Below are 46,352 nucleotides of genomic sequence, written 5' to 3'. Positions count from 1 at the left end.
GGATGGCAGGTTCCTGGGGCTGGGCCGGGGGCGTCACAGCGGGGGCGTCCCCTTCCTGATGGGATTGTCTTGCAAAATAAACCATAAAGCTACACCTCCGCTGCCAGTGTGCCCGGTCCGGCGGGGGATTATGTGTTCCAACAAAAAGGGCCCGCAGGCCGTGAGAGGTCTGCGGGCCGGGACCGGCTTAGTTGTACAGTTTGGTCCAGGTGGTGCGTCCGATGACGCCGTCGGCGGTCAGGCCGCTGGCTTTCTGGAAGCTGACCACTGCGGAATAGGTCTTGCTGCCAAATTTGCCGTCGGCGGTGAGGCTGGCGCCCTTGGCGTTCAGCCGCTGCTGAGCGCTCTTGACGGTGGCGCCCTTCTGGCCGCTCTTCATGTTGATGCCGGGATACTGCTCCTGGCCGCCGTGGATGGCGGCGTATTTGTCGTACAGGGCGTTCCAGGTCTGCTGGCCCACCTTGCCGTCGGCGGTCAGGTTGTTCATGACCTGAAACTGTTTGACGGCGTTGGCGGTCGAGGAGCCGAAGGCTCCGTCCACCGTCAGGACAGGATACTGGGTGCAGTTGCCCCGCACCCCGTTGAGCCAGATCTGGATCAGAGCAACATCGGGGCCGTTGGAGCCGGTCTGAGACAGAGAATAATATGCGGGTTTAGCCATTGTGTGATTCCACCTCCTGTCCCAGTGTATGCGGCGGAATGGAGATGTGCTACATCAAAGTGACCAGGGTTTTGTCCCGGCGGTCGGCGGTGAGCTGCTGCCACAGCTCCACCACCCGCAGCCGGAGGATGTAGTCCCCGCAGATCAGGTCGTTTTCGGCGGGGTCGTCGTAACTGCCGCAGGCGGTGGTGCACAGGCCGGGGTAGAGGACGCACCACCAGTTCCGGCCGTAGCTGTCCGGCGCGCCGATGTCCACCCGCACCGCGTCGTAGCGGCCGGCGGGCAGGGAGAAACTGCCGTAATGGGTGGTATCAAAATACATGTTCACCAGGCTCACCCGGACGGTCCGGGCGGCGCCCAGCCGGGCCAGGGTCTGCTGGGCGGTCCACTGGATGTCCACCAGATGCCGGGCCGCCAGGGTGCGGGCCTCGGCGGCGGTGGCGGCGTCCTGGTAGAGACGTTGGGTCAGCTCCAGCAGGGCGTCCCGGACCGCCAGCTTGCAGGTCTGGTCCAGAACCGAATCGCTGTCCGCCCGGACGTGGAGCCGGATGGTGTCGGCCCGGAGGGCCTCGCCGGTCTGCTGCTGGGTGTCCCACCAGCCGGCGGCCCAGGCCAGAAACAGCCCGCCCAGCAGGGCCAGGCAGAGGGTCAGCATCTGGGTGCGGGTAAGTACGTTTTGGGAGGAATACATAAGGCGGCAGGCCCCTTTCCGGTGGATTTGCCGGAAGTATGGGCCTGCCGCCCCTGCTTTATGCCAGCAGAAAGGCGGCGCAGGAAAAATTTTCCTGTGCCGCCCGGATGTGTATTGTGTTCAGCGGGTGACCTTGACCACCCGTGCCCCGCCCCGGTCGGGGCGAAGGACATAGACCTGGCGGCCGGGAGCCTCCAGAGCCGCGGCGGCCTGACGGGCGGTTTCCTCGGCGTCAAAGATGCCGAAGACCGCCGCGCCGCTGCCGGTCATCAGGGCAGCCCGGGCGCCGTGGGCGGTGAGGGCTTCCTTGAGGGAGGCGGTGTCCGCTCCGCCGACGCAGACTTCCAGGGCGTTGCCGGCGGTGTCACAGATCCCGCCCAGATCCCCGGCCCGGATGGCCTCCTCCTGGGCGGCGCAGTCGGGATGGGTGGGGGAACCGATCTCGTCGTAGGCCGCAAAGGCAGCCGGGGTCGAGATGCCGTAGCCCGGCATCACCACCGTAAACCAGCAGTCGGGGCAGGGGGGCAGGGCCTTGATGAGGTCCCCCAGACCCTGAACCCGGCAGGTGCCGCCCATCAGGGCAAAGGGGACGTCCGCCCCCACCGAGGCTCCCAGGGCGCACAGTTCGGTCATGGACAGATGGGCGCCATAGAGGGCATTGAGGCCCACCAGAACGGCGGCGGCATCGGCGGAGCCGCCCGCCATGCCGGCCCGCACCGGGACAGTCTTGCGGATGGTGATGTCAGCCCCGGCCAGCAGGCCGGTGTAGTGGAAAAAGGCCAGAGCGGCCTTGTAGGCGGTGTTTTTGGGCCCGGTGGGAATCCGGGTGCCGGGGAGCCGCAGGACCAGGTCCTCGCTGCGCCGGAGGGTCACCTGCTCGTACAGGTTGACCGCCTGCATGACCATATCCAGGGCGTGGTAGCCGCCCGGCAGGATGCCCACCACGTCCAGGGAGAGATTCAGCTTGGCCGGAGCCAGGACGCTGACGCTCTGAAGGGGTGCTGCCATGGGTGTTCCTCCTTACTTGGCCCGTTCCTGCAAAAAGGCGGCGATGCGGCGCAGGGCCTCCCGCAGATGGTCCACCGAATAGGCATAGGACACCCGGCAGAAGCCCTCGCCCGACGCGCCGAAGGCGTCGCCCGGCACCAGAGCCACGTGTTTTTCCTGCAGCAGGGTGGTGCAGAATTCCTGGCTGGTCATGCCGGTGGACTGGATGCAGGGGAAGGTGTAGAAAGCGCCCTGGGGCTCAAAGCAGGTCAGGCCCAGATCGTTGAAGCCCTTGACCACCAGACGGCGGCGCATGTTGTACTCCTCGCGCATCCGCTCGATCTCGTTGTCGCACTCCCGCAGAGCCACGATGGCGGCGTACTGGCTGGTGGTGGGGGCGCTCATGATGGCGCTCTGATGAATCTTGGTCATGACCTTGATGATAGGCTCGGGGCCGCAGGCATAGCCCAGGCGCCAGCCGGTCATGGCGTAGCTCTTGGAAAAGCCGTTGACTACGATGGTCCGCTCCCGCATCCCCGGCAGGGAGGCGATGGACACGTGGCGGGGGCCGTAGGTCAGCTCGGCGTAAATCTCATCCGACAGGACGATGATGTCGGTGCCCTGCAGCACCTCGGCCACCGCTTCCAGGTCCTCCCGGCTCATGACTGCGCCGGTGGGGTTGTTGGGGAAGGGCATGATCAGCAGCTTGGTTTTGGGGGTGATGGCCTGGCGCAGGGCCTCGGCGTTCAGGCGGAACTGGTCCTCCCGGCGGCAGGGCAGATGCACCGGCACGCCCCCCGACAGGGTGGTGATGGGGTCATAGCAGACAAAACAGGGCTCGGGGATGATGACCTCGTCCCCCGGGGAGATGAGGGCCCGGATGCACATGTCGATGGCCTCGCTGCCGCCCACCGTCACCAGGATTTCCCGCATGGGGTCATAGCGCAGATCCATCCGCCGCTCCAGATAGCGGGAAATTTCGATCCGCAGCTCCTTCAGGCCGGCGTTGGAGGTGTACTTGGTGTGGCCCATCTCCAGGGATTCGATGCCGGCCTCCCGGATGGCCCAGGGGGTCTTGAAGTCGGGCTCGCCGACGCCCAGGCTGATGCACTCGGGCATATCGGCGGCCAGGTCGAAAAATTTGCGGATGCCGGACGGACGCATGGCCGCCGCAGCAGGCGCAATCAGCTTATCGTAGTCCATCACAGTACGCACTCTCTTTCGTCGATCTCTTCCAGCTGGTAGAGCTTGCCCTCCCGCTTGTAGATGCGGAGGACAAAATGGGTGGCGGTGGACAGCACGTCGTCCAGGGGGGACAGGCGCTTGGCCACAAACAGGGCCACCTCCTGGAAGGTCTTGCCCCGGATCACCAGCTGCAAATCGTAGCCGCCGCTCATCAGCAGCACGCTCTCCACCTCGTCGAAGGAGGCGATGGTGGTGGCAATCTCATCGAAGCCGCGGCTCTTCTTGGGGGAGACGTGGAGCTCGATGACGGCTTCCACCAGGTCAACCCCGACTTTTTCCCAGTCCACCAGGGTCTTGTAGCCCTTGATATAGCCCTTGGCGGCGGCTTCGTCCATCAGGGCGGCAACCTCGTCCACCGGTTTGTCCAGCATGGCCGCAATGTCCTCCAGGGGGAGGCGGGCGTTGTTTTCCAGTAATTTCAAAAGCTGTTCCATATCCTTACACTCCTTCTCTTTAACAGAATAAAACAAGTATAGCACACCCCCGGCCGGATTGCACCTGCTTTTTGGGTGGTTTGGGGGCGTGAAAGGGGCGGTTCGCCTTTTTTTCTAAAAGGAGTGTTCAAAATTCGTCAAATCTGCTATACTAAATACGTTGAGGGGCCGCCCGGCCCCGCCATTTGCCTGCAAGTGAGAAGAGGGACGGAATATGAAAGCGTTTATTACTGTCGTCGGCAAAGACACCGTAGGCGTTGTCGCCCGTGTATCCAGCCTGTGCAGCGAGCTGGGCATCAACATCGAGGACATCACCCAGAGCATTCTGCAGGGTATGTTCGCCATGATTATGCTGGTGGATCTGGGCGGTTGCAATGTGAGCCATGAGGAGCTGCGCCGCCGCACCGACGCCTTGGCCGGTGAGATGGATATGCAGATCACCCTGACCCGGCAGGAAGTCTTTGACGCCATGCACACCATCTGACGGGAGGGGAGTACATCAAATGAGTATGTTCAACACGGGGGATATCCTCGAAACCATTGAGATGTTCACCCAGGAGAACCTGGACGTCCGCACCGTGACCATGGGCATCAGCCTGCTGGACTGCATCGACCCCGACCCGGCCCGGGCCTGTGAGAAGATCTACCGCAAGATCACCACCCGCGCCGCCAAGCTGGTGTCCACGGTGGATGCCGTCTCGGAGGAGTACGGCATTCCCATCATCAACAAGCGGATCAGCGTCACCCCCATCGCCATGCTGCTGGGGGCCTGCCCCGACGCCGACCCGGTGGACTTTGCCAAGACCCTGGACGCCGCCGGCAAGGCCGTGGGCGTCAACTTTGTGGGCGGCTACACCGCTCTGGTGCACAAGGGCTTTTCGGCCGGCGACAAGCGGCTGATTGAGTCCATTCCCCGGGCCCTGGCCCAGACCGACATTGTGTGCAGCTCGGTGAACATCGGCGCCACCAAGGCCGGCCTGAACATGGACGCCGTCAAGCTGATGGGCCAGGCCGTCCGCAAGACTGCCGAACTGACCGCCGACCGCCAGTGCATCGGCGCCGCCAAGCTGGTGGTCTTCTGCAACGCGCCCGAGGATAACCCCTTTATGGCCGGCGCCTTCCACGGCGCAGGCGAGCCCGACTGTGAGATTCACGTGGGCGTTTCGGGCCCCGGCGCCGTCCGCGCCGCCCTGGCCCGCCTGCCCAAGGACGCCCCCATCGACGAGGTGGCCAACCTGGTCAAGCGCACCGCCTTCAAGATCACCCGTGTGGGCCAGCTGGTGGCCAACCTGGTCTCCCGTGAGCTGGGCGTCCCTGCCGGCATCATCGACCTGTCCCTGGCCCCCACTCCTGCCATTGGCGACAGCGTGGCCAACATTCTGGAGGAGATGGGCCTGGAGACCTGCGGCTGCTGCGGCACCACCGCCTGCCTGGCCCTGCTGAACGATGCCGTCAAGAAGGGCGGCGTCATGGCCTCCAACCATGTGGGCGGCCTGTCGGGCGCCTTCATCCCGGTCAGCGAGGACGCCGGCATGATCCATGCCGCCGAGACCGGCTGCCTGACCATCGAGAAGCTGGAGGCCATGACCGCGGTCTGCAGCGTGGGCATTGATATGGTCATCATTCCCGGCGACACCCCCGCCTCGGTCATCAGCGGCCTGATCGCCGACGAGGCCGCCATCGGCATGGTCAACTCCAAGACCACCGCCGTCCGCGTCATCCCCGCCATCGGCCGCAAGGCCGGCGAGGTGCTGGACTTCGGCGGGCTGCTGGGCTATGGCCCCATCATGCCCATCAACCAGAAGGACCCCTCGGTGTTCATCAACCGCGGCGGCCGCCTGCCCGCCCCCATGCAGTCCCTGAAAAACTAAACGGAGCCGGGATTTCGGCCCCGTCTGTGCATAAAACCCCCTTCCCCCGGGCAAGATACCGGCAGGAAGGGGGGCTTTTTGTGCAGACCTTTTATAAAATCTGTTTGTGTCTGATGATCGTCGGCGGCATCAACTGGGGTCTGATCGGACTGTTTCAGTTCGACCTGGTTGGCTGGCTGCTGGGCGGCAGCACCTCGCTGTGGTCCCGCATCGTGTTCACGGTGGTGGGTGCAGCCGCCCTGTGCGGCATCCCGGGCCTGTTCAGCAACATGGCAGAAGAATAACACAGAAAAAGGGCCTGCTCCCGCAAAGACGGGGCAGGCCCTTTTGGCTCAGACAGGGTTACAGCAGGGGGATGCCGGCCTTGGCGCAGGCTTCCCGGGTGTGGGCGTCCCAGACGGTGGCCTGGACTTCGCCGATGTGGGCGCTGCCCAGCAGCAGCATGCACAGCCGGCTCTGGCCGATGCCGCCGCCGATGGTGTAGGGCAGCTCGCCGGCCAGCAGGGCCTTGTGGAAGGGCAGGGTGCGGCGGTCGTCGCAGCCGGCCTCGGTGAGCTGGCGGTCCAGGCTCTCGGGGCTGACGCGGATGCCCATGCTGCTCAGCTCATAGCTGCACTCCAGCGGGTTGTTCCAGAACAGCAGGTCGCCGTTCAGGTCCCAGTCGTCGTAGTCGGGGGCCCGGCCGTCGTGGGGCTTGCCGCTGCGCAGCTTGCGGCCGATCTGCATCAGGAAGGTGGTGCCGTGTTCCTTGACAAAGGCGTTTTCCCGCTCTTTGGGGGTCAGGTCAGGGTACAGGTCCTCCAGCTCCTGGCTGGTGATGAAGGTCACATTGGGGTTGTGGAGGGGCAGCTCCTGTAGCTGGGGGAACATGGCGTGGAGGTTCATCTCGGTGGCGCACACCGCCGACACGATGGCCCGCACCACGTTCTTCAGGTAGTCCAGGTTCCGGTCCTCCTCACGGATCATCTTCTCCCAGTCCCACTGGTCCACATAGACCGAGTGGAGGTTGTCCAGCTCCTCGTCCCGGCGGATGGCGTTCATGTCGCAGTACAGGCCCTTGCCCACATGGAAATCGTAGTCCTTCAGGGCTTTGCGCTTCCACTTGGCCAGGGACTGGACCACCTCGGCGGTGACGCCGGTGTCCTTCATATCAAAGGATACCTTCCGCTCCACGCCGTTCAGGTCGTCGTTGAGGCCGGTGGACGCCTCCACAAACAGAGGGGCCGACACACGGCGGAGGTTCAGGGTGGCACACAGGGTATCGGCAAACAGCCGCTTGACGGTGCCGATGGCCATTTGGGTGTCGTAGAGGTTGAGGGCGGGCTTGTAGCCCGCAGGCAGGATGATGTTGCTCATAATACTTTCCCCTTTTCACACAGAGCACGCCGCGCACCGGCGCGCCATAGATATTACAAATTATCGCACAAGAAGGGACGATTGTAAAGGGGCAGGGTTGCAACAAAGGCCGCGCGGCGGTATAATGAAGGCAACACATTTTGTGCAACGAAAAAAGGAGAGAGCTGCCATGCAGATTTTTAATACCCTCACCAGGCAAAAGGAAGAGTTTATCCCCCAGGAGCCTGGAGTCTACCGCATTTATGTCTGCGGCCCCACCGTTTACAATTACATCCACATCGGCAACGCCCGGCCCCTGATCGTCTTTGACACCCTGCGCCGCTACCTGGAGTACCGGGGCAACAAGGTGCTGTACGTGTCCAACATCACCGACATCGACGACAAGCTGATTACCCGCGCCAAAGAGGAGGGCACCTCCATGCAGGAGGTGGCCCAGCGCTTTGAGGCCGAGTACAAGAAGGATGCCGCCGGCCTGAACTGCCTGCCTCCCACCGTCCAGCCCCGTGCCACCGAGCACGTCCAGCAGATTCTGGACATCGTGGCCGACCTGATCGCCAGCGGCCACGCCTATGTGGCCCGCAACGGGGACGTGTATTTCCGTGTCCGCAGCGACGAGGGCTACGGCAAGCTGAGCCACCTGAATCTGGACGACCTGGAGAGCGGCAACCGCGCCCTGCGCAGCCAGATGGACGACGACCTGAAGGAAGATCCCGCCGACTTCGCCGTCTGGAAGGCTGCCAAGCCCGGCGAGCCCGCATGGGACAGCCCCTACGGCCCCGGCCGTCCCGGCTGGCACATTGAGTGCAGCGCCATGAGCCGCACCCACCTGGGCAAGACCATCGACCTCCACTGCGGCGGCCAGGACCTGATCTTCCCCCACCACGAGAACGAGATCGCCCAGAGCGAGTGCGCCAACGGCTGCACCTTTGCCCGCTACTGGATGCACAACGGCTTCATCAACGTGGACAATCAGAAGATGTCCAAGAGCCTGCACAACTTCTTCACGGTGCGGGATGTGGCCAACATCTACGGCTATGAGCCCATCCGCTACTTCATGCTGACCGCCGGCTACCGGATGCCCCTGAACTACACCGTGGACCTGATCGAGAGCTGCAAGAACAGCCTGGAGCGGCTGTACACCTGCCGGGAGAACCTGGACTTCGTGCTGAGCCAGGGCAGCTTCGGCGCCGACGAGACCCTGAAGGAAAAGGCTGCCGCCGCCCGCCAGAAGTTCTGCACCGCCATGGACGACGACCTGAACACCCCCGACGCACTGGCCGCCCTGTTCGACCTGGTGAAGGAGATCAACACCCTGTCGGCTTCCTCCACCAAGGAGGCCCTGGAGACCGCCGCCGCCGCCTTTGACGAGCTGGCCGGGGTGCTGGGCCTGCTGTACAACCGGAAGAAGGACGAGGTCCCTGCCGACGTGATGGAGCTGGTGGAAAAGCGGGCCGCCGCCAAGAAGGCCAAGGACTGGGCCACCGCCGACGCCCTGCGGGCCGAGATCACCGCCAAGGGCTGGGCCGTCAAGGACACCGCCCAGGGTCCCCAGCTGAGCCGGATCTAAAACTTCCCAAAATAGGGAAAGCAAGGGCAGTATAATCCCGTCATTGACCGAAACTGCGCTTTGCTGTAAAATAAAAGCGGGGCATGCCCCTATATCACCTGCTTTTTGTAAGGAGGGACATTATGCTGAGAAAACGGATCGCCGCACTGGCGCTTGCAGCCGTCATGGCCTGTACAGCGACTGTGCCGGCCCTGGCGGCGGCTTCCAACACCGAACAGCCCGCCGTCCAGGCCCTGAAGGAAGACAACGCACTGGTTGCCATCCGCATTGAGGCCACAGACAACGCTGTCTATGGTTCGCCCATCAATGTGACCATCCGCGCCACCCCCGAGGATACACAGTACATCGCTGTGGTCCTGGGCATCAGCGGCGAGGCAAAGGGCTTTGTCACCCTGCTTATGCCCGAGAAGGTCCGCATCCTGCTCGAGCTGATCCCCCTGCCGTCCTCCATGTCGGCAGACCCCGCCAACACCAAGAACTTCAACCTCTACCGCTACCTGAAACAGCTGATTGACGGCAACGACGTCAGCGTCCTGATCCGGGTGGCCGAGGAGCTGACCTCCCTGATGGCTGTGCTGCAGTACTATGTACCGGCGCTGCAGGACGTGGTCTCGGGTATGAATGGCGCGCTGGAACTGATCCGCCGCTACCTGCCCGAGGACCTGGTTACCCACATCTATGTGGATGAGCAGCCTGTGGACTCCGGCAACTATGTGGCCGGAGCGGTCACCCTGAACAAGGGCGACGTCAACACCGGCGGCCTGGCCTTCTTCAAGGTGGCCCGCAAGAGTGAGGGCGTCCGGCAGTACTGGACCCAGCAGACTCCCGCCACCATGACCGTTGCGGAGGCACAGAACTTCAACTTCGCCGCGGTAGTGGAAGTGGACGGCGCCGTCCTGGAAAACCCCAAGGTCTCTTATACCTATAAGAAGAAGGGCGGTTTCCTGGGCCTGGGCAGCACGACCACCACCGAGCCTCCCACCGAGCCGGGCGAATACGTCCAGACCGCTGTGGTGGAGGGCAACTACAAGGCGGCCAACATCAGCCGCACCTTTGTCATCGCGGAGCCGGCCCTGCTGCCCGCCTCGTGATCCCCCCATGACCTGACAAAAAGACCCCGCCGCTTCCGGCTTGCACCGGAGGCGGCGGGGTTTTCTCTTGGTTCTCTTGCAAAGCCGCGTTAAAAAAGAAAACAAAATGACGATTTTGCTATATCACGCTCTTGACACCCTGGGGGGGGTATGATTAAATGGGTATATATAAATTATAAAGTGTTCCTGTATAAGCAGAGAATAAAAGGAGGACTTTCTATGCGCGCAAAACGATGGATCGCAGCTGTTCTGGCGGCGGCGCTGGCGGTCATGATGCTGGCCGGCTGTGACGGCAGCAGCAGTAGCAGCAGTGACAGCGGCAATAGCAGCAGCGGCGGCAATAATAGCAGCAGTAGCAGCAGTGATAACGGCAATGGTAACGGCGGTGGGAGTAGCGGTAGTAGCAGTAGCGGCAGCATTTTCGACAGCACAGACGGGAAGCTGGATGTCAACGAAGTCAACCGGATGCTGAAAGCGGCAAAAAGCGAAATAACCTGCGCTTCTTCAACGGAAATGGACCAGTTCGTGGAAGCGTTTGCCGGCAAGGTAAAAGCAACCAAAGAGGCGGACTTCTCGATCACGATGTTTCAGGATGAACTGAACCAGGGAGCCAAAGATAAGTGGGGCAATGATAAAAGAAGCTCGGTAGCCATACTGGCGGCGCTTGGGTACCAGATGATGGGATATAGCACCATTGAACGGTCAGTGGTGGAAACAATTTTGCAATGGGAATCTGGTGAATTAATCACCCCAATGCCGGAGAAGTTCAATGTCGGCGGGTACAAAGTACACACCCAGGGCGGCCAGCAATATTGGATCCTCTGCTTTACCTGGGCCGATGCGTCCAATGCACCCGACGCGGGCTCCCAAGCAAGCCGGTAATTTAGAAAATGCAGAAAAAATGGCCCCCGGAAAAAGCCTTTCGGCCTTCTCCGGGAGCCGCTTTTTTATGCGTTTTTCAGGTCAATCCGCCGTGTCGGACGGCGGGATGGATGTTCGATCAGCCCTTGCCGGCGCAGCCGAACAGCTCAATCTTTTCCTTGCACTTGTCGATGATGGCCTGAGAGCCGGGAGCCAGCAGCTTGCGGGGGTCGAAGCCCTTGCCCTGCTGATCCTTGCCAGCCTCGATATACTTGCGGGTAGCCTCAGCGAAGACCAGCTGGCACTCGGTGTTGATGTTGATCTTGCAGACGCCCAGGCTGATGGCCTTTGCGATCATCTCGTCGGGGATGCCGGTGCCGCCGTGCAGGACCAGAGGGATGTTGTTGGTGGCCTTGTGGATGCGGTCCAGAGCCTCAAAGTCCAGGCCCTTCCAGTTGGCGGGGTAGACGCCGTGGATGTTGCCGATGCCGGCAGCCAGGAAGTCGACGCCCAGCTCGGTGATGCGGGCGCACTCAGCGGGGTCAGCGATCTCGCCGGTGCCCACGACGCCGTCCTCGACGCCGCCGATGGAACCCACCTCAGCCTCGATGGACATGCCATGAGCGTGAGCCAGAGCCACCAGCTCCTTGGTCTTCTCCACGTTCTCCTCGATGGGGTAGTGGCTGCCGTCGAACATGATGGACGAGAAGCCGGCCTCAACGCAGGCCTTGCAGCCCTCGTAGCTGCCGTGGTCCAGGTGCAGAGCCACGGGAACAGTGATGTTCATGGACTCCACCATGGCCTTGACCATGGCAGCGACGGTCTTGAAGCCGGTCATGTACTTGCCGGCGCCCTCGGACACACCCAGGATGACGGGGCTCTTGGTCTCCTCGCAGGCAGTCAGGACTGCCTTGGTCCACTCCAGGTTGTTGATGTTAAACTGGGGCACGCCATAGTGGCCGTCCCGAGCCTTCAGAAGCATTTCAGTTGCATTTACCAGCATTGTTCTTACCTCCAGCATCTATTTTCCTATGAAAAAACATAGACTCAGCTTGTCCGCCGTCCTGGCGGACCCCTGCTTCTCCAGTATAACCGAAACAGAAGCCAAAATCAATCACAAGCCCGGTTTTTATGTGTTTTTTTTGTCAAACCTGCGGTGCGGGCCCAGGCGAAGATATACTGTTGGGCGATGCCGGCGTAGCCGCCGGTTTTCCGGTTCAGATAGGCGGCGGGGTCCTTGACCCGGGCGGTGAACAGGGTCTGGTCCGCCCGGCGAATCCACACGTCGATGGGGTAGGCCTCCCAGCGCCCCAGTCCGTACAGCAAAACGCAGTCGGCCACCTTGGGCCCCACGCCGCGGACCTCCATCAGTTTGGCTTTGGCCTCGGCCAGAGGCAGGGCCCGCAGCTGGGCCTCGGTCAGGTCCCCGGCGGCCACCCGGCGGGCGGCGTCCAGAATGTAGCCGCTGCGCCATCCGGCCCGCAGAAAGGCCAGGTCTTCCTCGGCCAGCGGGGCCAGGCGCTGGGCAGTGGGAAAGGCGTACCGCTCCCCGCTGGCGTCCAGCGGTTCCCCCAGACCCCGGCAGAGCCGGTCCACAATCCCCTTGATCCGGGGGATGTTGTTGTTCTGGCTGATTAAAAAGGTAATCAGCGTCTCAAAAAAGGGCTGCCGCAGCACCCGGATGCCCGGGGCGCAGTCGATGCAGCCGGCCAGCCCCGGGTGGGCGGCCCGCATCTGTTCCAGCAGCCGGGGATAGTCCAGGTCCAGCGCGAAATACCCGGCCCAGAATTCCGGCTCGGCGGCGGGGTCGGGCCCGGCCAGGCCGGTGATTTCCAGCCGGTCCCCGGCGGTTTCCCGGACCTGCACCGCCCGGCCCTCCACAATGCCGGTCCAGCTGCCGTCGGGCTGGGGCTGCCAGCGGAAACACTGCCCGCAGTCCAGGGTCTGGGCCAGGGAAAGGCCCTGTGCGTTCCATTCCAAATGGGTGTCCTCCTTTGGTGTGACCAACGCTCCCGGCGCCGGTTTTGCACCGCCCGGGTGGAAAAGGGCGGCGGGGCAGGGGGCGGAATTTTTCACAGTCTTTTCAACAGTATATCACATTCGTCAAAGGGATGTCGGCATTTTCTGCAAAGCGGGCCAAATTTCGGACTCGAAAATAGTCAGCTTTCCATCTTGAAAAATACAAATCGTAACCCGCAGCCGCGAGGACTTTCCGGTGGAATGGTTGAAAAGTTGGTTGAAAGGGTTGAATTCCACACCGGAAAGGGGCTTTGAGGCTAAAGTTTTTCACTTTTTCCACCGTGTTTTCAACTTGTGGAAAAATTAGGACCCGTTTACAACTCGTATATGGGCCCGAATGTTGAAAACTTTTTGCCTTTCCGGCGGCCTGCGGTATGGGTGCAGGGCCGCTGGCCCATACTCCCTGAAAAAGGAAGAAACCTCCGGTTCTGCCCGTCCGCACCCGGCGGGAAAATCCCGGCCCGGGAGCCGGGCGGGCGTTTCTTAACATCTCAGATACACCTGGGTGTATCTGAAAACACCTCCACGCTGTCTCCTTCTGCCCCAAAGCGCATCTGCCGCGTTGCAGTCGCTTGCATTCCACCAAGGAGTGCGGCGCTCCTGCGCCTTGCAGCTGTATCTTTGGGGCGAACGATTCAGCATGTTTGCATTCTCAGATACACCCTAGCAATACCGCGCGGCTTATGTTATACTTTACCATAGATTATCATTTTGCCGCGGCTTTTGGCCCATGCGGCAGATACAGGAGGACATATCATGCAAGAAAACAGACCGCGCAGCCTCCGCCCGGGCAGCAGGGCTGACAAGACCCAGCAGGGTCAGGAGTCGCAGCCGAACGAGCGCCTGGTCTATGGGAAAAATCCGGTGGCCGAGCTGCTCAAGAGCGGCGCCGGTGTGGACACCGTCATGCTGGCCGAGGGGATGGCCCCGGCCGTTGCATCCTATTACACCGCCCTGGCCAAAGAGGCCGGCGCCACCATCAAGCGGGTGCACCCCAACAAGCTCCGGCTGCTGACCGGCACCGAGAGCCACCAGGGTGTGGCGGCCTTTGCCAGCGAGATCGCCTATGTGGAGGTGGAAGAAATGCTGGAGGCCGCCCGCAGCAAGGGCGAGCCCCCCTTCCTGGTCATCAGCGACGGGATGGAGGACCCCCACAACCTGGGCGCGGTGATGCGCTCGGCGCTGCTGTGCGGGGCCCATGGCATCATCATTCCCAAGCGGGGCGGCGCGTCGGTGACCCCCACCGTCATCAAGGCCAGCGCCGGCGCCGCCGAGCGGCTGCCGGTGGCCCGGGTGGTCAACATCAGCGAGACCATCCGCCGCCTGAAAGAGGAAGGCGTCTTTGTCTACTGCGCCGATATGGACGGCGTGTCCCTGCGCAAAAACAACCTGACCGGGCCCATCGCCCTGGTGCTGGGCAGTGAAGGCAGCGGGGTGTCGCAGCTGGTGAAAAAGCGGTGCGACGGGGTGCTGCGGCTGGACATGGCCGCCGCCAACACCGGCGTGGACAGCTATAACGTTTCGGTGGCAGCCGGGATCATTCTGTACGAGATTCAGACCCAGCGCGCCGGTGCGGTGAAATAACCGAGGGCCAGACAGCCCCCGGATGGGAGGGACAAGGATGCCAAAGGATTCCGAACGCCGTGAGATGACCCGGCAGGAGATGGAACAGAAGGAAAAAGAAAAGTTCAACACGTTTTTCACCACCAGCGTGGCCCAGGTGCCGGAGGAGATGATCAACCCCACCCGGGCCGCCAGCCAGCCCGACCGCAAACACGGCCTGCTGGCCCGGTTCTTCGGCAAAAAGGAGAAAGCCGGCGGCCTGTCCCCGGAGAATGAACCCGAGGAAGAGCTGTTCTGGGCCGAGACGCCCATTGCTCCCGCCCCCACCGGTGAGATCATGCTGGACAGCTCGGCCCCCGCCAAAGAACCGCCGGTGGTCACCCCCTCTCTGGAGGAATTGACCCTGGAACTGGAGGGCGCAAACGAGAAGCCGGTCCGGGCTCCGGAAGCCCCCCGCCCGGCCTCCAAGGCCGAACCCGCCCCGAAACCGGTCCAGACAGCCCCCGCCGTCAAACCGGCCGTCTCTGCCCCCGAGGAAAAGCGGGAGGAAGCCGGTTCCGCCGCCGCCAAACTGGCCGCCGAACTGGAAAAGCCGCCTCTCTCGGCGGCCGCACGGGCCGAGGCCCGGCGGGCAGCCGCCCGGCCGGCCGCTTCGGCAGCACCGCAGACCACCGTCCGGGCCGCTGCTCCGGCTCAGCCGGTCAAAACAGCGCCGGTGGTGAAAGCCGCCGCCCAGGTCAAACCGGCGGCCAAGCCGGTGCAGACAGCCGTCTCCGCCGCCCCGGCCCAGAGTCCGGCCCCCGAGGCTGCCCCCAAAGCCGCCGCCAAACCCGCTGCAGCTGCGGCCCAGCCGGAACCCGTTTCCGCCCCGCCCAGCAGTGAGCGGGAAAAACTCCAGTGGATGCTGGACGGCGGCAAGGGGATTCCCACATCCCGGAAAAAGAAGGTCGTCCAGCCGGAGGAGGACAAGGAGATCACCCAGCAGGTGGGCGGCTTCCACTTCTTCGGCGTAGGGGAGGATGAAGCACCCCGGGGCGATGCCTTTGGCCAGGGCATGGAGGACACCATGAGCCTGGAGCTCCACGAGGACAGCGAGGAACCCGCCTCCGCCGCTGAGCAGGCCTCCGCCCCCGAGCAGGCCGTCAAGGCAAAGGGCCGCCGCAAGGGCAAAAAGGCCCGGGTTGAGGCAGCTCCTGCGGAGCACGCCGCAGCCCATACCGCCCCGGAACATGCGGCCGCCGCCGAGACCTCCGCCCAGGAGGAACCCGCCCCGGAGCCGGCCGCCGGGGCCGAGCTGCCCCAGACCGGCGAGGAGGCGGCCCAGGCTCTGGACCAGACCGTGGCCGCCATGAATCTGCGCTGTGCCCTCAGCGGCATTCTGGCCGCCGCCCTGATTTGGGCCGGGTTTATTTATGAGGGTTTCCTGCCCGGGATGGCAGGCCTCAGCCCCGACACCGCCCCGGCGGCCTTTATGGGCGCCAACCTGCTGCTGTTGGCGGCAGCGCTGGCAGTGTCCCGCAACACCATGCGGGATGGCCTGCTGGGCCTGGTGAAAGCCCCCTCCTATGACACCATGCCGGCGCTGGCCGGTGCGGCGGCACTGCTCCAGTCTCTGGTGGCCCTGCTGAACCCCGCCGCCTACCAGGGCACCACCCTGACCCTCATGAGCGGCGCGGCCGCTCTGGTCCTGTTCCTGAACAATCTGGGCAGCCGCCTGCTGGCGGTGTCGGTCCGGGATGGCTATAAGGTAGCCACCAGCGGGGTGGCCCACGAGGGCGCCTACCGGGTGCAGGACAAGGAACTGATCCACAGTCTGGACCCGGCCCAGGAGGCAAGAGACCCCTGGATTCTCCTCAGCCGCCCCGTGGAAGGGGACGGCTCCTTCCTGGCCCAGAGCTTCGGCCCCCACACCGGGGAAAAGAAAATCCAGACCTTCTCCCGCGTCCTGCTGGGATGCGCTGCGGTGGGCGGCGTCTATATGCTGCTGACCGGCAAGGGATTCAACGGCGGGGCTGCGGCCATCGCCTCCATCCTCTGCCTGGGCGCGCCCTTGTCCTCCACCCTGATTGCGGGCCTGACCGCCCTGCGGACCGAACGGACCGCCGGCGCCGTGGGCGCTGTGATTCCGGGCTGGGCCGGCGTGGAAGAGCTGAACGGCATCGACACCGTACAGGTGGACGCCGGGGAACTGTTCACCCCCGAGAGCGCCCAGCTGGAAGATATCCGCATCTTCAAGGGCGGCCGCATCGACCGGGCCATCCTGTATACCGCCAGCGTCCTGAACCAGGGATGCAATACCCTCAGCCAGTTGTTCCGCCACATCATCGCCGACCGCACCGACATCCTGCCCCCGGTGAAGGATCTGGAACGCCACACCGGTTTGGGCTTCTCGGCCTGGTGCGAAAACAACCGCATCCTCATCGGCACCCGTGCCTATATGGAACAGGAAGGGATTGCCCTGCCTGAGGCCGGCTACGAGGCCCAGCATTCCCAGGACGGCGAGCTGCAGATTTTGTATCTGGCGGTGTCGGGCAATATGTACGCCATGTTTGTGCTGCGGTATATCGGCGGCAAGCACGCCGCCCGCTGCCTGTCCATCCTGCAGAAGGAGAACATCCGGGTGCTGGTCACCTGCCAGGACCCCTCCCTGACGGCAGATAAGATTGCGGCGGCCTACCATCTGCCCGAGGGGCTGATTACGGTGCTGGACGAGGCCCAGAGCAGCGCTCTGACCCCGGCCATCAGCCCGGTGAGCGACGCTCCCAGCTGCATGCTGCACCTGAAGGGCTTCACCAGCCTCACCGGCGGCCTGCGGGCCGCCCAGCGGGCCCAGGCAGCGGAATCCGCCGGCGTCATGATCCAGCTGGTCTCGACGGGCTTCTCGGCCCTGATCGGCCTGCTGCTGAGCTATTCCGGCAGCGTGGGCACCCTGTCTCTGCTGGTGGTTCTGATGTATCAGGCCGCCTGGAGCGGCCTGGGAATCGCCGTCGCCGCTATGAAACAGCACAACTGAAACCCTATTGTGAAATAAATGAGAATTATTCTTAAAAACTTCCCGAAACCCTTGAATTCTGAACATCGTTGAAGTATAATAAAGCCACAGCCTGAATGCAGGCAGCGAGTAAATGAACCCAACGCAAACCAAGCGTTCAACAAATCTATCAACGACAAAGGAGAGACAACTTATGGAACTGAAGGGCAGCAAGACCGAGAAAAACCTGATGGAAGCATTTGCCGGCGAGAGCCAGGCCCGCAACAAGTACACCTACTTTGCCAGCCAGGCAAAGAAGGAAGGCTATGTCCAGATGGCCAAGATCTTTGAGGAGACCGCCAACAACGAGAAGGAGCACGCCAAGATCTGGTTCAAGCTGCTGAACGGCGGCGAGATCCCCGACACCGCTACCTGCCTGAAGATGGCAGCCGGCGGCGAGCACGACGAGTGGACCGAGATGTACCCCCGCATGGCTCAGGAGGCCAAGGAGGAGGGCTTCAACCAGATCGCTGCCCTGTTCACCATGGTGGCCGGCATCGAGAAGGAGCACGAGGAGCGCTACCTGGCTCTGGCCGAGAACCTGGCCAACAATCAGGTCTTCGCTCGTGAGGAGCAGCAGGTTTGGCAGTGCTCCAACTGCGGCTACACCTATATCGGCAAGTCCGCTCCTCTGAAGTGCCCCGTCTGCGCACATCCCCAGGCTTACTTTGAGCTGAAGGTCAAGAACTACTAATTCCTGACCCCCAGGGGCAAAACAAAACCAAATAAAAACTCCCCGGTGCTGCAAAGCATCGGGGAGTTTTTTTGCTGTGCGGCGGCGGTCAAAACCGCCGGCCCGGCGCCGGACGCCGGGGCCTTCGGAGGCAAGCAGGGACCTGGCCGGGACGGGCGCAGAGCGCCGGATGGACCAAAGCGGCCAGGCCGGTGCGGAAAGTTACAGATCCAGTTTGCCTTCCACCTTGTTGACCACATAGTAGGCGGCGCCGTCCTCGGGCTTGATATAAATCTTGCAGGACTGGACACCCACCTTGTGGGTCAGACGGTAGTCGGTCTTGGCCCGCTCCACAATATCGGTCACGTTGTACTGGTGACCGCCCGTTTCGATATAGATCTCGGGAGAAAGAGGCGGGCGGCCCCGGCGCGGGGTCGATTTTGCGGATTTCTGGGTTTTGCGCTTGGGCTCAGAAGCCGGAGCATCTTGCGCCGGAACTTCGGGCAGGGGCGTATCGACGGATGCGGCAGCTTTCTTTGCGGACATTTCCATCCACCTTTCTTTCGTTTTTTTATGGGGAACCGCCGCAGCACCCGGGCTGCGGGGCAGAAACACTGACTATTTATATAATATAAAGTTGTGCTTCATTTGTAAAGTCTTTTTTGAAAAAAGATGCCCCGCAGCGCCCAGAAATAACCCCATAAATACCCGGCTGTGAAAAAGATCCTGTGCTGCCTGCTTTTGCCATTTCCGCCCCATAAACCATCGCCCGGCCGCCGGCGGTGGAAAACTGCTTTCGGGGCACAAACAAAATCCCCGATCTGTGTTTTACGGCGCGGTCAAAAGCCGGGCCGCCGGGGGAAACCCGGCCGTTCCGCAGCCCCCGGCCCAGAGCCGGAACAGGAGACAAATGACGCCGCCCCGGCGCAGACACCCGGCCGCATGGGCGGGACGCCCGGCGCAAAATCCGGGGCGAGAAACTTTCCGCTTGATTTTGACCTCCAAATACGCTATAATAACGTAGAAGATAAGCCGGTGTGTCGGAATGGCAGACGAGGGGGACTCAAAATCCCTTGTGCTAATCACACGTGTGGGTTCGACCCCCACCACCGGCACCAGATGCAGGCCCGGAATCCGTTGGATTCCGGGCTTTTTTGTTTTGTCGGCTGGATTCGGGCGGTGCGCCCGGGCCCTTTCTTTTTCTCGACGGATGGCGAATTTTACGCATAGCCCCTCGGATTTGGAATAACCGCTTTTTCATTGGGGCGGGGGCTATAAAATGAAAACAGAATACATGGAAACCGGCCCGGCGGCGCTGCAAAAACGGGTGCGGACAGCACCCTGGTGAGAAACGGAACAGTGACAGGCGGGGGCCGGCGCGCATAGTCTGGATAAGAGTACATAGTCTGTAGGGACGGGAAGCCCGCACAAGCGCCTGTCCCCAGAGGAAAGGGAACGGGAAATGGAACAGACGAATGGAATGGTATGGGTGATTGTTCCGGTGTACAATGCGGCGGACACCCTTCCCAGATGCCTGGACAGTCTGCTGCGGCAGACCTATCCCCGGTGGACGGCCTGCCTCATCGACGACGGTTCCACCGACAACAGTATGCAAATCTGCCAGAAGTACGCCAGACTGGACCCCCGGTTTGAGTGTCTGGCCAACCCCGGCCATTTTGGCCCCTCGGCCACCCGCAACCGGGGCCTGGGCCGGGCCCGGGGCACATATGTGGCGTTTCTGGACAGCGACGACTGGTGGGACTGCGAGTTTCTGGAAGAGATGGTGGTCATGGCCCGGCACTTTCAGGCGGATTTTGTCCAGTGCGGCTGGACCCTGGAGTGGCCCAATGGAAAAAGCCGCCCGGAGGAAAATACCTATCCGGATTTTCGCGTCTTTGACCGGGAGAATTTCTCCGGACCGCTGACCGAAATGCTGCGGGGCATCTCCATGAACCATGTGGCCCGCAAACTGGTGCGGCGGTCCCTTTTGGAGGGGCTGACCTTCTCCACCAAACTGGACACGGCGGAAGATCTGACCATGAGCTTTCAGCTTTTGATGCGGGCCCGGCGGATCGCCTTTGTGCCCGACCCCCTCTATCACTATTACCGCCACGGCGGCGGGCTGACCGGCCGCAGGCTGAGCTTTGGCCGGAAATGGGCGGCCAACCGGGCGGTGGCCCGGATGATGCAGGCCGCCATCCGGGGAACCGACTTTGACACAGTGCGGTTCCGGTTTCTGATATGGGCCCGCCCCTATCGTCTCCTTGCCTCCAAGGCCGTGCGGCTTTTGCGGGATCAATTCCATCGGAGTAAGGATCGTGTTCTGGAATGAGGAATGATGCGAGGAAATCATGCCGGACCCGCTCTCTGCGGGCCGAACGGAGCAAACGCCTGGGGGCCGACTGCGGGGTGACGGCGCTGGTCTGCGCCGTGCTAGGGGCCTGTTTGGTCCGGGAGGGCTGGATGGGCTGGCTCTGGTATGCCTGCCTGGGGATGGGGCCGGGTCTGACCCTTCTGTTCATGCGGTGGATGGAGGCCTATGACCACTTTACGGCCCGCCTGCGGGAGATCCTGATCTGCGTGGTCCTGTCCAATGTCTATGCCTTTGGGCTGGGCTGCGCGGCGGGGTTCGGACTGTTCCGGTCCCGGATGCTGCTGGCCCTTCAGGGGGCGGGGTTCTGCCTGCAAATGGCGGGAATGCTGCTGTGCAACGGGGGACTGTACCGGCGGTTTCATCATCCCGGCATCTACCGCAATCCGTCCCTTCTGGTGGTGGCGGCCCAGGGCTGTGAGGCCCGGCTCCGGCGCTTGAAATACGGGGTGCTGTCCGACTTTGACGCCTGGTATATGGTCATCGGCCAGCCCGGCCAGGAGGGACCGCCGGAGCTGTGGGAACGCCTGGAACACTCAGACTCCCTTTGCATCTTTGACAATGTGTGGGGCCCGGTCTATGACCGGCTGATGGACTGTGCCATGAAGGCGGGAAAAGAAGTCTACACCATCCCCCGCATGACCGAGACCAACGTCAATCACAGCTGTCTGACCCACTTTGACGATATCCCGGTACTGTACCGGAACGACTGCCGCCTGTCCCTGGGCCAGCGGTTCTGGAAGCGGACGCTGGACCTGACGGTGGCCCTGGCGGCTCTGGCGGCGGCAGCCCTGCCCATGGCGGTGATTGCCCTGTGGATTCGGCTGGATTCCCCCGGGCCGGTGTTCTACCGACAGGAGCGGTATACCCGGGACAAACGGACCTTCCGGATCATGAAATTCCGCACCATGGCGGCGGACGCCGAAAAGCAGACCGGCCCGGTGTTCGCCCGGAAAAACGATCCCCGCGTCACCCGGGCGGGGAAGGTTTTGCGCCGGTTCCGGCTGGATGAACTGCCCCAGATTTTCAATATCCTGAAAGGGGAGATGAGCCTGGTGGGCCCCCGGCCCGAGCGCCCCTTTTTCGTCGAGAAATTTGAAAAGGAGGTTCCCCAGTACGACAGCCGCTTTGCGGTGAAGGCCGGTCTGACCGCTCTCTCCCATGTGTACGGGCGCTACTCCACCTATATCTGCGACCGGACCTATTACGACCTCCGGTACATCGTCAACTACTCTTTCCTGCTGGATATCCGGATTTTGCTGCTGACCAGCAAAACCCTGTTTATCCCCAACGCCGCGGAAGGGGAGGACGAATTCAAGGCCAAACCCATAACCCAGACAGGAAGCAGGTGAACCCCATGAAACGAAACCAGCGAACGGCAGGAAGAGGCGCGTCCTCTCACCTGCGCAGGAAAAAACCTCCCCGCCCGGGCCCCAATCTGAAATGGAGGGTCAAGCGGGCAGGCTACAGCCTGATGGCAGGCAACTGGCGGGGCACCTGGATCGGAGCGGTGGCGTTCGGCCTGGTGTGCAGCCTGCTCTTCACCAGCTATCACTATTACAGGAGCTATGCGGCGGCCAAAGCCTCCATCTCGGTGGTTTACCCCGAGATTGCCGGCGGCACCTACCCCGACGGCAGCCGCTTCACCATGTACAGCCTGGCCGATGAGGAAGCGGTCCAGGCCGTGCTGGACGAGATGCAGGCCGAGGGAAAATACAGCTCCTTTACTGCGGCGGACCTGATGCAGGGCATCCGCGTGACCGCCGTCATCGACGATTCGGTGGGGGAGACGGTGGCCTCCATGCAGTCGGAGGGCAACGACTATTCCTACTATTCCAGCCGGTACGAGATCTCCTTTGTGCAGCCCCGGGCGGGGGAAAACTTCTCGCTTTCCCAGCTCGTGGAGGCCAATCACACCGAGGAATTTCTCCAACGGCTCATTGCCTGCAAGCAGGAGGAAATCGCCTGCTTTTACGGCAAGCTCAACGCCTTTCAGGAGATGACCCGGGCGGATGTGCCCGACACGCTGGACTACGACGAGTGGGTCACCACCTTTGACGCCAACAACCGGGCCATCCGCAGCTTCCTGCGGAACATCAACCAGTCGGCGGGGAATTTCCACTCCGACACCACCGGCAAAACCATCGGGGACCTGATCGGCATGTTCACCACCATGGGGGAGGAGCGGCTGACCGAGATCTCCAACTACATCAAAAATTCCGGCCTCACCAGGGACCGGGAGAGCTTCCTCAACAAACTCAACGTCCGGATCGAAAACGCCGCCCTGGCCTGCGGCAAGGCGGTGGAGGAGGCATCCATCAACGGCTACGCTATGAACGCCTACGACCACACCTTCACCGAGAACCTGCTGATTGTGGCCACCAGTGCGGACAGCGGCCTGTACCAGGCCCGGCCCAAGACGGTGTTTGACACGGTGGTCAACCAGTACAACGACGCCACCAACCGGTCCATCGAGTATGCCAACAGCATCCAGGATATGCAGGATGAGCTGGCCATCTATCAGCAGACCGATGAGACCTCGGCCGAGTATCAGCGGATGGCGGCCCGGTGCAGCGAACTGATGGAGGCCTATGAGGCCGACTATCGGGACCTGTGCGCCCTGGCCATGACCACCCTGACCGATTACCTCTCCTTCCACAACAACGGCTACCTGGAAGGCCAGGTGGAGCCTGACCGCCTGTTCAGCCTGCGCTTTGTGCTGCGGATACTGGCGGTGTTCGGGATGGGCAGCCTGGTGGTGGTGATGATGCGGGTGGTGCTCTCGCCGCTGGGAGACCGCCGGACGCTGCGGCGCCGCCGCCGTGAGATGGAGCGGAACCAGCAGGACCAGGCCGAGAGCAGATCTGCCCCGAAACACAGCGCGAAGGGAGGCCGGAGAAGATGCTCACAATCACCGAACTGTTTCTGATGATGAAAAAGTACCTCCTGCCTGCGGCGGCTGCGGCGTTTCTGGGGGCGGTGGCCACCTATCTGGGGGTGCTGCTGGTGCGGGATTACACCTGTACCCTGACCTTTCAGTACAACTATGAGGGGGCGGAGGAAAATCTGGCCCCCGACGGGGCCGGCACCCTGGACCCCTACCAGATGCAGAACCCGGCGGTCATCCACTCGGCCCTGGACCGGATGGGGATTTCCACCGCCGGCAGCGACATCCAGGTGGAGGACATCCGCAACAACATCTCCATCAGCAAGGTCTATACCTCCCAGGACCAGGAGGTGGCCGAGGCGGCCGCCGTCCTGGGGGAGAATTACGCCCTGAAAACCTCGGAATACCGGCTGACCTATACCTATCCCGCCCTGCTGGGGGAGAACTATGGGAAACTGATCTGCAATGGCCTGATCAACGCCTACGATGACTTTTTCATCGAGAATTACTACGACAAGGACGTCATCCCCGATTTCATGCAGAACATAGCCCGCTCCAATGTGGACTATCTGGACCTGGCCAGCGTCATCAAGAAAAACTTTGACGACGTCATCGCCACCCTGAACGACTATGCGGCGGCCTATCCCAATTACCGCTCCAGCCGCACCGGCTACAGCTTTGCCGAGCTGGCCGAACTGTACCAGAACGCAGAGAACGACCTCTACGCCCAGCTGGAGGGGAATATCCGGGCCGGAAACCTGGCCAGGGACCCGGAACTGGTGGTCAAAAACTACACCACCACCGTCCGCAGCCTGCTGATCAGCGAGGAGACCTACAACGAGATCGCCGAGAGCTACAAAACCCAGATCAAAACCTTCTACGACAGCTACAAGGCCACCGGTCTGTACAGCCAGGCGGCGGGCACCCAGGTGACCCAGAATTCCTCCAACAACCGGGACCAGAACGTCCTGCGGGACTATGAGCACGACTTTGAAACCCTCATCAATACCTACGACAGTATTGTTCTGTCCTATACCCAGCAGGCGGCCCTGGCCTCGGAGGCCCGGCTGGACCGCACCTATTACCTGAACATCATCCAGGCCCTCCAGACTGACCAGGTGGCGGAGGACACCAAGACCCGCCTGGTCGAAAAAAATGAGGCCCTGCTCCAGACCATGACCGAGATCACCGGCCGTTACTGCGGCTGGGCAAACGAGAGCATCGACGAGCTGTTTGACCAGATCGTGGCGGAGGATATTCAGTATCTGATTTCGGCCAACGTGACCAGCGATATCTCCATCCCCTTTGCCCTGGCTTTTGCGGCGGTGGTGATGGGGGCCATGGTGATGCTGGCGGGGATGGTCCGGGAGGTTCTCCTGAAAAACAACCCCGAGCTGGCAGCCCCCGGCGAGCCGGAGAGCGAAAATCCCCAGCCCCGGGACCGGGAACACGCCGCGGCCTATGAGCAGTACAAACAGGGCTTCCCCGAGTTCTTCCTGGTCTATCAGGAGATGCAGGCCGGCATCCGGGCCGGAGCGCCCCGGTACGAAGCCTATGTGCGCTGGAACAGCGCCCAGCTGGGTCCGGTGTCCGTCCGGCAGATGTTCCGGTATTTCGGGGACCTGAACCTGATGATGGAGCTGAACGACTGGATTGTGGAGACCGTCTGCCGGGATGTCCGGCGGTTTGAGGCCGAACTGGGCGTGGCGCCGGTGATCCATATCAACTGCATGTTCTCGGAGGTGGCCGACTTCGGCATGACCGATATCCTGCACAAAAACAGTCAGGCGTCGGGTGTGGCGGCTTCCTGCCTGTGCGTGGAGATGGACGGCCGGGACATCATGTCCTGCGTCCGGGAGATGATGCTGATGCAGAAGATGGGATATCCGGTCTGTGTGGACCACTTTGAGGATAAGGCCCAGGCCGAGGAGATTCTGGCCATCTTCCGGCCCGACTATGTGAAGGTGTCGGGCAAGATCTTCCGGGCCGATGAGGCCGCCCCGGCCGGGGAGGGCCTGCAGAACCGGCGGGACATTCTGGACTACCTGAAAACCACCATCCGCTCCTGCCACGAAAACGGCATAGGCTTCTGTATCAGCGGCATCGAGAACCAGGAGGAAGACCTGCTGATCTACAGCCTGGACATTGACTACAAACAGGGGTACTACTATGGCTATCCTGCCGCCATGGATGACCTGCTGAAGGAGCTGCGGGAGACTGCAGAATGATGCAAAAGACGCGGCTGCCCCTGCTGGGCGGGGTTATGGGAAAACGATGACGAGCTTTGTTTCCCGCGGTACGATGGCGGCGTGTTTCAGAAGCCGGGGACGCCCCCGATTGTCTGCGGCGGCAACCCGCCGGAGCTGATTCCGGCGACCCTCTGCCATGGGAAAGCCAATGTGTCCTGAGCTGGGAGAGGAGGGGCCGCAGATGGTCTATGTGGTGGTGCCGGTGTACAACATGGAACCCTATCTGGAACGGTGCGTGGACTCGGTTTTAAACCAGACCCTGCGGGAGATCCGGGTGGTCCTGGTGGACGACGGTTCCCGGGACGGCAGCGGCGCCCTCTGCGACCGGTACGCCGCAGCCTGTCCCGGCCGGGTATGGACGGTGCACCAGCCCAACGGCGGCCTGTCCGCCGCCCGGAATGCGGGGCTGGCCCGGTGCTTTGCACTGTCGCAGGACCCGGCCCGGGACTATGTGCTGCTGCTGGACGCGGATGATTTCATCCGGCCCGATTTCCTCGCCTATGCGCTTTCCGTCTGTGAGAAAGAGAACTGTGACGGCGTCCAGGTGGACTGGGTCCGGGGGACCGGCAGCCGCTTTCCCACGGAAGCCCGGGACCCGGGGCCGGTGCGGATTCTGACCGGGGCCGGGGCCCTGCTGGACCCCGCCGTCAAGACCACCTTCTGCACCAAGCTCTACCGGCTGGAACTCTACCGCGGCGAATCCTTTCCCCTGGGGAAGATGAACGAGGACGAATTTCTCTTTTACCGCCTGCTGTGGAAGTGCCGCCGATTTGGGGTCAGCCGGGCCAAAATGTACTATTACTTCCAGCGCCCGGGCAGCATCATGGACACGGTGGCCCGCGGACTCAAAAACAATCCCCGCCGCCGCGACTGGCGGGAGGCCTTTGGGGAGCGAATCGCCTTTTTCACCGCGCTGGGGGAGAAGCGGCAGGTCCAGCGCTGCTATGAGCGGGTCTGCATTGAGCTGATGTTCCGGTACGCCGAACAGATGAACCTGCCCCGGGACCGCCGGGCCGCCGAGGCGGCCGACGGCACCATGGTGCGGGAATACCGCGCCTTTTACCCCAAAATGATCGGGCTGGACACCATCCGCCCGCTGCGCAAACTGCTCTTCACCCTGTTTTATCTCTGTCCCATGGGGGCGGTGCTGGCCGCCAGAATCCACCCCCTGCGCCGGTAAGGAGGGACTGTCCGGATGATTTCATCACTGAGCCCGGGACGGCTGAAAAACCGGCCCCGGCTGGAGCTGTATTACGACGCGGCCTTTCTGGTCAGCCTGCTGTGCTGCAGCCTGGTGGGCGCGTTCCCTCAGTACAGCTTGCTTTTGTCCTGCGGGATGGTGCTGTGCTTTGGCACCAGCTTGTTCAGCGACAACTTTTTTCTCTATGCGGCCCTGTTCCTGTTTATGCGGAACAAGATGGTCATTGGAGACACCACCGCCTATCGCTTTTACTCCTATCTTCTGGTGCTGAAATGCGTCTGGGAACTGCCCCGGCTCAAGATCCGGGTCGCCTATCTGCCGGTGCTGTTTGTGCTGGCCATGCACTGCGTCTTTGCGGCGGGCCGGTACAATCTGCGGATGGGCCTGAACGTCATTGTGGACGTGGTGCTGGTCTATCTGATTCTGGCCCGGGTGGAGCAGGACGACGCCCTGACCCGCCGCCTGCTGACGGCCTTTCTGCTGGGCATGGTGCTGTCCGGCATTTACGGATTCACCGCCTCCGACGCTTTCAAGGATATTCACGTCACCGGCGCCGGCTCCGAGACGGTCAGCCGCAATTTCGGCGCCCTGGGCGACGCCAATTATGCCGGCTTTTTCTATGACGCCGCCGTGCTGACCGCCCTGGTGGTGAAGGGGATTCCCCGGTGGCTGCGGGTCTTTTTTGTGGGGCTGGGCCTGGTGCTGGTGGTCCGCACCGCCAGCCTGTCGGCCTTTGCGTCCCTGGGCCTGGCCCTGTGCTTTCTGCTGATCCTGAAAATGCGGAGACGGGCGGTGCCGGTTTTGCTGTGCGCCGGGCTGGCCGGCGCGGCGGGAATTGCGCTGGTGATGTCTGTGCCGTTTCTGGGCAATCTGCCCGGTATCCACGGCCTGGTGCTCCGCCTGACCGAGAAGCTCTATTACATCCGGCTGGGCCGGTGGGATATGCTCACCACCGACCGCGCCGTCCTGTGGGCGGCGGCCTGGAGCCTGTTTGTCAGCAAGGGCCTGGCAGGCCGGCTGCTGGGGGGCAGCGTCATCACCTATATGATCCAGGAGACCGCCCTCTTATCCTCCTACATGGCCTGTCACCAGTCCTATCTGCAGGCGCTGCTGAACTTCGGCATATTGGGCACCGTGGGCATTTACGGGCCTTTGCTGCTGCTGTTCCTTTACCGGCTGGCCAATCACTTTCTGCGCCTGGCGGGGTACGACAGGGAGGACATCAAAATCATGCAGCTGGTGTATGCGTTTCTGTTCTTTGTGTTTGGGTTCACCATTGATTTTTTCATCGACTGGACCTTTCTCTTCTTCTGCTTTTTCTGAGGGCCGCAAAGGAGGGTGCGCATGGGAAACACGCTGGAGGAAATTCATGCTGTGCAGCTGTCTCTGCTGGAGGACTGCCGCCGCATCTGCGAGGCCCACGGGATTCCCTATTATCTGGCCCAGGGCACCCTTCTGGGGGCGGTGCGGCACCGGGGCTTTATCCCCTGGGACGACGACATCGACCTGCTGTTCCGGGCCGACGACCTGGACCGGTTCATGGCGGCCTTTGCGCAGGACCCGCCTCCCGGCGTGTCTCTGGAACACTGCGGTCAAAACCCCTGGACGCCCTATCCCTGGGTCAAGCTGAAACGGCAGGGCACGGCGTCCATGCCTCTGGCCTATCGGGAGATCCCCCTGGACTGGGAAATTGGCATCGACCTGTTTCCCTATTACCGGGTGGGGGACGGCCGGCTGGCCCATGGGCTGGCCCGGGCCCGATTTCTGGGGGCCAAGCGGCTGCTGGGGGTTACCCTGACCTTCTGTGAGAAAAAGGTCAAATGGCTCAGCCGTTTGATCCGCCGCCTGCCGGTTGCATGGCGGCAGCGGGCGGCCCTGTGGCTTCTGGAGGGGCTGAAACGGCATCAGGCGGAAGGCGAGGACGTCTTTGCCCTGTGCCGGGGCGGGAAATTTTTGAAGCGCAGCTGGATCGAGGGAGCCCGGTGCAGCGGCATCTTTGAGGGGCGGGAATACCCCCTCCCGGCGGACCCGGACGCCTTTCTGGCGGCCATGTTCGGGGATTACTGGCTCCTCCCGCCGGAAGACCAGCGGAAGGGCCACGACTTGAAACTGGGGGAGATTGTGTGGGACACCGAGAAAAGCTATCGGGACTATCTGTGATTCTGCCGCGGGTGAAAAAGAGGGCTTTCAAACCCGGGACAGGAGGCGAGAGGATGGAGCACCCCGAACACAAAAAGAAAAGGCTTCTGGTGGTCTTTTCTCACAACCACATCGGCGGGGCCATGACCGCCCTGGTGAACTTTGTCAACAGCCTGGACCCCCGCCGGTACCAGGTGGACCTGCTGTTTTATGAGCTGAGGGGCCCGGTGGAAGGCATCCGGCCCGAGGTGCGGGTCCTGCCTCCGGCCCGGGAAAACCGGCTCTGTCCGGCCCGGTTTCTGGATCCGGCCTATCTGGCCGGGTATCTGGGGGCCCGGTACCTGATCCGGGCAAAACACAATGAGCTGCTGGCCTGGCAGCTGTTCTCCCGGCGGTCGTGCCGCTATGCCCGCCGTCTGAACCAGAAGTACGACGCCGCCCTGGCCTTTGAACTGGGCTGGCCTTTTTATTACACCATGCGGTATGTCCGGGCGGACAAAAAGCTGGTGTGGCACCACAACGATTACCACGCCATCGGCTACCGCTTTGAATGGGACAAAAAGTACTTTGACCGGGCGGACGGCCTGGTGTTTGTCAGCCGGGAATGCCGAAGGAAATTCGCCGCCCTGCACCTGGCGTACCGGTCCCGGTGCTTTTTCATGCCCAACATCCTGACCCGGGAACAGGTGGAAGCCCGGGCCCGGGCCTATCGGCCCCGGCTGCCCTTTGAGCTGGCGCGCCCGGGTCTGAATCTGGTGACGGTGGCCCGGATTTATTTTGCCACCAAAGGGCTGGACCGGGTGCTGGACGTTTTGGTCCGGCTGCGGGAGGAAGGGCTTTTGGAGCGGGTGCGGTGGCTGGTCATCGGCAAAGGGGACGATCTGCCCCGGTTCCGGCAGATGATCGCGGACCGGGGGCTGGAACGGGTGGTGTACCCGGCGGGGGCCATGGAAAACCCGCTGCCTTACCTGCCCCTGTTTGACGCCTTTTTGCTGCCCTCCCGCAACGAGGGCCGGCCGGTGGCGGTGACCGAGGCCCAGATTCTGGGCCTGCCGCCGGTGGTGACCCGGTACGCCTCCGCCGCCGAGCAGGTGGAAGACGGGGTGGACGGGTTTATACTGGAAAACCAGGACCAGGCCCTTTATCAGGGCCTGCGGGACCTGGTGCTTCACCCGGAAAAGCTTGACCGGGCGCGGGAGGCGCTGCGCCGCCGCAGCTATTCCAACCAGGAGGACATAGCCCGCTTTGACCGGATTCTCCGGGCGGTGGAGCAGGGTGGGGAAGGAGGAGACGCCCATGATTTCGGTGGTGATGCCGGTGTATAACGGGGAGGCGTTTGTCGCCCGGGCGGTGCAGAGCGTGCTGGACCAGCCCAGCCCCCGGTGGGAGATTATAGCCGTGGATGACGGTTCCCAGGACGGGACCCGGGCCATTCTGGAACAGTTTGCCGCCCGGGACCCCCGCATACGGGTTGTGCACCAGGAGAACGCCGGCGTTTCCGCCGCCCGCAATGCCGCTATGGCGGCGGCCCGGGGGGAGTATCTGGCCTTTCTGGATGCAGACGATTGGTGGCACCCCGACCATCTGACCACCCTGGAACAGATGATCCGGATTTATCCAAAGGCGGGACTGCTGGGGACGGCCTGTGATATCCGCTTCCACGATGGCCGGACGGGAAACACCGCCGGATTTTTTGAGGGCAAGCCCAAGACGTTGTATCTGGAGAATTTTCTGGAAGCCTACAGGGCGGACAAGCGGGCCAAATGCTTTGCCCTCAGCTCCACCTGTGTCCGGACCGATGCGGCCCGCCAGGCGGGCGGGTTCCGGGTGGGATGCCGCATAGGGGAGGACCTGGGCCTCACCCTCCGGATCGCTGCCGCCGCGCCGGCAGTTCTCTGCGCCCGGCGGACCGTCCTGTACAACAAGGCCCAGAGCACCGCAACCCGGGTTCAGTCCTTTGACCCCGACTGGTATTTCTTTGAGGAGGCCAGGGCCCTGGCAGAGGACCCGGACCTGACCCCGGAACGCCGGGCCAGCCTGACCCGGGTGATGGCCTGGTTTGAGGTGCGGCGGGTCCGCCATTACCTCATCGACGGGCGCCGCCGGGAGGCCTGGGCGGCCTTCTGCCGGCGGGATGCAGACCCGGGGCTGGCCGGGGACTGGATGCTCACCGGCCTGCTGTTTCTGCTGCCCTGTGCTCTGGTGCGGCGGATCTTTCTGTTCCGCTGGCGGAACAAGGCGTAAGGGAGGGGGCAGCCATGGCAAAAGACAGTCCCCGCCGCGGGGACGGCATTGCATCCGGGCTGTTCTGGTCCTTTGGGGAGCGGATGTCGGCCCAGGCGGTGGCCACGCTGGTGGCCATGCTGCTGGCCCGGCTGCTGGACCCCGCCGACTACGGGATGATCTCGGTGGTGACGGTGTTTGTCAGCCTGTGCAATATCTTTGTCACCAGCGGCCTGGGCACCGCCGTGGTGCGCAAACCCGACGCCGGCCCCGCTGATTTCAACACCGCCTTTTGGCTGAGCCTGGGCCTGGCGGCGGTGCTGTACGGCCTGCTGTTCTGGGCGGCCCCCGCCATCGGCCGGTTTTACGGCCTGCCCGCCCTGACGGCGGTGATGCGGGTGATGGGCCTGCGGCTGATATTGGCCGCCCTCAACAACATCCAGCGGGCCAGCGTCCAGCGGGAGATGGCCTTCCGCCGGTACTTTGCCGCCTCCCTGCTGGGGACGGTTCTGTCCGGAGCGGCGGGGGTGGCGGCGGCGCTGGGCGGTTTGGGCGTCTGGGCGCTGGTGATTCAATCTCTGTCCAATCTTGCCGTCCATGCAGGCGTTTTGCTGGCGGTGGACCGGTGGCGGCCCCGGTTCCAGTTCTGCCCGGCCCGGGCCCGGTACATCTTCTCCTTTGGCTGGAAGGTCCTGGCCGCCGATCTGGTGCCCGGCCTGCAGCAGAACGGCCGCAGCCTGATTGTGGGAAAAGTCTTCGGTTCGGCCGAGCTGGCTTTCTACGACCAGGGGAGCAAGTATCCTGCCCTGCTGGTGGACAATGTGAACAGCTCCATCAACAGCGTCATGCTGCCCGCCTATGCCCGGGTGCAGGATGACCCGGAGGCTTTGCTGGGGATGCTGCGGCGGTCCATCCGGATGGGGATGTTTCTGCTGGGGCCGATGCTGGTGGGATTTGCGGCGGTGGCTGAAAATTTCGTGCGGGTGGTCCTGACCGACAAGTGGCTGCCCTGCGTGCCCTTTCTGCAAATTTTCTGCGCATCCTGTTTGACCCGTCCCCTGGAAACCTGCTGCCACAAAATCCTGCTGGCAGTGGGGCGGGAGACGGCCCCGCTGCGGATCATTGGGGCGGTGAACCTGACGGCGGTGGCCACGGTGCTGGCGGCGGCCTTCTGGTTCCACAGCATCCTTCTGATGGCGCTGGGAAACCTGCTGATGACCCTGGTGAGCCTGGCGGGCTTTATGGCGGCTTCCAGCCGGTATGTGGGGTACCGGCTGGGCCGGCAGATGGAGGATATCCTGCCCTCGCTGGCGGTCTCGGCCCTGATGGGAATTCTGGCCGGCCTGGCGGGCTGGCTGCCGCTGGAACCGCTGCCCCTGCTGGGGGTCCAGATGGGGGTAGGAGTGGTGTCCTATGGGGTTCTGTCCGCCCGGTTCAACCGCGGCCCGCTGGGTGAAATGCGGGCGCTGGCGGCCCGCCGGCTGCACAAAACACAATGACGTTCGGACCAATCCGGGCTTGCTCTGTTTCGGGGCGGGCCCGGATTTTCTTTTGGGAATCCGGCGCGAAAAAAGCCGTCTGCCGCCGCAGGTTTGCCATTTTGTTCCGCCCGTGATACAATAAAAGGACCTATGAGATTTTTTGCTGAGAGGTACAGGGAATCAATGGCGAGAAAGAAACGAAAATCCGGCGCCCGGGGCAAAAATGCCCGGGCCAGGCAGGAGACCCAGCGCCGCCTGCTGGCCAGCAGCATCACCCTGTTTGGAGGGATCTTGCTCTTATTGCTGGCCTTTGTGGATGGACAGTCGGTGTGGCACACCGCCCACGATATATTGTTCGGCCTGTTTGGGGCCGGCAGCTTTGTGCTGGGGCCGGCGGTCTGCTATATGGCGGTGCTGACCGCCCGGGACGAGCCGGTGCTGGGCTGCATAGCCAAACTGCTGCTGGGCCTGGTGTTTTTGAGCGGCGCGGCGGTGGTCTTTTCGGACATCCCCACCCAGGGCATGACGGTCCTGCAGATGGGGATTGCCTGCTACGACAACGGCGTCAACGCATGGTTTGGCGGCGGCTCCATGGGCGGGCTGCTGGGCGGCACGCTGCTGCTGCTGTGCGGACGTCCCGCGGCCAATCTGATTGTGGCGGCGCTGGCCATCTGCGCCAGCTGCTATATCTTTGACGTGACCCCCGCCGACATCTGGCAGTGGCTGTCGGCGGTGCTGGGCGGAGCCCGGGAAAAGGGCCTGGCCGTCTATGCCGACGGCCGCGCCGCCCATGAGGAGCGCCGGGCCGCCCGCCTGGCGGCCAAGGCGGAGGCGGAAGCCGCCGCCGAGGCCGAGGAAGCCCTGGAGGACGGGGACGACTACCTCATCGACGACACCGGCCCCGACGATGACCTGGAGCCCGAACCGGGGTTCCATCTGGGGATGCCAGCCTGGCTGTCCAACATTCTGGGCAAGGGCCGTCTGCCCGACGAGGACGGCAACACCCAGGAGCCTGACCCCAAGCCCGAGACGCCCCTGCAGTCGGCGGCGGTGAGCCATCCCCGGGCCCCCTTCGACATCGACCTGGGCCCCGACCCGGCGGCGGTGTCGGACGGCGGCAGCGAGCCCATCGAGCCCATCATCACCGGGCCGGGCGGAACTTTTGGCCTCAACCCTTTGCGTCCGTCTACGACGGACCCTGCGGTCCGGGCGCATCATGCGGCTTTCTACGACCAGGACAAGGACGAGGGAACCGCGGGCCTGCATGTGCCCTTCCAGGCCGATGTGACCCCCGCCGCAGCGCCTGTGACGCCGGTTCCGCCGGTGTCCACCGTGTCGCCGGTAACCCCGCCCCCCGCCGCGGTTTCCCCGGCGGCTCCTGCTCCCGCCTCTGCCCCGGCTGAGGAGGAAGACGGATGGATTCGGGTGGAGGAGGATGCCGCCGGCGACTCCGGCGACATTGCCACCCTGGCAGCGGCCGCCATGGAAAAGCCCGCCGACGCCGAACAGGCCGCGGCGGCTTCCGCCCCGGCTCCCGAGGAGAGCACGGTCCCGGCGGCCTATGAGTATCCTCCCATCGAGCTGTTTGACAAGCCCGCCGAGGAGACCAACGAGGGCGCCCAGAGCGAGCTGCAGGCCAACGCCCAGAAGCTGGTGGACACCCTGGAGAGCTTTGGCGTCAAGACCCGGGTGCTGGATATTTCCCGCGGCCCGGCGGTCACCCGGTATGAGGTGCAGCCCATGGCCGGCGTGAAAATCAGCCGCATCACCTCCCTGGCCGACGACCTGGCCCTGAACCTGGCGGTGGCGGACATCCGCATGGAAGCCCCCATCCCCGGCAAGCCGGCGGTGGGCATCGAGGTGCCCAACCGCAAGCGGGCGGCGGTCAGCATCCGCAGCATCTTCGAGAGCCAGAGCTTCCGCCACATGACCAGCCCCCTGACCATCGCCCTGGGCAAGGACATTGCCGGCGTGGCCCAGGTGGCCGACCTGTGCAAGATGCCCCACCTGCTCATTGCAGGCAGCACCGGCAGCGGTAAGTCGGTCTGTGTCAACAGCATCATCATGAGCCTGGTGTTCCGCTCGGGTCCGGAGGACGTGAAGCTGATCCTGATTGACCCCAAGGTGGTGGAACTGGCCGAGTACAACGGCATCCCCCATCTGCTGATGCCGGTCATCACCGAGCCCAAGAAGGCCGCCGGCGCGCTGAGCTCGGCGGTGGCCGAGATGGAGCGGCGGTACCGCCTCTTTGCGGACAACAACGTCCGCGACATCAAGACCTTTAACAAGCTGGCGGCCGAGGACCCCATGCTGGAGAAGCTGCCCTACATTGCCATCATCATCGACGAGCTGGCTGACCTGATGATGGTGGTGGGCAAGGACGTGGAGGACTCCATCTGCCGCATTGCCCAGAAGGCCCGTGCCGCCGGCATGCACCTGATTGTGGCCACCCAGCGTCCCAGCGTGGACGTCATCACCGGCCTGATCAAGGCCAACGTCCCCAGCCGCATCGCCTTTGCGGTGTCCAGCCAGGTGGACAGCCGGACCATTCTGGACGGCGCCGGCGCCGAGAAACTGCTGGGCATGGGCGATATGCTGTTCATGCCGGTGGGCGCACCCAAGCCCATCCGCATCCAGGGCACCTACGTCAAGGATGAGGAGATCAGCCGGGTGCTGACCTTCATCAAGGCCTCGGGCACCGTCCAGTACGACGAGGCCATGATCCAGGCCATGGAGGAACACACCATCCAGGACAAGAACGGCAAGGACCACGATGAGGACGGCGGCGAAGCCGACGATCCCATGCTGAAGGCCGCCGTGGAGGTGGTCATCGACGCCGGCCAGGCCTCCACCAGCCTGCTGCAGCGGCGGTGCAAACTGGGCTATGCCCGGGCCGCCCGCATTATGGACGAGATGGAACAGAAGGGGATCATCGGTCCCTACGAGGGCGCCAAGCCCCGTGCGGTTCTCATCAGCCGGCAGCAGTGGCTGGAAATGAATCTCAACCAGCCCGACAACCCCTAAGGTGTATCTGAAAACACCTCCACGCTGTCTCATTCTGCCCCAAAGCGCATCTGCCGCGTTGCAGCCGCTTGCATTCCACAGAGGAGTGCGGCGCTCCTGCGCCTTGCAGCTGCATCTTTGGGACGAAGGGTCCGGCGTGTTTGCGTTCTCAGATCCACCCGTAACCAGTGAGGAAAACTATGAGCAATACAACGACAGCCGGATATCCGGAATATACCGAGTTCCTGCCCATCTGCCGGGAGGACATGGAAAAGCGCGGCTGGGATCAGCTGGACTTTGTGGTGGTGGGCGGCGACGCCTATGTGGACCACCCCAGCTTTGGCACCGCCATCATCAGCCGGCTGCTGGAGGCCGAGGGCTACCGGGTGGGCGTGCTGGCCCAGCCCCGCTACACCGACTGTGAGGACTTCAAGCGGTTCGGCAAACCCAAGTATGGCTTTTTCATCGGCGGCGGCAACGTGGACAGCATGGTCAGCCACTATTCGGTGGCCAAGATCCCCCGGGCCGAGGATGAATACTCTCCCGGCGGCAAGGCCGGCGGCCGTCCCGACCGCAGCGCCACCGTCTACACCCGCCTGGCCAAAGAGGCCTACCCCGACCTGCCGGTGATTCTGGGCGGCCTGGAGGCCTCTCTGCGGCGGTTCGCCCACTACGACTACTGGCTGGACACCGTCCTGCCCAGCATCGCCGAGGACTCGGGGGCCGACCTCATCAGCTTCGGCATGGGCGAGCACCAGACGGTGGAGATTGCCCGCCGCCTGGCGGCCGGGGAGTCCATCGACACCATCACCGATGTGGACGGCACCTGCTATATGACCGACTTTGACCACCTGCCCGCCCACTATGTGGAGTGCGCCGGCTACAAAAAGGTGGCCTCGGACAAGGTGGCCTATGCCAAGGCCTGCCGCATCCAGATGGACAACCAGGATGTGGTCAGCGGCCAGATCATCGTCCAGAAGCAGAGCGAGAAATACCTGGTCCAGAACCTGCCCGCCAAGCCCCTGGTCCGCTGGGAGCTGGACAAGGTCTACGCCCTGCCCTATACCCGCCGCTATCACCCCATCTATGAGCCCATGGGCGGGGTGCCCGCCATCCGGGAGGTGCAGTTCTCCATCATCCAGAACCGGGGCTGCTTCGGCGGATGCAATTTCTGCGCCATCCAGCTCCATCAGGGCCGGCGGGTCACCAGCCGCAGCGCCGACAGCATTGTGGCCGAGGCCGAGCGGATGACCCATGAACCCGACTTCAAGGGTTATATCCATGACGTGGGCGGCCCCACCGCCAACTTCCGCTTCCCCTCCTGCGGCCAGCAGATGAAGAAGGGCATGTGCACCGGCGGCAAGCACTGCCTGGCTCCCCAGACCTGCCCCCACCTGATTGTGGACCACAGCGACTACCTGAACATCCTGCGCCGAGTGCGGGAGCTGCCGGGGGTCAAGAAGGTCTTTGTCCGCAGCGGCATCCGGTTTGACTACCTGATGGCCGACCCCGACGACACCTTCTTCAAGGAACTGGTGGAGTACCATGTGTCGGGCCAGCTGAAGGTTGCCCCCGAGCACTGCGCCCCCAACACCCTGGCCTATATGGGCAAGCCCCCCATCGAGGTGTTCAACAAGTTCAAGGACAAGTTCTATGAGCTGAGCCGCAGGGCAGGGAAGAAACAGTACCTGGTGCCCTACCTGATGTCCAGCCACCCGGGCAGCACCCTGAAGGACGCGGTCTACCTGGCCGAGTACCTGTACAAGAACCATATGCGGCCCGAACAGGTGCAGGATTTCTACCCCACCCCGGGCACCGTCAGCACCTGCATGTTCTACACCGGTCTGGACCCCTACACCCTCAAGCCGGTCTTTGTGGAAAAGACCGCCGAGGGCAAGGTCCTCCAGCGGGCGCTGCTCCAGTACTATGAGCCCCGCAACGCCGAGAAGGTCATCAAGGCCCTCAAGATGACCCATCGGGAGGACTTGATCCCCCTGCTGGTGCCGGCGGCGGGACGCCGTGCGGTGCAGCGGAGCGCCAAACAGACCCAGGCCCGGGACGTCACCATCCACCCGGACGGCAGCTATACCGTGCATCCCAAGGGCGCCGGCCGGGAGGAAAAGCCCGCCGGCCGCAAGCCGGTGCCGGGGGCCCGCTTTGCACCCCGCACCGCCCCCAAAAAGACCACCAAAAAGGAGGGCGGGGCCGGTCCCCGCAAGGGTAAGAAATGAAGAAACCAAACACCATCACCGGGCGGCTGCTGCGCCGCCTCACCGCGCTGGCACTTGCAGCGGCCCTGACTCTGAGCCTGGCCGGATGCCAGGATCTTCTGGCCCTGCTGGGGGAGGGCGGCTATCCGGCCTCCAGCACAGTCCAGACCCAGACCCCGGCCGAGGGCAGCAGCTTTTCGGTGAACTTCATCGATGTGGGCCAGGCCCTCAGCGTCCTGGTGACCTGCGACGGCCAGAGCATGCTGTATGACGGCGGCAACGTGGCCGACGGCAGCCTGGTGGTCTCCTATCTGGAGAGCGCCGGCGTGACCCGGCTGGAATACGTCATCTGCAGCCACGCCCACGAGGACCATGTGGGCGGCCTGGCGGCGGTGCTGGCCAAGTTCCCGGCGGGGCACGTCTATGCTCCCGTGACCCAGAACGACACCCAGTGCTTCCAGGATTTTGTCAAGTACACCCAGCAGCAGGGCCTGAACGTGGAGATCCCGGCGGTGGGCACCAGCTGGCAGCTGGGCAGCGCCACCGTCCAGGTGCTGGGCCCGGTGGCCCAGTACGACGACACCAACGACACCTCCCTGGTGCTGCGGATTGACTACGGCCAGACCAGTTTCCTGCTGACCGGCGACATGGAGCAGAAGGCCGAGAGCGATCTGGTGAACTCGGGGGCCAATCTGGACGTGGACGTGCTCCAGGTGGGCCACCACGGCAGCGAGACCTCCACCGGTTATGTCTTTCTGAACAGCGCCCTGCCTGAGGTAGGCGTCATCTCGGTGGGGGAGGGGAACAGCTATGGCCACCCCAGTGAGAACACCCTCAGCCGCCTGCGCGACGCCGGGGTGGACGTCTGGCGCACCGACCTGGCGGGCACCGTGACCATCACCAGCGACGGGACCAACTACACCGTCTCCAGTGAGAAGTACGCCGCCCCCGAGCAGCAGAACCCCACCCTGACCGACGGCAGCGGCCAGCAGAGCAGCTCCACCCAGACCATTCAGGCCTATATCGGCAACGCCAACTCCAAGAAGTTCCACCTGCCCAGCTGTTCCAATCTGCCGGACCCCGCCAACCAGGTCCTGTTCTCCAGCTATGAGGAGGCCGTCCAGGCGGGCTACACCCCCTGCGGCAACTGCCTGGGATAACGTTTGAAACCCAACCGGCCCGTCCCTGGCCCAAGTCTCCCGCCCCGGCACAGAGGCGGGAGAACGGCAGGGCCAAAAGCCCCGCCCGGGGGCGGGCTTTGACTATGCCCTAGAAGTATGGTAGGATATACAGGACAGGTATTTGCCTTCCGGCCGGTTTGGTGCTATAGTATGTAAGCCCCCGACTGTACCTGCCGGGCCGAAAGTCCTGTGAAAGAAAAGGTTTCTATGATGTTTGAGACACTTTTGCAAAACCGCACCGTTCAGGTGCTGATCGAATCCTTCCCCCGCATCCTGCTGCCGGGCCTGGCGGTCACCATCCCGCTGACGGTGCTGTCCTTTGCCTTTGCCCTGGTGATTGCGGCGGCAGTGGCCCTGGTGCAGTTCGCCCAGGTGCCGGTGCTCCGCCAGCTGGCCCGGGTGTATATCTGGGTGGTCCGCGGCACCCCGCTGCTGGTGCAGCTGTTCATCATCTTTTACGGCCTGCCCAGCATGGGCATCGTGCTGGACGCATTCCCCACGGCGGTCATCGCCTTCTCCATCAACGAGGGCGCCTACTGCGCCGAGACCATCCGGGCGGCGCTGGAATCGGTGCCGTCGGGCCAGCTGGAGGCGGGCTACTGCGTGGGCATGTCCTGGTGGCAGGTGATGCGGCGGATCATTCTGCCCCAGGCCCTGCGCACTGCTTTCCCGCCCCTGTCCAACTCCCTCATTGGCATGGTGAAGGACACCTCCCTGGCGGCCAATATCACCGTCGCCGAGATGTTCATGGCCACCCAGCGGGTGGCGTCCTATACCTACCAGTTCCTGCCGGTGTACTGTGAGCTGGCCGTCATCTATCTGATGTTCTGCACCGTCCTGACCTGGGTGCAGAAACAGGGCGAGAAATACCTCAACGCCCACGGGTTTAATTGAGGAGGGGATACCATGCCGATGCTGGAAGTACATGACATTCACAAATCCTTTGAGGACCTGCAGGTCCTCAAAGGGGTGGACCTGTCGGTGGAAAAGGGCGAGGTGGTGGCCATTCTGGGCCCCTCCGGCTCGGGCAAAACCACCCTGCTGCGGTGCATCAACTTTCTGGAAAAAGCCGACAGCGGCCGTCTCACCTTTGACGGGGAGCCCTTTGACCTGGCCCGGGTGTCCCACGCCGACATTGCCTGCATCCGCCGGAAAACCGGCTTTGTCTTTCAGAGCTACAACCTGTTCCGCAACAAGACCGTCCTGCAGAACGTCACCGAGGGCCTGATCGTGGCCCGGAAGATGCCCAAAGCCCAGGCCGAGGAGATCGCGGTGCGGATGCTGGAAAAGGTGGGAATGGCCGACCGGTGCAGCCACTACCCCCATCAGCTGTCGGGCGGCCAGCAGCAGCGGGTAGCCATTGCCCGGGCCCTGGCCACCAGCCCCGAGATCATCTATTTCGATGAGCCCACCTCCGCCCTGGACCCCGAGCTCACCGGCGAGGTGCTGGACGTCATGCGCCAGCTGGCCGCCGAGGGAATGACCATGCTGGTGGTGACCCACGAGATGGGCTTTGCCCGGGACGTGTCCACCCAGGTGGTCTTTATGGAGGACGGACAGGTGGTGGAGACCGCACCCTCCGCCGCATTCTTTGCCAACCCGCGGCAGGAGCGCACCCGCGCCTTCCTGAGCCGCATTGCCAACCGGTAACCAAACACAGAGAGGATTTTTTCATGAAACGCAAAACCTTTATTTCCCTGATGGCCGTCATGGCCGCCGCAGGGGTTCTGCAGCTGTCCGGCTGCAGCTCGGACGCTTCTTCCACCGCCGGCAGCGCCGCCGCTTCGGGGTCTGCCTCCGGGGCCGCCTCGGGCGCAGCCGACCGCCTGGAGGCGGTCCGCCAGCGTGGCACCCTGATTGTGGCCATGGAGGGCGCCTGGTCTCCCTGGACCTACCACGACGACACCGACACCCTGGTGGGCTATGACGTGGAGGTCTCCCGGGCCATTGCCCAGTACATCGGGGTAGAGCCCGAGTACGTGGAGGGCGAATGGGACGGCCTGTTCGCCGGCCTGGACGCCGGCCGCTACGACATCGTCTGCAACGGCGTGGAGGTCACCGAGGAGCGGGCCAAGAGCTATGACTTCTCCGAGCCCTACGCCTACATCCACACCGCTCTGGCGGTGAAGTCGGACAACACCGACATCACCAGCTTTGAGGACCTGGATGGCAAGACCACGGCCAACTCCATCGCCAGCACCTACATGACCCTGGCCGAGAGCTACGGCGCCGAGGTCCTGGGCGTGGACACCCTGGATGAGACCATCCAGATGCTGGTGTCCGGCCGTGTGGACGCTACCCTCAACGCCGATGTGTCCTTCTACGACTATCTGAACGTTCATCCCGATGCCGATTTCAAGATTGTGGCCCAGACCGAGGACGCCAGCCACGTCTGCATCCCGGTCAAGAAGGGCGGCGAGTCCGACACCCTGCTGGCCGCCATCAACGAGGCCATCGAGGCTCTGCGGGCCGACGGCACCCTGACCGAAATTTCCGAGAAGTATTTCGGCAGCGACATCGCCACCGAGTCCTGAATTTTCCCCTGCCTTCCGCCCCCGCCGCCCTTTGGGCCGGCGGGGGCTTTTTCTGTGGCATAAAGTTCCCCGTTTGGCGCATACACTGTTCCAGACTGAGGGTGCATCTCAGTACGTTGCATTTTGTCAGATACACCCTGGCAGAGGGTAGGGGAGGCGGAACTATGTTTGTAGTGACATTGAACCGGACGCGGCTGCGCCACATTGGTGTGGGCGTCATGTGCTGCGCGGTGGTGGTGTGCAGCGCCCTGCTGGGGCGGTACATCAGCAACCAGACTGTGGAGACAGCGGCCGGTACCAGCAGCAAAATTGAGTCGGCCCAGGATATTCAGACCTGGTTCACCGGCTACGGCATCGAGGTGGACGGGGCGTCCATCACCGCCGACAAGGTCAAGATCCCCCGCAAGTGGGACGACAGTTTCGCGGCCTTCAACGAGGTGGTGGGCCAGAGCGGGATGGACCTGTCCCGCTACAAGGGCAAGACGGTGGAAAAATGGCAGGCCCTGATCCCCTCCGCCTCCAGCGGCGAGGAGAGCCGCTACGGCGTGCTGCTGGTGTACAAGAAAAAGGCCATCGGGGCCTATCTGCTGTCAAAGCCGTCGGGGGTGGTCACCGGAATGGGTGACGCCCAGGCTGCCATGGCCGCCATGGAGGATACAACGGTGGTGGCCATCCCGGAGGGCGCGGCCCAGCAGACCTCCGGAGAACCCGGCGTCTACGCCGAGGAGAGCACCGCCCTCTACACCGACCTGCCTTTGGACTCGGAAGGCTATCCGGTGGAGTAACTTGTTCAAACCCGTCAGATGCGTGAAAGCACGCTCTGACGGGATTTTTTGTTGTATACCAATAAAAGGCAGGGGAAGGAAAATACATTTTGTTCAATAATCACAAAAAACGCAATGAAAAATTGGCAAAATGAAAGGGTGAAAAAAATCGGTGCAGGGTTTATAATAATGTTATCGAAAAATGTGTATGCCTGTATGCACATGATTTGAGCGCAGCTGCGCTGCTGCAAGTTTACGCCAGATATAAGGAGAAATGATCTATGAAGGAATTCCAGTATACCATTAAGGATGCATGCGGCATCCACGCTCGTCCGGCCGGCCTGCTCGTCAAGGTGGTCAAGGGCCACGCTAGCACCGCTACCCTGGAGAAGGACGGCAAGAGCTGCGATATGCGCAAGCTGATGGCCCTGATGGGTATGGGCGTCAAGCAGGGCGACACCGTTACCATCAAGGTTGAGGGCGACGATGAGGACGCTACTGTGGCCGACATCGAGAAGTTCATGACTGAGAACCTCTAAGAACAACCGTTCCTGAGCCCTCGCGGTAAGCCTGCGGGGGCTTTTTTTGAAGGCAGCCGTCCAGCCGCCCCGTACAGAGGCAAACGTCTGGACGGAGAAAGGATACAGTTATGCAGGTAGGTACCGGCAAAAGCGTTTTGAACGGCATTGCCATCGGCAAGATCAAGATTTACAAGAAGAAAGATACCACCATCTCCACCAAGCCCGTCACCGACACCGGCGCGGAGCTGCTGCGCTTTGAGGATGCCCAGCAGAAGGCCATCCAGCAGCAGACCGCCCTGTACGAGAAGGCTCTGGAGGAGGCCGGCGAGGAGATCGCCGAGGTGTTCAATATCCACGCCATGATGCTGGAGGATGACGACTTTGTGGACGCCATCCGCGAGATCATCACCAAGCAGAAGATGTGCGCAGAGTACGCCATCAAGACCGCAGGCACCAACCAGGCTGCCGTCTTTGCAGCCATGGACGATCCCTATCTCCAGGCCCGCAGCGCCGACGTCATCGACATCGCCCAGGCCATGCTGGACATCCTGCAGGGCACCGATGTGGACAGCATGCAGGGCACCGAGCCCACCATCCTGGTGGCCGAGGACCTGGCTCCCTCCGAGACCGTCCGCCTGGACAAGAGCCTGCTGCTGGGCTTCATCACCCGCGAGGGCAGCACCAACAGCCACACCGCCATTCTGGCCCGCAGCATGAACATCCCTGCCCTGATCCAGTGCAAGGAGATCGATGACGCATGGGACGGCAAGATGGCAGTCATCGACGGCTACAACGCCTGCGTCTACGTTGATCCCACCCCCGACCTGCTCAAGAGCCTGCAGAAGCGTCAGCAGGAGGACAAGAAGAAGCTGGCCCTGCTCCAGGAGCTGAAGGGCAAGCCCAACACCACCCTGGACGGCACCACCGTCAACGTCTACGCCAACATCGGCGGCATCGGCGACGTGGGCTCGGTCCAGCAGAACGACGCCGGCGGCGTGGGCCTGTTCCGGTCCGAGTTCGTCTACCTCAACAGCAAGGACTACCCCTCCGAGGAGTACCAGTTTGAGGCCTACAAGCAGGTGGTGGAGACCCTGGCCCCCAAGAAGGTCATCATCCGCACCTGTGACATCGGCGCCGACAAGACCGTCGATTACATGAAGCTGGACCACGAGGAGAACCCCGCTCTGGGTTACCGCGCCATCCGCATCTGCCTGACCCGCAAGGACTTCTTCAAGACCCAGCTGCGGGCCCTGCTGCGGGCTTCGGCCTACGGCAATGTGGGCATCATGTTCCCCATGATCACCAGCCTGCGTGAGCTGCACGACGCCAAGAACATCCTGGACGAGTGCAAGGTGGAGCTGGCCGCCGAGGGCAAGAAGATCGGCGAGATCGAAGTGGGCACCATGATCGAGACCCCCGCCGCCGTCCTGATCGCCGACGACCTGGCCAAGGAGTGCGACTTCTTCTCCATCGGCACCAACGACCTGACCCAGTACACCTGCGCCATCGACCGCCAGAACGCCAAGCTGGAGCCCTTCGCCAATCCCCATCACCCCGCCGTCCTGCGCGAGATCAAGATGACCATCGACGCAGGCCACCGCCATGGCATCTGGGTCGGCATCTGCGGCGAGCTGGGCGCAGACACCTCCCTGACCGAGACCTTCCTGCGCATGGGTGTGGATGAACTGTCGGTGAACCCCAAGAGCATCCTGCCGGTCCGCAAGAAGATCCGCAGCATCGATCTGACCAAGCCCGCTGTGGACACCGCAGACGCAGAGGACGCCAAGGCCTGATCCGGAAAAAAGAACCCTGTACGGTCCGCCTGACCCGGCGGCCGTTCCATCAACACCATGGTCCCCGGAGAACAGTGTCCTTCGGGGACCTTTTTGAGAGAAAAAGCAAGGAGGAATACCGTTATGTCTCTGCCTGAAAATTTCCTGTGGGGCGGCGCTACCGCGGCCAACCAGTGCGAGGGCGCCTACAATGAGGGCGGCCGCGGCCTGTCCACCGTGGACGTGATTCCCTTTGGCCCTGACCGTATGCCCGTCATGCGGGGCCAGATGAAGATGCTGGACTGCGATGCAGACCACAGCTATCCCGCCCACCAGGCCATTGATATGTACCACCACTACAAGGAGGACATCAAGCTCTTTGCTGAGATGGGCTTCAAGTGCTACCGCCTGTCCATCGCCTGGACCCGCATCCTGCCCAACGGCGACGACGACACCCCCAATGAAGAAGGCCTGAAGTTCTACGACGACCTCTTTGACGAGTGCCACAAGTACGGCATCGAGCCCCTGGTCACCATCTGCCACTTCGATACCCCCATCGCCCTGATCAAGAAATACGGCGGCTGGAAGGACCGGCGGATGATTGACGCCTACCTGAAGTACTGCACCGCCATCTTCCGCCGCTACAACGGCAAGGTCAAGTACTGGCTCACCTTCAACGAGATCAATATGCTGCTTCACCTGCCCTTCATGGGCGCCGGCATCCTGTTCGAGGAAGGGGAGAACCCCACCGAAGTCCAGTACCGCGCCGCACACTATGAGATCGTGGCCAGCGCCAAGGCTGTGCGCCTGGCCCATGAGATGATGCCCGGTGCCATGGTGGGCTGCATGCTGGCCGCCGGCGAGTATTATCCCCGCACCTGCAGCCCGGCCGATGTCCGGGCCGCCCTGGAGGCCGACCGGGATAACTTCTTCTTCATCGACGCCCAGGCCCGCGGCGCTTACCCCGTCTGGGCCAAGAAGCGGATGGAGCGGGACGGCATCGTTCTGGACTGCACCCCCGAGGATGAGGCCGACATGAAGGCCGGCACCGTGGACTTCATTTCCTTCAGCTACTACTCCAGCCGGTGCGTCACCACCGACAAGGAGCTGCTGGCCAAGGACGGCGCTTCGGGCAACGCAGCCTTCGGCGGCGTCAAGAACCCCTACCTGAAGGCCAGCGACTGGGGCTGGGCCATCGATCCCGAGGGCCTGCGCACCACCATGAACGCCCTGTACGACCGCTACCAGAAACCCCTGTTCATCGTGGAGAACGGCCTGGGCGCCAACGACACGGTGGAGGCCGACGGCAGCATCCACGACAGCTACCGCGTGGACTATATGCGGGCCCACATCAAGGAGCTGATCAAGGCGGTGGACGAGGACGGCCTGCCGGTGATGGGCTATACCATGTGGGGTCCCATCGACTTGGTGTCCGCCTCCACCGGCGAGATGAAGAAGCGCTACGGCTTCATCTATGTGGACAAGGACAACGCCGGCAACGGCACCCTGGCCCGCAGCCGGAAGGACAGCTTCTACTGGTACAAGCAGGTTATCGCTACCAACGGCGCCGACCTGGGCGAATAAGCTGGAAATCTGTTATAAAACTAGAAAACTGTCCAATCTGTAAATAAAAAGAGCGCCTGGCCTGTGAACTGCTCCAGTAAAAGTAGACAGTGAAAAAAGAAGGCCTCCTGTGGTAGAATAAAACTACTACAGGAGGTCTTTGCTATGCCCAGAAAATACAGCCACATTCAGGAACACGAGAA

39 protein-coding genes and 1 tRNA gene are annotated in these 46,352 nt (G+C 62.8%); 30 read left to right on the top strand and 10 right to left on the bottom strand.

Annotated features, from left to right (window positions below; translation table 11 throughout):
• Positions 1-187: 187 nt before the first annotated feature.
• From B5G28_RS15190 to B5G28_RS08255, 5 genes are all read right to left on the bottom strand, one after another.
• Positions 188-661, bottom strand: a complete 474-nt coding sequence (locus tag B5G28_RS15190; protein WP_087247748.1) for a peptidoglycan-binding protein — start codon at positions 659-661, stop codon at positions 188-190.
• A gap of 49 nt (positions 662-710) precedes the next feature.
• Entirely contained in the window at positions 711-1,352 is a 642-nt protein-coding gene (locus B5G28_RS08270) for a stage II sporulation protein R (RefSeq protein WP_242967530.1), read from the bottom strand.
• Positions 1,353-1,472: 120 nt separating this feature from the next.
• Complete coding sequence (gene ispE, locus B5G28_RS08265) at positions 1,473-2,360, bottom strand: 4-(cytidine 5'-diphospho)-2-C-methyl-D-erythritol kinase (protein ID WP_087247746.1); 888 nt, start codon at positions 2,358-2,360, stop codon at positions 1,473-1,475.
• Positions 2,361-2,372: 12 nt separating this feature from the next.
• A complete protein-coding gene (locus B5G28_RS08260) occupies positions 2,373-3,542 on the bottom strand; it encodes an aminotransferase class I/II-fold pyridoxal phosphate-dependent enzyme (RefSeq protein WP_087247744.1) in 1,170 nt (389 codons plus the stop codon).
• On the bottom strand, positions 3,542-4,018 hold the full coding sequence (locus B5G28_RS08255; protein ID WP_087247742.1) for an Lrp/AsnC family transcriptional regulator: 477 nt from the start codon (positions 4,016-4,018) through the stop codon (positions 3,542-3,544). The genes B5G28_RS08260 and B5G28_RS08255 overlap by 1 nt, the downstream gene beginning before the upstream one ends.
• A 214-nt stretch (positions 4,019-4,232) precedes the next feature.
• Here B5G28_RS08255 and B5G28_RS08250 point away from each other — a divergent pair, with 214 nt between their 5' ends.
• From B5G28_RS08250 to B5G28_RS08240, 3 genes are all read left to right on the top strand, one after another.
• On the top strand, positions 4,233-4,502 hold the full coding sequence (locus B5G28_RS08250) for an ACT domain-containing protein (RefSeq protein WP_087247740.1): 270 nt from the start codon (positions 4,233-4,235) through the stop codon (positions 4,500-4,502).
• Between the two features lie 19 nt (positions 4,503-4,521).
• Entirely contained in the window at positions 4,522-5,889 is a 1,368-nt protein-coding gene (locus tag B5G28_RS08245) for a PFL family protein (protein ID WP_242967528.1), read from the top strand.
• A gap of 80 nt (positions 5,890-5,969) precedes the next feature.
• Entirely contained in the window at positions 5,970-6,173 is a 204-nt protein-coding gene (locus B5G28_RS08240; RefSeq protein WP_087247736.1) for a DUF378 domain-containing protein, read from the top strand.
• Positions 6,174-6,231: 58 nt separating this feature from the next.
• Here B5G28_RS08240 and asnA read toward each other — a convergent pair whose 3' ends face one another.
• Positions 6,232-7,245 carry an aspartate--ammonia ligase gene (gene asnA / locus B5G28_RS08235; RefSeq protein WP_087247734.1) on the bottom strand — a complete coding sequence of 338 codons (1,014 nt, stop codon included), beginning with the start codon at positions 7,243-7,245 and terminating at the stop codon, positions 6,232-6,234.
• A gap of 169 nt (positions 7,246-7,414) precedes the next feature.
• On the opposite strand from asnA, the gene cysS reads away from it, so the two are divergent.
• The 3 genes from cysS (at position 7,415) to B5G28_RS14690 (ending at position 10,785) form a co-directional block, all read left to right on the top strand.
• Positions 7,415-8,812 carry a cysteine--tRNA ligase gene (gene cysS / locus B5G28_RS08230; RefSeq protein ID WP_087247732.1) on the top strand — a complete coding sequence of 466 codons (1,398 nt, stop codon included), beginning with the start codon at positions 7,415-7,417 and terminating at the stop codon, positions 8,810-8,812.
• Positions 8,813-8,934: 122 nt separating this feature from the next.
• Positions 8,935-9,903 carry a hypothetical protein gene (locus tag B5G28_RS08225; protein WP_087247730.1) on the top strand — a complete coding sequence of 323 codons (969 nt, stop codon included), beginning with the start codon at positions 8,935-8,937 and terminating at the stop codon, positions 9,901-9,903.
• 219 nt (positions 9,904-10,122) lie between these two features.
• The gene (locus B5G28_RS14690) at positions 10,123-10,785 is read left to right on the top strand and encodes a hypothetical protein (RefSeq protein WP_087247728.1); all 663 of its coding nucleotides are present in this window, start codon (positions 10,123-10,125) and stop codon (positions 10,783-10,785) included.
• A 118-nt stretch (positions 10,786-10,903) separates the two neighbouring features.
• On the opposite strand, the gene fba is transcribed toward B5G28_RS14690, so the two are convergent.
• Together fba and B5G28_RS08210 are read right to left on the bottom strand one after the other, a co-directional pair.
• The gene (fba, locus tag B5G28_RS08215; protein ID WP_087247726.1) at positions 10,904-11,767 is read right to left on the bottom strand and encodes a class II fructose-1,6-bisphosphate aldolase; all 864 of its coding nucleotides are present in this window, start codon (positions 11,765-11,767) and stop codon (positions 10,904-10,906) included.
• Positions 11,768-11,874: 107 nt separating this feature from the next.
• Complete coding sequence (locus B5G28_RS08210; RefSeq protein WP_242967525.1) at positions 11,875-12,744, bottom strand: DNA glycosylase; 870 nt, start codon at positions 12,742-12,744, stop codon at positions 11,875-11,877.
• Between the two features lie 795 nt (positions 12,745-13,539).
• On the opposite strand from B5G28_RS08210, the gene rlmB reads away from it, so the two are divergent.
• From rlmB to rbr, 3 genes are all read left to right on the top strand, one after another.
• Positions 13,540-14,367 carry a 23S rRNA (guanosine(2251)-2'-O)-methyltransferase RlmB gene (rlmB, locus tag B5G28_RS08205; RefSeq protein WP_087247722.1) on the top strand — a complete coding sequence of 276 codons (828 nt, stop codon included), beginning with the start codon at positions 13,540-13,542 and terminating at the stop codon, positions 14,365-14,367.
• 37 nt (positions 14,368-14,404) lie between these two features.
• On the top strand, positions 14,405-17,359 hold the full coding sequence (locus B5G28_RS08200) for a hypothetical protein (RefSeq protein ID WP_087247720.1): 2,955 nt from the start codon (positions 14,405-14,407) through the stop codon (positions 17,357-17,359).
• A gap of 172 nt (positions 17,360-17,531) precedes the next feature.
• Positions 17,532-18,071, top strand: coding sequence for a rubrerythrin (gene rbr, locus B5G28_RS08195; protein ID WP_087247718.1), 540 nt, complete (start codon positions 17,532-17,534; stop codon positions 18,069-18,071).
• 201 nt (positions 18,072-18,272) lie between these two features.
• Here rbr and B5G28_RS08190 read toward each other — a convergent pair whose 3' ends face one another.
• Together B5G28_RS08190 and B5G28_RS14455 are read right to left on the bottom strand one after the other, a co-directional pair.
• Entirely contained in the window at positions 18,273-18,665 is a 393-nt protein-coding gene (locus B5G28_RS08190) for a DUF6465 family protein (protein ID WP_255396776.1), read from the bottom strand.
• Between the two features lie 7 nt (positions 18,666-18,672).
• On the bottom strand, positions 18,673-18,855 hold the full coding sequence (locus tag B5G28_RS14455) for a hypothetical protein (protein ID WP_144265502.1): 183 nt from the start codon (positions 18,853-18,855) through the stop codon (positions 18,673-18,675).
• Positions 18,856-19,081: 226 nt separating this feature from the next.
• Here B5G28_RS14455 and B5G28_RS08185 point away from each other — a divergent pair.
• From B5G28_RS08185 to B5G28_RS08085, 21 genes are all read left to right on the top strand, one after another.
• Positions 19,082-19,168 (top strand) — tRNA-Leu (locus tag B5G28_RS08185).
• A 344-nt stretch (positions 19,169-19,512) separates the two neighbouring features.
• The gene (locus B5G28_RS08180) at positions 19,513-20,382 is read left to right on the top strand and encodes a glycosyltransferase family 2 protein (protein ID WP_087247716.1); all 870 of its coding nucleotides are present in this window, start codon (positions 19,513-19,515) and stop codon (positions 20,380-20,382) included.
• Complete coding sequence (locus B5G28_RS08175) at positions 20,379-21,773, top strand: sugar transferase (RefSeq protein WP_144265501.1); 1,395 nt, start codon at positions 20,379-20,381, stop codon at positions 21,771-21,773. The genes B5G28_RS08180 and B5G28_RS08175 overlap by 4 nt, the downstream gene beginning before the upstream one ends.
• A gap of 122 nt (positions 21,774-21,895) precedes the next feature.
• Positions 21,896-23,350, top strand: coding sequence for a hypothetical protein (locus tag B5G28_RS08170; RefSeq protein WP_087247712.1), 1,455 nt, complete (start codon positions 21,896-21,898; stop codon positions 23,348-23,350).
• Positions 23,323-25,536: an EAL domain-containing protein gene (locus B5G28_RS08165; protein ID WP_087247710.1), complete on the top strand. Its 2,214-nt coding sequence runs from the start codon at positions 23,323-23,325 to the stop codon at positions 25,534-25,536. The genes B5G28_RS08170 and B5G28_RS08165 overlap by 28 nt, the downstream gene beginning before the upstream one ends.
• A 202-nt stretch (positions 25,537-25,738) precedes the next feature.
• Entirely contained in the window at positions 25,739-26,737 is a 999-nt protein-coding gene (locus tag B5G28_RS08160; RefSeq protein ID WP_158099600.1) for a glycosyltransferase family 2 protein, read from the top strand.
• 15 nt (positions 26,738-26,752) lie between these two features.
• The gene (locus tag B5G28_RS08155; RefSeq protein WP_087247706.1) at positions 26,753-28,081 is read left to right on the top strand and encodes an O-antigen ligase family protein; all 1,329 of its coding nucleotides are present in this window, start codon (positions 26,753-26,755) and stop codon (positions 28,079-28,081) included.
• A gap of 21 nt (positions 28,082-28,102) precedes the next feature.
• Positions 28,103-28,918, top strand: a complete 816-nt coding sequence (locus B5G28_RS08150) for a LicD family protein (RefSeq protein ID WP_087247704.1) — start codon at positions 28,103-28,105, stop codon at positions 28,916-28,918.
• Positions 28,919-28,971: 53 nt separating this feature from the next.
• Entirely contained in the window at positions 28,972-30,222 is a 1,251-nt protein-coding gene (locus B5G28_RS08145) for a glycosyltransferase (protein ID WP_087247702.1), read from the top strand.
• Positions 30,194-31,141, top strand: coding sequence for a glycosyltransferase family 2 protein (locus tag B5G28_RS08140; protein ID WP_087247700.1), 948 nt, complete (start codon positions 30,194-30,196; stop codon positions 31,139-31,141). Before B5G28_RS08145 ends, B5G28_RS08140 begins: the two co-directional genes overlap by 29 nt.
• A 14-nt stretch (positions 31,142-31,155) precedes the next feature.
• Positions 31,156-32,619 (top strand): lipopolysaccharide biosynthesis protein, encoded by a 1,464-nt coding sequence (locus B5G28_RS08135; RefSeq protein WP_087247698.1) that lies wholly within the window; start codon positions 31,156-31,158, stop codon positions 32,617-32,619.
• A gap of 165 nt (positions 32,620-32,784) precedes the next feature.
• Positions 32,785-35,625 carry a DNA translocase FtsK gene (locus B5G28_RS08130; RefSeq protein ID WP_087247697.1) on the top strand — a complete coding sequence of 947 codons (2,841 nt, stop codon included), beginning with the start codon at positions 32,785-32,787 and terminating at the stop codon, positions 35,623-35,625.
• A gap of 179 nt (positions 35,626-35,804) precedes the next feature.
• Positions 35,805-37,835: a YgiQ family radical SAM protein gene (locus tag B5G28_RS08125; protein WP_087247695.1), complete on the top strand. Its 2,031-nt coding sequence runs from the start codon at positions 35,805-35,807 to the stop codon at positions 37,833-37,835.
• Positions 37,832-38,974 carry an MBL fold metallo-hydrolase gene (locus tag B5G28_RS08120; RefSeq protein WP_087247693.1) on the top strand — a complete coding sequence of 381 codons (1,143 nt, stop codon included), beginning with the start codon at positions 37,832-37,834 and terminating at the stop codon, positions 38,972-38,974. Before B5G28_RS08125 ends, B5G28_RS08120 begins: the two co-directional genes overlap by 4 nt.
• A 231-nt stretch (positions 38,975-39,205) precedes the next feature.
• Entirely contained in the window at positions 39,206-39,889 is a 684-nt protein-coding gene (locus tag B5G28_RS08115; protein ID WP_087247750.1) for an amino acid ABC transporter permease, read from the top strand.
• A 12-nt stretch (positions 39,890-39,901) separates the two neighbouring features.
• Positions 39,902-40,645 (top strand): amino acid ABC transporter ATP-binding protein, encoded by a 744-nt coding sequence (locus tag B5G28_RS08110; RefSeq protein WP_087247692.1) that lies wholly within the window; start codon positions 39,902-39,904, stop codon positions 40,643-40,645.
• Positions 40,646-40,668: 23 nt separating this feature from the next.
• Positions 40,669-41,529, top strand: a complete 861-nt coding sequence (locus tag B5G28_RS08105; protein ID WP_087247690.1) for a transporter substrate-binding domain-containing protein — start codon at positions 40,669-40,671, stop codon at positions 41,527-41,529.
• A 164-nt stretch (positions 41,530-41,693) separates the two neighbouring features.
• Positions 41,694-42,314 carry a DUF4830 domain-containing protein gene (locus B5G28_RS08100; protein ID WP_087247688.1) on the top strand — a complete coding sequence of 207 codons (621 nt, stop codon included), beginning with the start codon at positions 41,694-41,696 and terminating at the stop codon, positions 42,312-42,314.
• 260 nt (positions 42,315-42,574) lie between these two features.
• Positions 42,575-42,832 carry an HPr family phosphocarrier protein gene (locus tag B5G28_RS08095; RefSeq protein WP_087247686.1) on the top strand — a complete coding sequence of 86 codons (258 nt, stop codon included), beginning with the start codon at positions 42,575-42,577 and terminating at the stop codon, positions 42,830-42,832.
• A gap of 110 nt (positions 42,833-42,942) precedes the next feature.
• Positions 42,943-44,607, top strand: a complete 1,665-nt coding sequence (gene ptsP / locus B5G28_RS08090) for a phosphoenolpyruvate--protein phosphotransferase (protein WP_087247684.1) — start codon at positions 42,943-42,945, stop codon at positions 44,605-44,607.
• A 123-nt stretch (positions 44,608-44,730) separates the two neighbouring features.
• A complete protein-coding gene (locus B5G28_RS08085) occupies positions 44,731-46,170 on the top strand; it encodes a 6-phospho-beta-glucosidase (protein WP_087247682.1) in 1,440 nt (479 codons plus the stop codon).
• Positions 46,171-46,352 lie beyond the last annotated feature (182 nt).

The sequence above is a fragment of the Faecalibacterium sp. An77 genome (assembly GCF_002161315.1).
Lineage (GTDB): Bacteria > Bacillota > Clostridia > Oscillospirales > Ruminococcaceae > Faecalibacterium.
This window is presented reverse-complemented; position numbering and strand designations above follow the sequence as displayed.

Excerpts from the sequence above, each read along its gene's own strand:
- B5G28_RS15190 (WP_087247748.1), bottom strand. The coding sequence starts at position 661 with ATGGCTAAACCCGCATATTATTCTCTGTCTCAGACCGGCTCCAACGGC.
- B5G28_RS08270 (WP_242967530.1), bottom strand. The coding sequence starts at position 1,352 with ATGTATTCCTCCCAAAACGTACTTACCCGCACCCAGATGCTGACCCTC.
- ispE (WP_087247746.1), bottom strand. The coding sequence starts at position 2,360 with ATGGCAGCACCCCTTCAGAGCGTCAGCGTCCTGGCTCCGGCCAAGCTG.
- B5G28_RS08260 (WP_087247744.1), bottom strand. The coding sequence starts at position 3,542 with ATGGACTACGATAAGCTGATTGCGCCTGCTGCGGCGGCCATGCGTCCG.
- B5G28_RS08255 (WP_087247742.1), bottom strand. The coding sequence starts at position 4,018 with ATGGAACAGCTTTTGAAATTACTGGAAAACAACGCCCGCCTCCCCCTG.
- B5G28_RS08250 (WP_087247740.1), top strand. The coding sequence starts at position 4,233 with ATGAAAGCGTTTATTACTGTCGTCGGCAAAGACACCGTAGGCGTTGTC.
- B5G28_RS08245 (WP_242967528.1), top strand. The coding sequence starts at position 4,522 with ATGAGTATGTTCAACACGGGGGATATCCTCGAAACCATTGAGATGTTC.
- asnA (WP_087247734.1), bottom strand. The coding sequence starts at position 7,245 with ATGAGCAACATCATCCTGCCTGCGGGCTACAAGCCCGCCCTCAACCTC.
- cysS (WP_087247732.1), top strand. The coding sequence starts at position 7,415 with ATGCAGATTTTTAATACCCTCACCAGGCAAAAGGAAGAGTTTATCCCC.
- B5G28_RS08225 (WP_087247730.1), top strand. The coding sequence starts at position 8,935 with ATGCTGAGAAAACGGATCGCCGCACTGGCGCTTGCAGCCGTCATGGCC.
- B5G28_RS14690 (WP_087247728.1), top strand. The coding sequence starts at position 10,123 with ATGCGCGCAAAACGATGGATCGCAGCTGTTCTGGCGGCGGCGCTGGCG.
- fba (WP_087247726.1), bottom strand. The coding sequence starts at position 11,767 with ATGCTGGTAAATGCAACTGAAATGCTTCTGAAGGCTCGGGACGGCCAC.
- rlmB (WP_087247722.1), top strand. The coding sequence starts at position 13,540 with ATGCAAGAAAACAGACCGCGCAGCCTCCGCCCGGGCAGCAGGGCTGAC.
- B5G28_RS08200 (WP_087247720.1), top strand. The coding sequence starts at position 14,405 with ATGCCAAAGGATTCCGAACGCCGTGAGATGACCCGGCAGGAGATGGAA.
- rbr (WP_087247718.1), top strand. The coding sequence starts at position 17,532 with ATGGAACTGAAGGGCAGCAAGACCGAGAAAAACCTGATGGAAGCATTT.
- B5G28_RS08180 (WP_087247716.1), top strand. The coding sequence starts at position 19,513 with ATGGAACAGACGAATGGAATGGTATGGGTGATTGTTCCGGTGTACAAT.
- B5G28_RS08175 (WP_144265501.1), top strand. The coding sequence starts at position 20,379 with ATGAGGAATGATGCGAGGAAATCATGCCGGACCCGCTCTCTGCGGGCC.
- B5G28_RS08170 (WP_087247712.1), top strand. The coding sequence starts at position 21,896 with ATGGCAGGCAACTGGCGGGGCACCTGGATCGGAGCGGTGGCGTTCGGC.
- B5G28_RS08165 (WP_087247710.1), top strand. The coding sequence starts at position 23,323 with ATGCTCACAATCACCGAACTGTTTCTGATGATGAAAAAGTACCTCCTG.
- B5G28_RS08160 (WP_158099600.1), top strand. The coding sequence starts at position 25,739 with ATGGTCTATGTGGTGGTGCCGGTGTACAACATGGAACCCTATCTGGAA.
- B5G28_RS08155 (WP_087247706.1), top strand. The coding sequence starts at position 26,753 with ATGATTTCATCACTGAGCCCGGGACGGCTGAAAAACCGGCCCCGGCTG.
- B5G28_RS08150 (WP_087247704.1), top strand. The coding sequence starts at position 28,103 with ATGGGAAACACGCTGGAGGAAATTCATGCTGTGCAGCTGTCTCTGCTG.
- B5G28_RS08145 (WP_087247702.1), top strand. The coding sequence starts at position 28,972 with ATGGAGCACCCCGAACACAAAAAGAAAAGGCTTCTGGTGGTCTTTTCT.
- B5G28_RS08140 (WP_087247700.1), top strand. The coding sequence starts at position 30,194 with ATGATTTCGGTGGTGATGCCGGTGTATAACGGGGAGGCGTTTGTCGCC.
- B5G28_RS08135 (WP_087247698.1), top strand. The coding sequence starts at position 31,156 with ATGGCAAAAGACAGTCCCCGCCGCGGGGACGGCATTGCATCCGGGCTG.
- B5G28_RS08130 (WP_087247697.1), top strand. The coding sequence starts at position 32,785 with ATGGCGAGAAAGAAACGAAAATCCGGCGCCCGGGGCAAAAATGCCCGG.
- B5G28_RS08125 (WP_087247695.1), top strand. The coding sequence starts at position 35,805 with ATGAGCAATACAACGACAGCCGGATATCCGGAATATACCGAGTTCCTG.
- B5G28_RS08120 (WP_087247693.1), top strand. The coding sequence starts at position 37,832 with ATGAAGAAACCAAACACCATCACCGGGCGGCTGCTGCGCCGCCTCACC.
- B5G28_RS08115 (WP_087247750.1), top strand. The coding sequence starts at position 39,206 with ATGTTTGAGACACTTTTGCAAAACCGCACCGTTCAGGTGCTGATCGAA.
- B5G28_RS08110 (WP_087247692.1), top strand. The coding sequence starts at position 39,902 with ATGCCGATGCTGGAAGTACATGACATTCACAAATCCTTTGAGGACCTG.
- B5G28_RS08105 (WP_087247690.1), top strand. The coding sequence starts at position 40,669 with ATGAAACGCAAAACCTTTATTTCCCTGATGGCCGTCATGGCCGCCGCA.
- B5G28_RS08100 (WP_087247688.1), top strand. The coding sequence starts at position 41,694 with ATGTTTGTAGTGACATTGAACCGGACGCGGCTGCGCCACATTGGTGTG.
- B5G28_RS08095 (WP_087247686.1), top strand. The coding sequence starts at position 42,575 with ATGAAGGAATTCCAGTATACCATTAAGGATGCATGCGGCATCCACGCT.
- ptsP (WP_087247684.1), top strand. The coding sequence starts at position 42,943 with ATGCAGGTAGGTACCGGCAAAAGCGTTTTGAACGGCATTGCCATCGGC.
- B5G28_RS08085 (WP_087247682.1), top strand. The coding sequence starts at position 44,731 with ATGTCTCTGCCTGAAAATTTCCTGTGGGGCGGCGCTACCGCGGCCAAC.